Annotated in this window: 58 protein-coding genes and 2 tRNA genes (1 of these 60 running past the window's edge); 26 read left to right on the top strand and 34 right to left on the bottom strand. The window is 67.9% G+C overall.

Annotation, left to right across the window (positions count from 1 at the left end; genetic code table 11):
• Window positions 1-271: the final stretch of an acyl-CoA dehydrogenase gene (locus WT26_RS08635; protein WP_069272617.1), read on the top strand. Its footprint begins 1,520 nt before the window's first position; 271 of the gene's 1,791 nt are visible here — the last part of the coding sequence; its start codon lies off the left edge, out of view; it ends in the stop codon at window positions 269-271.
• Window positions 272-363: 92 nt separating this feature from the next.
• Here the strand turns inward: WT26_RS08635 and WT26_RS08640 are convergent, their stop codons facing one another.
• Entirely contained in the window at window positions 364-1,650 is a 1,287-nt protein-coding gene (locus WT26_RS08640) for a D-amino acid dehydrogenase (RefSeq protein WP_069272618.1), read from the bottom strand.
• Between the two features lie 145 nt (window positions 1,651-1,795).
• Here WT26_RS08640 and WT26_RS08645 point away from each other — a divergent pair, with 145 nt between their 5' ends.
• Together WT26_RS08645 and WT26_RS08650 are read left to right on the top strand one after the other, a co-directional pair.
• The gene (locus tag WT26_RS08645; RefSeq protein ID WP_011351353.1) at window positions 1,796-2,284 is read left to right on the top strand and encodes an Lrp/AsnC ligand binding domain-containing protein; all 489 of its coding nucleotides are present in this window, start codon (window positions 1,796-1,798) and stop codon (window positions 2,282-2,284) included.
• A 101-nt stretch (window positions 2,285-2,385) separates the two neighbouring features.
• Window positions 2,386-3,561, top strand: a complete 1,176-nt coding sequence (locus WT26_RS08650) for a PA0069 family radical SAM protein (RefSeq protein ID WP_069272619.1) — start codon at window positions 2,386-2,388, stop codon at window positions 3,559-3,561.
• A gap of 49 nt (window positions 3,562-3,610) precedes the next feature.
• Here the strand turns inward: WT26_RS08650 and WT26_RS08655 are convergent, their stop codons facing one another.
• A complete protein-coding gene (locus tag WT26_RS08655; RefSeq protein ID WP_069273716.1) occupies window positions 3,611-4,078 on the bottom strand; it encodes an NINE protein in 468 nt (155 codons plus the stop codon).
• Window positions 4,079-4,187: 109 nt separating this feature from the next.
• On the bottom strand, window positions 4,188-5,324 hold the full coding sequence (locus WT26_RS08660) for a PQQ-dependent sugar dehydrogenase (protein ID WP_069272620.1): 1,137 nt from the start codon (window positions 5,322-5,324) through the stop codon (window positions 4,188-4,190).
• 154 nt (window positions 5,325-5,478) lie between these two features.
• Here WT26_RS08660 and rpsP point away from each other — a divergent pair, with 154 nt between their 5' ends.
• The 6 genes from rpsP to WT26_RS08690 all read left to right on the top strand — a co-directional run bounded on the left by rpsP (window position 5,479) and on the right by WT26_RS08690 (window position 9,613).
• A complete protein-coding gene (gene rpsP / locus WT26_RS08665; protein ID WP_006476550.1) occupies window positions 5,479-5,733 on the top strand; it encodes a 30S ribosomal protein S16 in 255 nt (84 codons plus the stop codon).
• A gap of 42 nt (window positions 5,734-5,775) precedes the next feature.
• Entirely contained in the window at window positions 5,776-6,459 is a 684-nt protein-coding gene (gene rimM, locus WT26_RS08670; RefSeq protein ID WP_069272621.1) for a ribosome maturation factor RimM, read from the top strand.
• Window positions 6,456-7,250 carry a tRNA (guanosine(37)-N1)-methyltransferase TrmD gene (gene trmD, locus WT26_RS08675; protein WP_059729483.1) on the top strand — a complete coding sequence of 265 codons (795 nt, stop codon included), beginning with the start codon at window positions 6,456-6,458 and terminating at the stop codon, window positions 7,248-7,250. The genes rimM and trmD overlap by 4 nt, the downstream gene beginning before the upstream one ends.
• Window positions 7,251-7,383: 133 nt before the next feature.
• Window positions 7,384-7,779 (top strand): 50S ribosomal protein L19, encoded by a 396-nt coding sequence (rplS, locus tag WT26_RS08680; protein WP_069272622.1) that lies wholly within the window; start codon window positions 7,384-7,386, stop codon window positions 7,777-7,779.
• A gap of 87 nt (window positions 7,780-7,866) precedes the next feature.
• Window positions 7,867-8,553 carry a CoA pyrophosphatase gene (locus tag WT26_RS08685; protein ID WP_069272623.1) on the top strand — a complete coding sequence of 229 codons (687 nt, stop codon included), beginning with the start codon at window positions 7,867-7,869 and terminating at the stop codon, window positions 8,551-8,553.
• Between the two features lie 121 nt (window positions 8,554-8,674).
• Window positions 8,675-9,613: a CobD/CbiB family protein gene (locus WT26_RS08690; RefSeq protein WP_021159740.1), complete on the top strand. Its 939-nt coding sequence runs from the start codon at window positions 8,675-8,677 to the stop codon at window positions 9,611-9,613.
• 60 nt (window positions 9,614-9,673) lie between these two features.
• On the opposite strand, the gene WT26_RS08695 is transcribed toward WT26_RS08690, so the two are convergent.
• From WT26_RS08695 to WT26_RS08705, 3 genes are all read right to left on the bottom strand, one after another.
• Complete coding sequence (locus WT26_RS08695; protein WP_069273717.1) at window positions 9,674-9,991, bottom strand: putative signal transducing protein; 318 nt, start codon at window positions 9,989-9,991, stop codon at window positions 9,674-9,676.
• A 95-nt stretch (window positions 9,992-10,086) separates the two neighbouring features.
• Window positions 10,087-11,028 carry a ribosome small subunit-dependent GTPase A gene (rsgA, locus tag WT26_RS08700; protein WP_069272624.1) on the bottom strand — a complete coding sequence of 314 codons (942 nt, stop codon included), beginning with the start codon at window positions 11,026-11,028 and terminating at the stop codon, window positions 10,087-10,089.
• Complete coding sequence (locus WT26_RS08705; RefSeq protein WP_059527681.1) at window positions 11,025-12,284, bottom strand: M48 family metallopeptidase; 1,260 nt, start codon at window positions 12,282-12,284, stop codon at window positions 11,025-11,027. The genes rsgA and WT26_RS08705 overlap by 4 nt, the downstream gene beginning before the upstream one ends.
• Window positions 12,285-12,401: 117 nt before the next feature.
• Here WT26_RS08705 and orn point away from each other — a divergent pair, with 117 nt between their 5' ends.
• Window positions 12,402-13,022 (top strand): oligoribonuclease, encoded by a 621-nt coding sequence (gene orn / locus WT26_RS08710; RefSeq protein WP_048022931.1) that lies wholly within the window; start codon window positions 12,402-12,404, stop codon window positions 13,020-13,022.
• 23 nt (window positions 13,023-13,045) lie between these two features.
• On the opposite strand, the gene mog is transcribed toward orn, so the two are convergent.
• Both mog and yjgA read right to left on the bottom strand, forming a co-directional pair.
• Window positions 13,046-13,669, bottom strand: coding sequence for a molybdopterin adenylyltransferase (gene mog / locus WT26_RS08715; protein WP_069272625.1), 624 nt, complete (start codon window positions 13,667-13,669; stop codon window positions 13,046-13,048).
• The gene (gene yjgA, locus WT26_RS08720) at window positions 13,653-14,255 is read right to left on the bottom strand and encodes a ribosome biogenesis factor YjgA (RefSeq protein WP_272481916.1); all 603 of its coding nucleotides are present in this window, start codon (window positions 14,253-14,255) and stop codon (window positions 13,653-13,655) included. Before yjgA ends, mog begins: the two co-directional genes overlap by 17 nt.
• A gap of 153 nt (window positions 14,256-14,408) precedes the next feature.
• On the opposite strand from yjgA, the gene pmbA reads away from it, so the two are divergent.
• Window positions 14,409-15,779 (top strand): metalloprotease PmbA, encoded by a 1,371-nt coding sequence (gene pmbA / locus WT26_RS08725; protein WP_069272626.1) that lies wholly within the window; start codon window positions 14,409-14,411, stop codon window positions 15,777-15,779.
• Window positions 15,780-15,867: 88 nt separating this feature from the next.
• Here the strand turns inward: pmbA and WT26_RS08730 are convergent, their stop codons facing one another.
• From WT26_RS08730 to WT26_RS08745, 5 genes are all read right to left on the bottom strand, one after another.
• Window positions 15,868-16,368: a dihydrofolate reductase gene (locus WT26_RS08730; RefSeq protein ID WP_059527668.1), complete on the bottom strand. Its 501-nt coding sequence runs from the start codon at window positions 16,366-16,368 to the stop codon at window positions 15,868-15,870.
• A gap of 94 nt (window positions 16,369-16,462) precedes the next feature.
• Complete coding sequence (locus tag WT26_RS08735) at window positions 16,463-17,941, bottom strand: sigma 54-interacting transcriptional regulator (RefSeq protein ID WP_420480934.1); 1,479 nt, start codon at window positions 17,939-17,941, stop codon at window positions 16,463-16,465.
• Complete coding sequence (locus tag WT26_RS08740) at window positions 17,934-18,350, bottom strand: hypothetical protein (protein ID WP_069272627.1); 417 nt, start codon at window positions 18,348-18,350, stop codon at window positions 17,934-17,936. Before WT26_RS08740 ends, WT26_RS08735 begins: the two co-directional genes overlap by 8 nt.
• 721 nt (window positions 18,351-19,071) lie before the next feature.
• Window positions 19,072-19,407 (bottom strand): hypothetical protein, encoded by a 336-nt coding sequence (locus WT26_RS37225; RefSeq protein ID WP_155123088.1) that lies wholly within the window; start codon window positions 19,405-19,407, stop codon window positions 19,072-19,074.
• Window positions 19,408-19,481: 74 nt separating this feature from the next.
• Window positions 19,482-19,832: a hypothetical protein gene (locus WT26_RS08745; protein ID WP_059715700.1), complete on the bottom strand. Its 351-nt coding sequence runs from the start codon at window positions 19,830-19,832 to the stop codon at window positions 19,482-19,484.
• 527 nt (window positions 19,833-20,359) lie between these two features.
• Between WT26_RS08745 and WT26_RS08750 the strand changes: the two genes are divergently transcribed.
• Both WT26_RS08750 and WT26_RS08755 read left to right on the top strand, forming a co-directional pair.
• Complete coding sequence (locus tag WT26_RS08750) at window positions 20,360-21,757, top strand: sigma-54 dependent transcriptional regulator (protein WP_069272628.1); 1,398 nt, start codon at window positions 20,360-20,362, stop codon at window positions 21,755-21,757.
• Window positions 21,758-21,798: 41 nt separating this feature from the next.
• Complete coding sequence (locus WT26_RS08755) at window positions 21,799-22,770, top strand: thymidylate synthase (RefSeq protein WP_059527772.1); 972 nt, start codon at window positions 21,799-21,801, stop codon at window positions 22,768-22,770.
• Window positions 22,771-22,859: 89 nt separating this feature from the next.
• On the opposite strand, the gene WT26_RS08760 is transcribed toward WT26_RS08755, so the two are convergent.
• Entirely contained in the window at window positions 22,860-25,511 is a 2,652-nt protein-coding gene (locus WT26_RS08760; RefSeq protein WP_069273720.1) for a DUF6600 domain-containing protein, read from the bottom strand.
• 140 nt (window positions 25,512-25,651) lie between these two features.
• Window positions 25,652-26,359 carry an ArsR/SmtB family transcription factor gene (locus tag WT26_RS08765; RefSeq protein WP_069272629.1) on the bottom strand — a complete coding sequence of 236 codons (708 nt, stop codon included), beginning with the start codon at window positions 26,357-26,359 and terminating at the stop codon, window positions 25,652-25,654.
• A gap of 175 nt (window positions 26,360-26,534) precedes the next feature.
• On the opposite strand from WT26_RS08765, the gene WT26_RS37995 reads away from it, so the two are divergent.
• Both WT26_RS37995 and WT26_RS08770 read left to right on the top strand, forming a co-directional pair.
• Window positions 26,535-26,675 carry a hypothetical protein gene (locus WT26_RS37995; RefSeq protein ID WP_196774788.1) on the top strand — a complete coding sequence of 47 codons (141 nt, stop codon included), beginning with the start codon at window positions 26,535-26,537 and terminating at the stop codon, window positions 26,673-26,675.
• A gap of 133 nt (window positions 26,676-26,808) precedes the next feature.
• Window positions 26,809-27,321, top strand: a complete 513-nt coding sequence (locus tag WT26_RS08770; protein WP_069272630.1) for an acyl-CoA thioesterase — start codon at window positions 26,809-26,811, stop codon at window positions 27,319-27,321.
• A 64-nt stretch (window positions 27,322-27,385) separates the two neighbouring features.
• On the opposite strand, the gene fumC is transcribed toward WT26_RS08770, so the two are convergent.
• The 3 genes from fumC to WT26_RS08785 all read right to left on the bottom strand — a co-directional run bounded on the left by fumC (window position 27,386) and on the right by WT26_RS08785 (window position 30,724).
• Window positions 27,386-28,780 carry a class II fumarate hydratase gene (fumC, locus tag WT26_RS08775; protein ID WP_059681809.1) on the bottom strand — a complete coding sequence of 465 codons (1,395 nt, stop codon included), beginning with the start codon at window positions 28,778-28,780 and terminating at the stop codon, window positions 27,386-27,388.
• 183 nt (window positions 28,781-28,963) lie between these two features.
• Window positions 28,964-30,352: a multidrug efflux MATE transporter NorM gene (gene norM, locus WT26_RS08780; RefSeq protein WP_069272631.1), complete on the bottom strand. Its 1,389-nt coding sequence runs from the start codon at window positions 30,350-30,352 to the stop codon at window positions 28,964-28,966.
• Between the two features lie 153 nt (window positions 30,353-30,505).
• Window positions 30,506-30,724, bottom strand: coding sequence for an RNA-binding S4 domain-containing protein (locus WT26_RS08785; RefSeq protein ID WP_069272632.1), 219 nt, complete (start codon window positions 30,722-30,724; stop codon window positions 30,506-30,508).
• Here WT26_RS08785 and WT26_RS38800 point away from each other — a divergent pair.
• Window positions 30,723-30,854, top strand: a complete 132-nt coding sequence (locus WT26_RS38800; RefSeq protein WP_257786178.1) for a hypothetical protein — start codon at window positions 30,723-30,725, stop codon at window positions 30,852-30,854. The genes WT26_RS08785 and WT26_RS38800 overlap by 2 nt on opposite strands.
• Before the next feature lie 143 nt (window positions 30,855-30,997).
• Window positions 30,998-31,372 (top strand): hypothetical protein, encoded by a 375-nt coding sequence (locus WT26_RS08790; protein WP_069272633.1) that lies wholly within the window; start codon window positions 30,998-31,000, stop codon window positions 31,370-31,372.
• 119 nt (window positions 31,373-31,491) lie between these two features.
• Here WT26_RS08790 and WT26_RS08795 read toward each other — a convergent pair whose 3' ends face one another.
• The 8 genes from WT26_RS08795 to fdxA form a co-directional block, all read right to left on the bottom strand.
• Complete coding sequence (locus tag WT26_RS08795) at window positions 31,492-32,268, bottom strand: DUF4088 family protein (RefSeq protein ID WP_069272634.1); 777 nt, start codon at window positions 32,266-32,268, stop codon at window positions 31,492-31,494.
• Between the two features lie 173 nt (window positions 32,269-32,441).
• Window positions 32,442-32,783, bottom strand: coding sequence for an AzlD domain-containing protein (locus tag WT26_RS08800; RefSeq protein ID WP_069272635.1), 342 nt, complete (start codon window positions 32,781-32,783; stop codon window positions 32,442-32,444).
• On the bottom strand, window positions 32,780-33,547 hold the full coding sequence (locus tag WT26_RS08805; protein WP_069272636.1) for an AzlC family ABC transporter permease: 768 nt from the start codon (window positions 33,545-33,547) through the stop codon (window positions 32,780-32,782). Before WT26_RS08805 ends, WT26_RS08800 begins: the two co-directional genes overlap by 4 nt.
• Window positions 33,548-33,657: 110 nt before the next feature.
• Window positions 33,658-34,560: an AraC family transcriptional regulator gene (locus tag WT26_RS08810; protein WP_069272637.1), complete on the bottom strand. Its 903-nt coding sequence runs from the start codon at window positions 34,558-34,560 to the stop codon at window positions 33,658-33,660.
• Between the two features lie 54 nt (window positions 34,561-34,614).
• Window positions 34,615-35,100 carry a CreA family protein gene (locus WT26_RS08815; RefSeq protein ID WP_069272638.1) on the bottom strand — a complete coding sequence of 162 codons (486 nt, stop codon included), beginning with the start codon at window positions 35,098-35,100 and terminating at the stop codon, window positions 34,615-34,617.
• Window positions 35,101-35,211: 111 nt separating this feature from the next.
• Window positions 35,212-35,287: transfer RNA gene (locus WT26_RS08820), tRNA-Asn, on the bottom strand.
• A 76-nt stretch (window positions 35,288-35,363) separates the two neighbouring features.
• Window positions 35,364-35,439: transfer RNA gene (locus WT26_RS08825), tRNA-Asn, on the bottom strand.
• A gap of 106 nt (window positions 35,440-35,545) precedes the next feature.
• Window positions 35,546-35,869, bottom strand: a complete 324-nt coding sequence (gene fdxA, locus WT26_RS08830; RefSeq protein ID WP_069272639.1) for a ferredoxin FdxA — start codon at window positions 35,867-35,869, stop codon at window positions 35,546-35,548.
• Window positions 35,870-36,136: 267 nt separating this feature from the next.
• On the opposite strand from fdxA, the gene pncB reads away from it, so the two are divergent.
• The 5 genes from pncB to rmuC all read left to right on the top strand — a co-directional run bounded on the left by pncB (window position 36,137) and on the right by rmuC (window position 42,098).
• Window positions 36,137-37,336 carry a nicotinate phosphoribosyltransferase gene (gene pncB, locus WT26_RS08835; RefSeq protein ID WP_069272640.1) on the top strand — a complete coding sequence of 400 codons (1,200 nt, stop codon included), beginning with the start codon at window positions 36,137-36,139 and terminating at the stop codon, window positions 37,334-37,336.
• 88 nt (window positions 37,337-37,424) lie between these two features.
• Window positions 37,425-38,087 carry a LutC/YkgG family protein gene (locus tag WT26_RS08840; RefSeq protein WP_059498123.1) on the top strand — a complete coding sequence of 221 codons (663 nt, stop codon included), beginning with the start codon at window positions 37,425-37,427 and terminating at the stop codon, window positions 38,085-38,087.
• A 43-nt stretch (window positions 38,088-38,130) separates the two neighbouring features.
• Window positions 38,131-39,561 (top strand): sodium:proton antiporter, encoded by a 1,431-nt coding sequence (locus WT26_RS08845; protein ID WP_059527633.1) that lies wholly within the window; start codon window positions 38,131-38,133, stop codon window positions 39,559-39,561.
• An 81-nt stretch (window positions 39,562-39,642) separates the two neighbouring features.
• The gene (locus tag WT26_RS08850; RefSeq protein WP_059667071.1) at window positions 39,643-40,632 is read left to right on the top strand and encodes a 2-hydroxyacid dehydrogenase; all 990 of its coding nucleotides are present in this window, start codon (window positions 39,643-39,645) and stop codon (window positions 40,630-40,632) included.
• Window positions 40,629-42,098, top strand: a complete 1,470-nt coding sequence (gene rmuC / locus WT26_RS08855; RefSeq protein ID WP_069272641.1) for a DNA recombination protein RmuC — start codon at window positions 40,629-40,631, stop codon at window positions 42,096-42,098. The genes WT26_RS08850 and rmuC overlap by 4 nt, the downstream gene beginning before the upstream one ends.
• Before the next feature lie 90 nt (window positions 42,099-42,188).
• Here the strand turns inward: rmuC and WT26_RS08860 are convergent, their stop codons facing one another.
• The 6 genes from WT26_RS08860 to WT26_RS08885 form a co-directional block, all read right to left on the bottom strand.
• The gene (locus WT26_RS08860; protein WP_059527626.1) at window positions 42,189-42,674 is read right to left on the bottom strand and encodes a GNAT family N-acetyltransferase; all 486 of its coding nucleotides are present in this window, start codon (window positions 42,672-42,674) and stop codon (window positions 42,189-42,191) included.
• Entirely contained in the window at window positions 42,671-42,946 is a 276-nt protein-coding gene (locus WT26_RS08865; protein ID WP_006401288.1) for a hypothetical protein, read from the bottom strand. Before WT26_RS08865 ends, WT26_RS08860 begins: the two co-directional genes overlap by 4 nt.
• 39 nt (window positions 42,947-42,985) lie before the next feature.
• Window positions 42,986-44,284 carry a gephyrin-like molybdotransferase Glp gene (gene glp, locus WT26_RS08870; protein ID WP_069272642.1) on the bottom strand — a complete coding sequence of 433 codons (1,299 nt, stop codon included), beginning with the start codon at window positions 44,282-44,284 and terminating at the stop codon, window positions 42,986-42,988.
• A 123-nt stretch (window positions 44,285-44,407) separates the two neighbouring features.
• Entirely contained in the window at window positions 44,408-45,025 is a 618-nt protein-coding gene (gene mobA, locus WT26_RS08875; RefSeq protein WP_069272643.1) for a molybdenum cofactor guanylyltransferase MobA, read from the bottom strand.
• 6 nt (window positions 45,026-45,031) lie between these two features.
• Entirely contained in the window at window positions 45,032-46,144 is a 1,113-nt protein-coding gene (gene moaA, locus WT26_RS08880) for a GTP 3',8-cyclase MoaA (protein WP_069272644.1), read from the bottom strand.
• A 127-nt stretch (window positions 46,145-46,271) separates the two neighbouring features.
• Window positions 46,272-49,406 (bottom strand): Rne/Rng family ribonuclease, encoded by a 3,135-nt coding sequence (locus WT26_RS08885; protein ID WP_069272645.1) that lies wholly within the window; start codon window positions 49,404-49,406, stop codon window positions 46,272-46,274.
• 723 nt (window positions 49,407-50,129) lie between these two features.
• Between WT26_RS08885 and WT26_RS08890 the strand changes: the two genes are divergently transcribed.
• The 4 genes from WT26_RS08890 to WT26_RS08905 are packed head-to-tail and all read left to right on the top strand — an operon-like array spanning window position 50,130 to window position 53,211.
• Window positions 50,130-51,134 (top strand): RluA family pseudouridine synthase, encoded by a 1,005-nt coding sequence (locus WT26_RS08890; protein WP_069272646.1) that lies wholly within the window; start codon window positions 50,130-50,132, stop codon window positions 51,132-51,134.
• 17 nt (window positions 51,135-51,151) lie between these two features.
• The gene (locus WT26_RS08895; RefSeq protein WP_059527610.1) at window positions 51,152-51,811 is read left to right on the top strand and encodes an HAD-IA family hydrolase; all 660 of its coding nucleotides are present in this window, start codon (window positions 51,152-51,154) and stop codon (window positions 51,809-51,811) included.
• A complete protein-coding gene (locus WT26_RS08900; protein ID WP_059667059.1) occupies window positions 51,808-52,209 on the top strand; it encodes a Rieske (2Fe-2S) protein in 402 nt (133 codons plus the stop codon). The genes WT26_RS08895 and WT26_RS08900 overlap by 4 nt, the downstream gene beginning before the upstream one ends.
• Window positions 52,210-52,221: 12 nt before the next feature.
• Window positions 52,222-53,211, top strand: coding sequence for a S49 family peptidase (locus tag WT26_RS08905; RefSeq protein ID WP_069272647.1), 990 nt, complete (start codon window positions 52,222-52,224; stop codon window positions 53,209-53,211).
• Between the two features lie 43 nt (window positions 53,212-53,254).
• Here the strand turns inward: WT26_RS08905 and WT26_RS08910 are convergent, their stop codons facing one another.
• Together WT26_RS08910 and WT26_RS08915 are read right to left on the bottom strand one after the other, a co-directional pair.
• Window positions 53,255-53,977, bottom strand: coding sequence for an SAM-dependent methyltransferase (locus tag WT26_RS08910; protein WP_069272648.1), 723 nt, complete (start codon window positions 53,975-53,977; stop codon window positions 53,255-53,257).
• Complete coding sequence (locus WT26_RS08915; protein ID WP_069272649.1) at window positions 53,974-54,609, bottom strand: Maf-like protein; 636 nt, start codon at window positions 54,607-54,609, stop codon at window positions 53,974-53,976. Before WT26_RS08915 ends, WT26_RS08910 begins: the two co-directional genes overlap by 4 nt.
• Between the last annotated feature and the right edge of the window lie 76 nt (window positions 54,610-54,685).

Consider the following 54,685-nt stretch of genomic DNA (forward strand, 5'->3'; position numbering starts at 1 on the left):
GAACGCGAAGCAGGACCCGAACGCGGTGTTCGCGGGCAGCGTGCCGTACCTGAAGCTGGCGGGCGTGGTGCTGTGCGGATGGCAGATGGCGCGCGCGCTGGTGGCGGCGCAGGCGAACCGCGCGAGCGACCCGGCGTTCTTCGACGCGAAGATCGCGATCGCGCAGCTCTATGCGGAGCACGTGCTGGTGCAGGCAGGCGCGCTCGAAGCGTCGATCGTCGGCACGAAGGGCAACGAGGGCGTGCTCGCGTTGACGGAAGACCAGTTCTGACGCCGGTGCGGGATGCCATGCAAAAAGGCGCCCGAGGGCGCCTTTTTGCTTGATGTGCGACCGACCCGCGCGCTGCAGCGGGCCGGTGCAGCTCACGCGTAAGCGGGGCGCGGCTGGCCCGCCGTGTCCTTCAGGTAACGATGCACCGACAGGTCGTCGGCCTGGATCGCGGGCATCTTGCCCGAGATCAGGTCTGCGAGCAGTTGGCCCGAGCCGCACGACATCGTCCAGCCGAGCGTGCCGTGGCCGGTGTTCAGGAACAGGTTCGACACCGGCGTGCGGCCGACGATCGGCGTGCCGTCCGGCGTCATCGGGCGCAGGCCCGTCCAGAACGTAGCCTTCGACGTGTCACCGCCGCCCGGGAACAGGTCGTTCACGCACATTTCGAGCGTTTCGCGGCGCGCGGCGCGCAGCTTCTTGTCGAAGCCGACGATTTCCGCCATGCCGCCGACGCGGATGCGCTGGTCGAATCGCGTGATCGCGATCTTGTAGGTTTCGTCGAGCACGGTCGATACGGGCGCGGCCGCTTCGTTGACGATCGGCGCGGTGATCGAATAGCCCTTCAACGGGTAGACGGGGATCTTCATCAGGTTCGAGATGAAGCTGGTCGAGTACGAGCCGAGCGCGACGACATACGCGTCCGCACGCACCGTCTCGCTGCCGCACTGCACGCCGGCGATCTTGCCGCCCGCGATCGCGAGCGCATCGATCGGCGTGTTGTAGCGGAACTTGACGCCGAGCGATTCCGCGAGCGCCGCGAGGCGCGTCGTGAACAGCTGGCAGTCGCCCGTTTCGTCGCCCGGCAGGCGCAGGCCGCCCGTCAGCTTGTGCGAGACGGCGGCGAGGGCCGGTTCGGCGTTCTTCAGATCGGCCGGCGACAGCAGTTCGAACGGCACGTTCGCTTCCTGAAGAACCGCGATGTCCTTCGCCGCGCCGTCGAGTTGCTGCTGCGTGCGGAACAGTTGCAGCGTGCCGCCCGTGCGGCCTTCGTACTGGATGCCGGTATCGGCGCGCAACGCCTGCAGGCAGTCGCGGCTGTATTCGGCGAGACGAACCATGCGGCCCTTGTTGACTGCATAGCGCTCGGCCGTGCAGTTGCGCAGCATCTGGTACATCCACTGGAGCTGGAAGCGCGTGCCGTCGAGGCGGATCGCGAGCGGCGCGTGTTTCTCGAACATCCATTTGACGGCCTTCAGCGGCACGCCGGGGGCGGCCCACGGCGCGGCATAGCCGGGGGAGATCTGGCCAGCGTTCGCGAAGCTCGTCTCGAGCGCCGGGCCGGCCTCCCGGTCGATCACCGTGACTTCATGACCGGCGCGCGCGAGGTAATACGCGCTTGCCACGCCCACCACACCGCTGCCCAGAATGACGACTCGCATAGCTGCTCCAGATGGAAGGGACCAGATCGAGGCCGGGCGCACCTGCGGCTCCGTGTAACCTCTAGCTGATCTAGTTTTTTGCGCTATGGTATTGTCGAATGTGTAGGTTTTGTTATCGTATTTTTCAGGTTTTCAGCATAAACAAATGAGAACGCAACGTCAGCCCGTACGCTCGCTCGACAAGCTCGACCGGCGCATCCTGAAACTGCTCCAGGACGACGGCCGGATGGCGATGAAGGACCTCGCGGAACAGGTCGGACTGACCGTCACGCCGTGTATCGAGCGTGTGCGGCGCATGGAGCGGGATGGCGTGATCACCGGCTATCACGCGCGTGTCGATCCCCACCAGCTGGATGCCGCGCTGCTGGTGTTCGTCGAGATCACGCTCGGTCACAAGGGCGGCAACATGTTCGAGCAATTTCGCCGGGAAGTGATGAAGATCGACGAGGTGCTCGAGTGTCATCTCGTGTCCGGCGATTTCGACTACCTGATCAAGGCGCGGATCGGCGAGATGGCCGACTACCGCAAGCTGCTCGGCGACATCCTGCTGCAGCTGCCCGGCGCCGTGCAGTCGAAGAGCTATGTCGTGATGGAAGAAATCAAGGAGACGCTGACGATCGCGGTGGGGGACTGACGCACCGGCGGCAGGTTGCCGGGCCCTTTATCCCGCCCTTGGCACGCTGCGCTCAATACTGTATAAATGTACAGTATTGAGCGCAGGCGAATGGGTGGCACATGGACGATCGATCCGACAACGAATTTCCGATAGCGCCGCCCGTGCCCCGCAAGGGGCGCGGTGCGGTCGACAACCTGCAGGGGCGATACGAGCTCGCACAGCGTGAAGCGGTCGACGACGGCTGGGCACACGAGTCGGACGATGCCGATTTCCCCGCGCCGCTGCGCACGCAGGTATTCGAGGAGCGGGCCAAGAGCATCCTCACGCGCAACCAGTCGCCCGATATTCCATTCAGCGTATCGCTCAATCCGTATCGCGGTTGCGAGCATGGATGCATTTACTGCTTTGCGCGTCCGACGCACAGTTATCTCGGCTTGTCGCCGGGGCTCGATTTCGAAAGCCGCATCTATGCGAAGGTCAATGCGGCCGAACTGCTCGAGCGCGAAATTTCGCGCAAGCGCTACGTGCCGGAGCCGATCGCGCTCGGCGTCAACACCGACGCGTACCAGCCGGTCGAGCGCGACTTGCGCATCACGCGCAGCGTGATCCAGGTGATGCACGATCGCGGGTTGCCGTTCGCGGCGATCACCAAGTCGTCGCTGATCGAGCGCGATCTCGACTTGCTCGCGCCGATGGCCGAGCGCAAGCAGGTGATGGCGGCGGTCACGATCACGACGCTCGACGCCGATCTCGCGCGCACGCTCGAGCCGCGCGCGGCGACGCCGGCGCGACGGTTGCGTACGATTCGTGCGTTGAGCGAGGCGGGCGTGCCGGTCGGCGTGAGCATTGCACCGATGATTCCGTTCGTCACCGAGCCCGACATGGAGCGTGTGCTCGAGGCGTGCGCGGAAGCCGGCGCGACGCATGCGAGCTACATCATCCTGAGGCTGCCGTGGGAAGTCGCGCCGCTGTTCAAGAACTGGCTGGCAGCGCATTTTCCCGGCCGTGCGGAGCGCGTGATGAACCGTGTGCGCGACATGCGCGGCGGGAAAGACTACGACTCGGATTTCTCGAAACGGATGAAGGGCGAGGGGGTCTGGGCCGACCTGCTGCGGCAGCGCTTCCACCAGGCCGTCAAGCGGCTCGGGCTGAACGAGCGCACGAACGGCATTCTCGATCTGTCGCAGTTTCGCGGCACGCCGGCCGTTGCGACGCCGGTGCCGCGCGTTGCCGTTCGTTCGGCCGGCACGCGGTCGACGCAATCGCGCGACGACATGCAGTTGAACCTGTTCTGACCGGCGCGCCGGACCGTCACGAGGTGCCGGCGCGTCGCGCGCGTTGCGCTTACTGCGAAATCCGCTTGGCCGCTTCGACCTGCGACTCGAAATACGTCTGGAACGACAGGGCGAGTGCGGTCATCAGCAGGAACGCACCGATCAGCAGTGAGAAGATCACCACGAAGATCACGGTCCAGCCCGACTTGCTGTGCTTGCCCGTTTCCGCGTTGAATTGCGCGTCCCATTTTTCGTCGGGACGCAGCCCGTAGACGAGCGCGGCGAGGAAGGCAGCCAGCAGCGAGATGGCGCCGGGTAGCGCGAGCCACCAGCCGAGGCCGGCGCTGCGCTGGGTCGCGGCGAGCAGGAGGAAGCCCGGGATGCCGACGATCGTCGCGAGCAGGTGTGCCCAGCCGTACACGTCGCGAAAGCCATACAGATAGAAGCGGTGCGCGCCGAGCGAACCGAACAGGAACGCGAGGGCGGCGGTGAGCGTCTTGGAGCGAAAGCGGCGGGACGGTGCGGTGCTGCTGGACATGGATGGCGGCGTATTGTCGTTGGCATGGGCGGCCGGCGGGCCGGCGCGGGCGCGCGGCCCGGCACGCATTCTACGATGCCCGGTCGGGGCCGGTCACCCCTGTGCTGCGTCAAGGTGCCGCATAGGTCACGCGATAGATTGCGCCCGCGTAGTCGTCGCTGACGAGCAGCGAGCCGTCCGGCAGCGGCAGCACGTCGGCAGGGCGTCCCCATACCGTGCCGTCGGGCCGCAACCAGCCCGTGACGAACGGTGTTTGCCGCGCGTGACTGCCGTCGGCGGACGCCACGACGCGCATCACGCGGTAACCGACCTTCGTGCTGCGGTTCCACGAACCGTGTTCGGCGATGAACACATTGTTGCGATACGACGCCGGAAACATCGGCCCGGTATAGAAGCGCATGCCGAGGGCCGCGACGTGCGCGCCGAGCTTCAGCACGGGGCCCGTGTAGTGGCGGCACGCGTCCTGGCTGCCGAATTCGGGGTCGGGCGTGTCGCCGCCATGGCAGTACGGGAAGCCGAAGTCGAGGCCGGCGTGCGGTGCGCGGTTCAGCTTGTCGTCGGGCACGTCGTCGCCCATCATGTCGCGCCCGTTGTCGGTAAACCACAGCTCGCCCGAATCGGGGTGCCACGCGAAGCCGACCGTATTGCGTACACCGCGGGCGACGACCTCGTTTCCGCTGCCGTCCGCCTTCATGCGTGCGATGATCGCGTAGCGGCTGCGATCGGCGAGACAGACGTTGCACGGCGCGCCGGTCGGCACGTACAGCTTGCCGTCGGGGCCGAACGCAATGAATTTCCAGCCGTGATGGTGTTCGGTCGGCAGTGCGTCGGTGACGACCACAGGCTTCGGCGGCGCGGCAAGCTGGTCGTCGATGCGGTCGAGGCGCACAATGCGCGATACGGCTGACACGTACAATGCGCCGCCCCGGTAGGCCACACCGACGGGCATGTCGAGCCCGGAAGCGATCACGTAGCGCGCGCTGATCCGGCCCTCGTGCATCACCAACGCGTGCACGCGGCCTTCCCGCGTGCCGACATACAGGATGCCGCGTGGCGACCACGCCATTTCGCGCGCGGTCGGTACCGCGTCGGCCAGCACTGCGACGTGGAACCCGGGCGGCAGGACGAGTTCGCCCACCGGCAGGCCGGCGGCAAACGTCGTTGCGGAGGCGAGACAGGCGACGCCGGCAACGAGCGCCGCGACGCGGCGCTGCGCGCGGCGCGCCACGGCGCGAAGCGGCGGCATGGCGGCGGCGGACGGTCCTGGACAGGCCGATTCTATGCCCGGCGGACAGGCCGTCCGCGGAATTTTTGCGCGTAAGTGTTTGTTGTACCTCTGGTTTCCGGCTATAATCGCGTGTTTCAGTAGTTTCGAACCCGGTTTTCCCGAAGGACATCATATGGTTATCATCCGTCTGGCTCGTGGCGGCTCGAAGAAGCGCCCGTTCTACAACATCGTTGCTACCGATTCGCGCAACCGTCGTGACGGCCGCTTCATCGAGCGCGTCGGCTTCTACAACCCGGTCGCCACGAAGGGCGAATCGCTGCGTATCGCTCAGGATCGCCTGACGTACTGGCAAGGCGTTGGCGCGCAACTGTCGCCGACCGTCCAGCGTCTCGTGAAGGAAGCGCAAAAGGCGCAACCGGCTGCCTGACATGGCACGGTGTGCCGGTCGTGCCGGCTGTGAGGTGCATTGATGGCGGGTCACGATTCCGGTAATGCAAGGCGCGGGCGTGCGTCGTTTGGCGCATTCGTCCGCAAGCCGGTCGAGCGCGACGTTGTCGCGAACGCCGGTCAGGCTGCCGAGCAGGGCAGTCTCGAAGTGGCGCAGGCCTGGCCCGACGATGCCGTCGAGGTCGGGGCGGTGGTCGACGCCTATGGCCTGAAGGGTTGGGTCAAGGTGGCGACGCATGCCGACGCCGGCCGCGGTGGCGATGCGCTGCTCAAGGCGCGCCGCTGGTGGCTGGAACGTGGTGCGGAGCGGCTTTCCGTCCGCATCATGCAGTCGAAGACGCACAGCGACACCGTCGTTGCGCAACCCGCGGGCGTGAGCGACCGCGATGCCGCGCTGGCCATGCGCGGTTTTCGCGTGTTCGTGCGCCGGGAAGATTTCCCGGCATTGGCCGCGGACGAATTCTATTGGGTCGACCTGATCGGTCTCGACGTCGTCAACGAGCAATCGGTGGCGCTCGGGAAGGTGAGCGGGATGATCGACAACGGCGTGCATTCGATCATGCGTGTCGAATATCCGGCGACCGGCAAAGACGGTCAGCCGACCACCGACGAGCGGTTGATTCCGTTCGTCGGCGTATACGTCAAAACGGTGGATCAGGCGGCGCGTCGCATCGTCGTCGACTGGGAAGCCGATTACCTGAAATGAACCAGGTTACCGAGCGCGCGGTGCAGTTCGACGTCGTCACGCTCTTTCCCGAGATGTTCCGTGCACTGACCGACTGGGGGATCACCAGCCGGGCCGTCAAGCAAGGGCGCTTCGGGTTGCGCACCTGGAACCCGCGTGATTTCACGACGGACAACTACCGCACGGTCGACGATCGTCCGTACGGCGGCGGTCCGGGCATGGTGATGCTGGCCAGGCCGCTGGAAGCCGCGATCGATGCCGCGAAAGCGGCGCAGGCGGAGCAGGGTATCGCGAGCACGCGCGTCGTGATGATGTCGCCGCAAGGCGCACCGCTCACGCACGATCGCGCGGTGCGGATGGCGCAGGAACCCGGTGTCGTCGTGCTGTGTGGCCGCTATGAAGCGATCGACCAGCGCCTGCTCGATCGTTGCGTCGACGAGGAAATCAGCCTCGGCGATTTCGTATTGTCGGGCGGCGAACTGCCGGCGATGGCGATGATGGATGCGGTCGTGCGCTTGCTGCCCGGCGTGCTGAACGATTCGCTGTCGGCCGTGCAGGACAGTTTCGCCGACGGCCTGCTCGATTGTCCGCACTACACGCGCCCCGAGGAATACGATGGCATGCGCGTGCCGGACGTACTGCTCGGCGGGCATCATGCCGAGATCGAGCGGTGGCGGCGCCAGGAAGCATTGAGGAATACGTTGCGGAAGCGGCCGGACCTGATCGTCCGGGCGCGCCGCGAGAAGTTGCTGAGCCGGGCCGACGAGGCATGGCTTGCGAACCTCGCACGCGAAGCGAAGGACGCCTCCTGAGGCGGCTGCGCGAGCGGGAATTGGCGGTGCCGTGCATGCGTGTGCGGTGCCTGATGTGAATCCATCCTCTATCGGGGCCAGGCCTGGAAGCAGGCGGGTGCCAACGCCGACACGATGGCATAAGGAGTCAGTAATGAATCTGATCGCAAAACTTGAGCAGGAAGAAATCGAGCGCGCGCTCGCCGGCAAGACGATCCCCGAATTCGCCCCGGGCGACACGGTGATCGTGAACGTGAACGTGGTTGAAGGTAACCGCAAGCGCGTTCAGGCGTACGAAGGCGTCGTGATCGCTATTCGCAACCGTGGCCTGAACTCGAACTTCATCGTCCGCAAGATCTCGTCGGGCGAAGGCGTCGAGCGTACGTTCCAGACGTACTCGCCGCTGCTGGCAAGCATCGTCGTGAAGCGCCGCGGTGATGTGCGTCGTGCGAAGCTGTACTACCTGCGCGAGCGTTCGGGCAAGTCGGCTCGTATCAAGGAAAAGCTGGTGTCGAAGGATCGCGCCGCAGCAGCAGCTTCCCAAGAGTAAGAGCTGTAAGGAAAAAGCACCCACCCGGGTGCTTTTTTCATTCTGGCGCGACAATATGCTCGATACGACACCAACACGAGAGCCCCATTGAATCGCCGCCCCATCATCGATCCCGAAGTCCTGCCGGTCGAAGGCACCGGCGCCGGCCTGCCGGCCATCGATTCCCGCCTGATGACGCCGTCCGGCCTGCGCGACCGTTTCGCGCGCACGCTCGAGTGGAGCGTCGAGCCCGACGAGGCGCGGCTGCAGGAGGGCGTCGATCCGCGTAGCGCGGCCGTCCTCGTCCCGCTCGTCGTCCGCGAGTCCGGCCTGACCATGTTGCTGACCCAGCGCGCCGACCACCTGAACGACCATGCCGGACAGATCAGCTTCCCCGGCGGTCGCCGCGAACCGTTCGACCGCGACGCGACCGCAACCGCGCTGCGGGAGGCGAAGGAAGAGATCGGGCTGGCAGACGAGCGTGTCGAGATCCTCGGTGCGCTGCCCGACTACCTGACCGGCACGGGTTTCTGCGTGACGCCGGTGGTCGGCCTCGTGCATCCGCCGTTCACCGTGCAGGCCGACACGTTCGAAGTGGCCGAGATTTTCGAGGTGCCGCTCGCGTTCCTGATGAATCCCGCGAACCATCAGGTCCGGGTGTTCCGCTGGGAAGGCGGCGAGCGTCGTTTTTTTGCGATGCCCTATCCGAATGGCAAACCCGGCGGCCATTACTTCATCTGGGGCGCAACTGCCGGCATGTTGCGCAATCTGTACCGCTTCTTGGCCGCCGGCTAGGCGCGCACGGCGGCCGGCGCGCGCGGCCGGCTGCCGCACGACCGCGCCGGCAGCCATCCGGTGCTTACGCTGTGCTATCGTTATGCAAAAAATGACATAACTTCCGAAGACGGCGCCACGCATGACTTTCTTTTCGGTTCTCCTCGCCCTCATCATCGAACAGGTCCGCGCGTTGTCGCCGAACAATCCGGTGTTCGCGCTGTTCCAGTTTCATGCGGAAACCGTCGCGCATGGTCTCGACGCAGGCAAGCAGAAGCACGGCATTCTCGCATGGCTCGCGGTCGTGCTGCCGTGGGTGCTGATCGTCGCGCTGATCTATTTCCTGCTGTACAAGGTGAGTTTCGTGCTCGCGTTCATCTGGAACGTCGTCGTCGTGTATTTCACGCTCGGCTTCCGCCAGTTCAGCCACTACTTCACCGACATCCACCTCGCGCTCAACAACGACGACGTGCCGCGTGCGCGCGAAATCCTGCACGAGTGGACGGGCATCGACACGGTCGACATGCCGGTCGGCGAAATCGTCCGCCATACGCTGATTCACGCCGTTGTCGCATCGCATCGCCACGTGTTCGGCGTGTTCTTCTGGTACGTGCTGCCGATCGGCCCGGCCGGTGCCGTGCTGTACCGGATTTCCGAATACCTCGCGCGCAGCTGGTCGACGCCGGGCGACGACCGCACGGCGGCGTTCTCGACGTTCGCGCAGCGCGCGTTCTTCGTGATCGACTGGATTCCCTCGCGGCTGACGGCACTCGGCTTTGCGATCGTCGGTAACTTCGAGGACGCGATCTACGCGTGGCGCAACCATACGCGCCAGTGGCCCGATCCGAACGATGGCGTCCTGCTGGCAGCCGGTAGCGGTGCGCTCGGCGCACGCCTCGCGGGGCCGCTCGCGGAACCGTCGAGCCTCGACGCGCTGGCGGTCGGTGACAGCGGTCCGTTGACGGTCGGTGACGATTGCACGCCGCGTACGCTTCAATCCGCGGTTGGCCTTGTCTGGCGCGCGGTGATCCTGTGGATGATTCTGCTGCTGATGCTGACGCTCGCCGTCTGGGTGTCGTGACGCAGGGCCTGGAACGGAGCGCAAAAGGCCGGCTCGATGCCGGCCTTTTTGCTGTGCGGGTCAATCGTCGCGCGGGTCGCGCACGGCACCGCATTGCCAGCAGGCCGTGAACTGGGCCTCGAGCGCCTCGCCGCACTGCGGGCAACGCCAGGGCGTCGCGCCGGCGGCCGGCCCGCGCGATGCGGCGTCGAGCAGCCGGCGCGCGAGCGCGTCGTCGCGTTCGTCGTCGAGCCACAGCTCGGGTGTGCACGCGTCGGCAGGCAGGCCGCCGAGCGCGCCGGTCGCGTAGCAGTTATGCAGCTCGCAACCGATGCCGGCCACCTGGAGCACGTTGGCCCAATGCTGCGCCGTCGCAAGATCGGGTGCCTTGAAGCGCATCATCGCTCCCGTCGTTGACGGCCGGGCAACGGGGTGTTGTCCGCAGGGAAGGGCGGCCCGGCCGCGCAGCGCACCCCGTGCGCGCCGTCCGGACGTCAACGCACGACTTGGCTCGCCTCGTGCACGAGCTGCGCGTACAGCGCATGCCGCGTCGGCGCGATGCGGCCTTCGGCGACTGCTTCGAGAATCGCGCAGCCGGGCTCGTGCAGATGATGGCAATTATAGAAACGGCAGTCCGCGAGCAGGGGCCGGAACTCCGGAAACGCACGCTCGAGACGGCCTTCCGTCAGGTGGTAGAGGCCGAACTCCTGGAAGCCCGGCGAGTCGATCAGGGCACCGCCGCCTTCCAGCGGGTAGAGGCGCGTGAACGTCGTCGTGTGACGGCCGCTGTTGAGCGCGGCCGAAATCTCGCGCGTGGCGGCTTCGGCGTCGGGAACGAGCAGGTTCACGAGCGTCGACTTGCCCATCCCGGACTGGCCGAGGAGGATCGTCGAATGCCCGGCGAGGTGCGGCATCAGTTGCGCGCGCGCGTCGTCGGGCGAGCCTTTCACCGACAGCTCGAGCACGTCGTAGCCGAGTGCGCGGTAGGGCGCGAGGCGCTCGCGCGCGACCGGCAGCGCGGCTTCGACGTCGATCTTGTTCAGCACGACCAGCGGCTTCAGCTCGTTCGCCTCGGCGGCAATCAGCGCGCGGCCGAGCAAGTCCTCGCTGAAGTAGGGCTCGGTCGCGAGCACGATCAGCAACTGGTCGAGGTTGGCCGCGAACAGCTTCGACTTGAACTGGTCGGAACGGTACAGCAGGTTGCGCCGTTCGCCGATCTCGACGATGACGCCCTGGTCGGCCGACGCGAGTTCGTACGCGACTCGGTCGCCGACCGCGACATCGCTCTTCTTGCCGCGCGGGAAGCACTGCAGCATCGGGCCGCCATCGTCGGGCGCGACGATGTAGTGACGCCCGTGCGCCGCGATCACGCGGCCTTCGGCACGTTGCGCGTTCGACGCGCGCGGGGCCGGCTTGCGGGAGGTCGGCCGGCTCATGCGTGCTGCAGCAGGCGGTCGATCCGCTGCGACGCGGGCGGATGCGAGTAGTAGAAGGCCGTGTAGACAGGGTCGGGCGTCAGCGTCGACGCATTGTCCTCATAGAGCTTCACGAGCGCGCTGACGAGATCCTGCGCGTCGGTCTGGCTGGCCGCGAATGCGTCGGCCTCGAATTCGTGCTTGCGCGACGTGAGGCTGCCGAACGGCGTCGCGAAGAACAGGAACACGGGAATCGCGAGGAAGAACAGCACGAGCGCGGCGCCCGCGTTGCTCGTGTCGAGCGACGGCGTGACGCCGAGCCCCGTGTAGAACCACGTGCGCTGTGCAAGCCAGCCGAGCAGCGCGAGCAGCACGAGGCTCAGCACGAACGACACGAGCATCCGCTTCATCACGTGGCGGCGCTTGAAATGGCCGAGTTCGTGCGCGAGCACGGCCTCGATTTCCTGGCCGGACAGGCGCGCGAGCAGCGTGTCGAAGAACACGATCCGCTTCGACGCGCCGAAGCCCGTGAAGTATGCGTTGCCGTGCGCGGAGCGGCGGCTGCCGTCCATCACGAACAGGCCCTTCGCCGCGAAGCCGCAGCGCTTCATCAGCGACTCGATGCGCGCGCGCAGCGCGTCGTCCTTCAGCGGTTCGAACTTGTTGAAGATCGGTGCGATGAAGGTCGGGTAGATCAGCAGCACGAGCATCTGGAACGCGACCCAGACGATCCAGGTCCACAGCCACCACAGGCTGCCGGCCTGGTTCATCAGCCACAGCACGACGAACAGCAGCGGCAGGCCGAGCGCGGCGCCAAGCAGCGAGTTCTTCAGCATGTCGGTGAAGAACAGCCGCTTGGTCATCCGGTTGAAGCCGAAGCGCTGTTCGATTCCGAACTGGCGGTAATACTCGAACGGGACGTCGATCACGCTCGTGATCACGAGCACCGCGGCGACGAGCGCGACCTGCTGCCCGTAGCCGCGGCCGAGCCAGCCGGTGAGCAGCGTGTCGAGCGCGCCGACGCCGCCGAGCAGCGTGAGGCCGACGAGCACGGCCGCGCTGACGACGATCTCGAACATCGTCAGCCGGGTGCGCTCGACCGTATAGTCGGCCGCGCGCTGGTGGGCGGTCAGCGGGATGGTCGCGCTGAACTGGGCGGGGACGCCGTTGCGGTGCGCGGCGACGAAGCGGATCTGCCGCGACGCGAGCCACAGCTTGGTGACGACCATCGCGAGCACGGCGAGCGCGAACAGCAGGGTGAACGAAAAGGGTGACATCGAAGGCGCCAAAGGGTTCTATGCGAGAATTATATGTTCTTGCGGACCGGGCCCGCTGATGCGATGCCGGCCGCCCGGGCGGCGCGGCGCGCTGCCCGCCATTTTCCAGGATGACTCATGACCGATACCGCCGCTTCCACCAGCCAGCCCGCGCTCGTGCGCAACGAGTTGAACCTCGTCTGGCTCGACATGGAGATGACGGGCCTCGACCCGGATAACGACCGCATCATCGAGATCGCGGTCGTCGTGACCAATTCCACGCTCGACGTCGCCGTCGAAGGCCCCGTCTTCGCGATCCACCAGAGCGACGAAACGCTCGCGAAGATGGACGACTGGAACAAGTCGACGCACGGCCGCTCGGGCCTGATCGACCGCGTGCGCGCGTCGACCGTGACCGAAGCGGACGCCGCCGCGCAGCTGCAGGCCTTCCTCGCTCAGTACGTGTCGCCCGGCAAGTCGCCGATGTGCGGCAACTCGATCTGCCAGGACCGCCGCTTCATGGCGCGCTGGATGCCCGAATTCGAGCGGTTCTTCCACTACCGCAATCTCGACGTCAGCACGCTCAAGGAGCTGTGCCGTCGCTGGCAGCCGGCGATCTACAAGGGCTTCCAGAAGCGGGCGATGCACACGGCGCTCGCGGACATCCACGAGTCGATCGACGAGCTTAAGTACTACCGCGAGCATTTCCTGATTCCGGCCGCGTCGGCTTCGGCAGGCGAGTCTGCGCCGGCCGCCTGAACGGGCCGGCACTCTGCGCCGCGTCAGCGCGGCGCGCGCTGCGCGCTTTTCGGCCGGAACGCCGCGACCACCGTGGCGTCGGTCTCGATATACGGGCCGCCGATCAGGTCGATGCAGTAGGGCACCGCGGCGAAGATGCCGGGCACGGTCGACTTGCCGTCGGCATCGCGCAGCCCTTCCAGCGTTTCCCGGATCGATTTCGGCTGGCCGGGCAGGTTGATGATCAGCGCCGCGTGGTCGGCCTGGTCCGTTTCGCGGATCACCGCGACCTGCCGCGACAGGATCGCGGTCGGCACGAAATTCAGGCTGATCTGCCGCATCTGTTCACCGAACCCGGGCATTTCCTTCGTCGCCACGGCCAGCGTGGCCTCCGGCGTCACGTCGCGGCGCGCGGGGCCCGTGCCGCCGGTCGTCAGCACGAGGTCGCAGCCGGCCGTGTCGACCAGCTCGACGAGCGTCGCCGAGATCGTCGCGGCGTCGTCCTGGATCAGCCGGGCCTCCGCGCGCCACGGCGAGCTCAGCGCGGCGGCGAGCCACTCCTGCAACGCCGGAATGCCCTTGTCTTCGTAGATGCCCGTGCTCGCGCGGTCGCTGATCGACACGAGGCCGACGACGAGCTCGTCCGGGTGGTTACGCTTCGTCGTCATGCTCGTCTCCGGCGGACTCGTCTTCCTCGTCGTCCGCGTCAGGTGCGCCGCTCGCGGTCTTGATCCACTGGAACAGCTCGCGGAAATAGCGCGGCGGCTTGCCCTGCTGCGCTTCCTTGCGCGCGTTGCGGATCAGCGTGCGGCCTTCCTGGATATCGGCTTCCGGGTGCTGGCGCAGGAATTCGGTCAGCGCGTCGTCGCTCGCGAGCAACTGTTCGCGCGTTCGTTCGATCCAGTGCAGGCGGGCCGTCGCGGCCTTGTTCACGCCGCGCTGTGCGTCGAGCGCGGTGCGCAGCGCGGCCGTCTCGTCGTCGGTCAGCGAGCGCATCACGCGGCCGACGTACTGGAGCTGGCGGCGCTTGCCTTCGTGATCGGTGATCCGGCGGGCTTCGCGCACGGCGTCCGCGAGATCTTCGGGCATCGGCATGCGCTTGAGGGCGTCCTTCGGCAGGTCGACGAGCGCCTGGCCGAGCTCCTGCAGCGCGTGCATTTCGCGTTTCAACTGGGATTTGCTGGGGCGATCGTAGCCATTGTCGTCGTCTTCGACGGCATGCTCGATCGGCTGGATTCGGGTTTTGCGTGTCATGGACGGCATTGTATCGCGCCGCGGCCGCCCCAAGCTTCTCCGTTGCGGTGTCCCGGACCTGAAATGAAACGGCCCCGGCGCACACTGATATGATCGCGGGATACGCAACATTTTGAACATGCGGGCGCCCGCCCGCCACCGGATATCAAGACGATGGCAGCCAATCTCGACGTACAAGCGCGCTATTTCCCGCACACGCAGGACCAGCTCAAGGAAATCGCCTCGGACATCCTTCGCCATGCGAAGGCCCTCGGCGCGACGGATGCCGCGACCGAAATCTCCGAGGGCGACGGCCTGTCGGTGTCGGTGCGCCGCGGCGAAGTCGAAACGATCGAGCACAACCGCGACAAGATGGTCGGCGTGACCGTGTTCATCGGCAAGAAGCGCGGCAACGCGAGCACGTCGGATTTCTCGCCGGGCGCGATCAAGGATACCGTCGCCGCCGCCTACAACATCGCGCGCTTCACGGCCGAGGACGAGGCCGCCGGCCTCGCTGAAACCGAGCTGCTCGAGACGGCGCCGCGTGACCTCGACCTCTATCACCCGTGGGAGCTGTCCGCCGACGAGGCCGTCGAGCTCGCCCGCCGCGCGGAAGATGCCGCATTCGCGGTCAGCCCGCAGATCCGCAATTCGGAAGGCGCGAGCGTGTCGGCCCAGCATTCGCAGTTCGTGCTCGCGACGTCGCGTGGCTTCCTGTCCGGTTACCCGTACTCGCGCCACTACATCGCATGCGCACCGATCGCGGGCAGCGGCCGTCACATGCAGCGCGACGACTGGTATTCGTCGAAGCGCAGCGCGATCGATCTTGCGGCGCCCGAAGCGGTAGGCCGTTATGCGGCCGAGCGTGCGCTTGCGCGGATGGGCGCGCGCCGTCTCGACACCCGCAAGGTGCCCGTGCTGTTCGAGGCGCCGCTCGCGGCCGGCCTGCTCGGTGCATTCGTGCAGGCGGTGAGCGGCGGTGCGCTGTACCGCAAGACGTCGTTCCTCGTCGACAGCCTCGGCAAGCCGGTGTTCGCACCGCACATTCAGGTCGTCGAAGATCCGCACGTGCCGCGTGCGATGGGCAGCGCGCCGTTCGACGAGGAAGGCGTGCGTACGCGTGCGCGCAGCGTTGTCAAGGACGGCGTGGTCGAAGGCTACTTCCTGTCGACCTATTCGGCGCGCAAGCTCGGCACGCAAACCACCGGCAATGCAGGCGGCTCGCACAACCTCGCGCTGCGCAGCTCGAACACGCGGCCGGGCGACGATTTCGACGCGATGCTGAAGAAGCTCGGCACGGGCCTGTTGCTGACCGAGCTGATGGGGCAGGGCGTGAACTACGTGACGGGCGACTATTCGCGCGGCGCGGCGGGCTTCTGGGTCGAGAACGGCGTGATCCAGTATCCGGTCGAGGAAATCACCGTCGCGAGCACGTTGCAGGAAATGTTCCGGCATATCGTCGCGATCGGCGCCGATTCGATCGTGCGGGGCACGAAGGAAACGGGCTCGGTGCTGATCGAGCAGATGACGATCGCCGGGCAGTAAGCGGCGCGCGGCATCGGCCGCCTTCAAACTGAAAAGCCCGACGGCGTGAGTGAGCCGGTCGGGCTTTTTCATTGCGCGCGATGATGCGTCAGCCGCGCTTGCGCTCGTAGACGACGAACGCATAGCCGAACGTGTTCGGCGCGGCCGCCTGGTGCGCATCGCGCGATACTTCCTGCCAGTGCTCGGCGTCGGGTGCCGGGAACGACGCGTCACCGTCGAAGTCGGCATCGATCTCGGTGACGACCAGCTTGTCGGCGAGTGCGAGACCTTCCGTGTAGAGTTGCGCGCCACCGATCAGGAACGCCTCGGGCACTCCGTCGCGCGCGGCGAGCGCCAGCGCGTCGGCGAGCGACGTGACCGTGTCGCAGCCGTCGAAGCGTCGCGCCGCATCGCGCGTGACGACGATGTTGCGGCGGCCCGGCAGCGGCCGGCCGATCGACTCGTGGGTCTTGCGGCCCATCACGATCGGTGCGCCCATCGTCGTGCGCTTGAAGAAGGCGAGATCCTCGGGAAGTTTCCAGGGCAACTGGTTGTCGCGGCCGATGATGCCGTTGCGGGCACGCGCGACGATCAGGGTCAACGTCGTCATGAAGGTCGGGGAGAGGAAAACCGGAATGGCGCCGATTCTACCGGAATGCCGGCGTGCATCGCGCGTCGAGTTCGGCTCGATCCGTGCGCCGCATCTATCCCCGGTGCTCGTCGCCGGCCGCCGCCGCGCGCTGCTCCGTGTCGGACAGCTCACGCAGCCCGTGCGCGGTCATCAGTCGATACAGCGTCGCGCGCGAGATGCCCAGCTCCGCGGCGGCTTCCGTGAGCCGGTGCCGGTGGCGCAGCAGCGCCGCCTCGATCGCGCGCTTCTCCGCGTGCTCGCGGGCCTCGGCGAGCGTCGACGACTGTTGGGCGGCGTACGGCCCGAGATCGAGGTCGGCAGCCGAGATCAGCCGGCTGTCGGCCATCACGACCGCGAGCCGGATCCGGTTGATCAGCTCGCGCACGTTGCCCGGCCACGGATAGTTGTGAATCGCTTCGACCGCGCTCGGCATGAAGCCGCGGATCTTCCGCGCGCTGTCGCTGCGGAACTTCAGCAGCACGTGATGCGCGAGCAGTTCGATGTCCTTGCCGCGCACGCGCAGCGGCGGTTCGTCGATGCGCAGCACGCACAGGCGATGGAACAGGTCGGCGCGAAAGGCGCCGTCGCGCATCGCCGCCTCGAGGTCGACGTGTGTCGCCGAGATGATGCGGACGTCGATCGGAATCGATTCGTGGCCGCCGAGCCGTTCGATCTTGCCCTCCTGCAGGAAGCGCAGCATGCTCGCCTGGCTCTCGGGCGGCATGTCGCCGATTTCATCGAGAAACAGCGTGCCGCCGTGCGCGGCCTCGACGCGGCCGATCTTGCGCTGGTGCGCACCGGTGAACGCGCCGCGCTCGTAGCCGAACAGTTCGGATTGCAGCAGGTGATGCGGAATCGCGCCGCAATTGATCGCGACGAACGGCGCCTTGCGGCGCGACGAGCGCTCGTGGATCGCGAGCGCGGTCAGTTCCTTGCCGGTGCCCGATTCCCCGGAAATGAACACGGTCGCATCCGTGTTCGCGACCTTGCGGATCGTGCGGAACAGCTTCTGCATCACGTCGCAGGTGCCGACCATTTCGTCGTCGCCGGTTGCGGCGACGTCGGAGGCGAGATCGAGGTCGCACAGCGTCATCATTCCGTATGCGTGACCGACGAGGTAGTCGATCGTCGTGAGCGTCGGCGCGTCTTTCACGTAGTCGAAGCAGCACTGGCGGATCAGCTTGCGGATGTCGGGTTCGGCGAGGCGCGTGGAGTCGGTGAGCGCGATCCAGCCGATCTGCTGATGGCGCAGGATCGGCTCCAGCGTGGGGAGATCGCGCGCCACGAAGCCGTCGAGATCGACGATGCCCGCATGTGCGGCTTCCGGCTTCACGAGCCGCTGCGCGTCGTGTGCGCTTCTCGCGTGCAGCACGTCCCAGCGGCGCTCGAGCAGATGCGCAACGAGCGTCGCGTCAGGGTGGCGGGACAGATACACGAGCGGCCGGACGGCATCGGGGTGGTCGTGAGCGGCGGCGCCGTCCGAGCGCGCGATCGTCAGTCGCGGCACGAAGCCCTGCGGGGCGGCTGAGGTGACGAAATGAGAGTCATGCACGATAACCTCGCTGCGTAAGCGCGCTTCGGAAAGAGGGCGAAGCGCGCAGGGCGGCGATCCAGGCCGGCGTGTCGGACGTGCGCCCGAACGCGGCTGGCATCTTCGTCGCCGAGAGTTTCTTCAAGGTATAGGGGCGGCCGGCGCGCGACACGACGGTCGGTGTGTGGCGCGCGGTGGCGCATGCGGTCGGTGCGAGACGCCCGGCCCGATGCCGGGCGAGCGCCGCAGGTCGGCATGCTGCTGGCCGGCGCGCAGAGGCCGCCGCGGCCAGGTCATCGCATGTTGTCGGGTTCGCCGCGAGCTGGCCCGGGATGACGCGTTCGCGCCGCGCGCGCAGGCGCGGCGCCGTGCGCGCATGGTGCAGCGGGTCAGCGGGCAAGCCGAATGCGGGCGGTTGCTGTTGCGACATGTTCCCTCCCCCGGTTGGACGGCCTGGCCGCGAACCGACGGGTTCGGGGGCGGGCGTCCGGAATGGCATATCGAATACCATGCAATTTCGGTTCCACGGCTTGCGCGCCGTGCGTCATCTCCTGGTAAACCTGCTGTCGTGCAGCGCTGGCGGGACACTCGTCTGACGGAGCGTTACGCGTGCATCGGTTGTGTACGCAACCGGATATGAAATCGGCCGGAACCGATCATGCGGTAACCGGCGAGCGACGGACGGCGTGCAATGTCTAGCGCGCCGTTCGCAAAATGCAGTGGAACGGTATGACGCAGTCCGCATCCGGGCCGCAGCGCCGTGGCCATACGCATCCGAGCCGTCGGGATTCGACGGCGCGAATGGGGCGGTGCGGTTCACGCGGATTGCCGTGTCAGTCATCCGCCGCAACCGTAGCGATCGTCTCCCGGACATGCCGATCTCGCGTGGTGCGCGTCGGGCGGACATACGGATCATGCGCGGTCTCCGGTGGTTCCGTCAGGACATTGTGTCGAGCACGTCGAGCGCGACATCGTCATGCGCCGAGCGTCGACGCAATGCGGCTGACCGGCCTCACCCGACATTCCGACGCGCCCGCTCGCGCCGGCTGGCGTGATCGCGCACAGGTGTCCGGGCGGGGGCGTATTTGCGTCGCCGGCATCATGTCCGGCTGACGGATCGGAATGTGGCGTGTGCTTCACGGTGTGCTCCATCACGTGATGGCCTGATCAAGGAAGCGTGTAAAAACAGCATCGAGCGTGTAAAAAGAGTGCCCGCCGGGGGACGGAGCACAAAACCGTTTGCCGCAGCCTGGCGGGCGTCGGGTTTCGGCGCATTCGATCGCATTGCTCCTGGCCATGTTGCGTGCGTCTGGCGGGCACGCCTGTCCGTCGCGCCGAGTGATCTCGAAAAATGATTCGTAATCCAATATGAATGATCGGCTTGCGTCTGCAACGTGCAACGCAAGCCCGACGTCCGGCACGCCGCACCCGGTGCCGGCGATTGCCGGCACCGGCCTGTCGGGAAGAGGACAGGGCAGCGCGATCATGACGGATCTCGTGGATGGTTCATTGAAAGAAGTGGTGGGCGCGACAGGTTTTCGATATCGAAGGTCGGTGGTCGTTACTTGCTCGGTGGTGCCGTGACGCGGCCCTGCAATGCATGCTGCGTGTTCACGGGCGCCGGAAGTGGCTTGGGCGGGGTAATCTCGTCCCACAGCGTGACCGTGCCGTTGCCCGGCGTGGACGACGGCGACAGCGCGACGTCCGATGTGCTGGCCGGCTGGAGCGCAGGCCGGCTCTCGTCGACCTGCGTGTAACGCTTCATCCATGTAGCGTCGTTTGCCGGAGACGCGAGCATGGTGTCGGGCGCATCTCCCTGGGTGGTTTCCTGTGCGATCGCCGCGACCTGTAGCGACGCGGCTGTGAACGCGACGTCGACCCAGGCGATGGACAGGCGATGAAGAGTTCGCATGGCGTGTCTCCGGTGTGCAGTGATACCAGCGAAATACATGCCACTGCGCCCGGATTGTTGTCGCGATTGCGCCCGCCCCGACGGTGCGGCGGCGCGCGCGGCGAAACGAGGGGAATTTGTTTCAGCTCTGAAACGAGGGGCCTTGGGAGTACTGCTGATTCAAGCAATTCGCTTCGCGGAAGACAATCGACCTACGTGTCGATACGGAAACAGCCCGGGCCTGCGGTTATACGCAGAGGATTGGCGAACCTCCGGTTCGTTCGGGTTGCCCTTCGAGCACGCGCATGGCATTGAGATCGGCTTGTTTCGATCGACGCCTGTAACTAAGCTGTCTTGACCAAAGAACAACCACACGCGAAGAGACCCGCGGCCGCTGTCCGCGATTTCGTGAGCGCCATCATGCGAGGTGTGGCGTTGCCTCGCATTGCATGGTGAATCGAGCCAGCCTGGGCATGGACCCGATTCGATTTTTGCATGCGACTTGGCATGCGCGGCAATCGTTAGACGGTTGAGGAACGGGGTGGGCTATGGAAGCCGAAGCGCGGCACGTGATCTATTTCTCCCGGGAGCCGAGCGATGCGTTGCGCGGGCACCTCGACGCGCGCGGCTGGCGTGTCGATCTCGCGGAGACCGTGCGGGACGTACGGCGCGTCGTGCAGCACGGTGTCGCAACGGCCGGGCTGCTCGATTTTTCGCCGGGCTTCAAGCCCTCGGACCTGCGCGAACTCGAATCCTGTCTGAGCATTCAGCACATCGGCTGGATCGCGGCGACATTGCGCGACCAGTTGCAGGACGCCACGCTGCGCCATCTCATTCGTGACTACTGTTTCGACTACGTGACGATGCCGTACGAGACGTCGCGGATCGTCGAGACCGTCGGTCATGCGCACGGCATGGTCGCGCTGACCGATCCGGTCACGCCGCAGCCGGGCGCCGGACGCAGCGAAGGCGAAATGGTCGGGACCTGCGATGCGATGCTCGGGCTCTTCAGGACGATTCGCCGCGTCGCGGCAACCGACGCACCGGTGTTCATCTCCGGCGAATCGGGTACGGGCAAGGAGCTGACGGCGGTCGCGATTCATGAGCGCTCGTCGCGCGCGCACGCGCCGTTCATCGCGATCAATTGCGGCGCGATCCCGTCGACGCTGCTGCAGGCCGAACTGTTCGGCTATGAGCGCGGCGCGTTCACCGGTGCGAACCAGCGCAAGATCGGCCGCGTCGAGGCCGCCAACGGCGGCACCCTGTTTCTCGACGAGATCGGCGACTTGCCGCTCGAAAGCCAGGCGAGCCTGCTGCGCTTCCTGCAGGAAGGCAAGATCGAGCGGCTCGGCGGGCACGCGTCGATTCCGGTCGACGTGCGGGTGATCTGCGCGACCCATGTCGATCTCGTGGCGGCGATGCGCGAAGGGCGGTTCCGAGAAGACCTGTTCCATCGCCTGTGCGTGCTGAAGATCGAGGAGCCGCCGCTACGCGCGCGCGGCAAGGATATCGAGATACTTGCGCGCCACATGCTCGAGCGTTTCAAGGGCGACGCGCATCGCCGCCTGCGCGGCTTTTCGCCTGATGCGGTCGCGTCGCTGTACGGCTATTCGTGGCCGGGCAACGTGCGTGAACTGATCAACCGCGTGCGCCGCGCGATCGTCATGTCGGAGGGGCGGATGATCACCGCCGCCGATCTCGAGCTGGGCGACTATGCGGTGCTGGCGCCGGTGTCGCTCGTCGAGGCGCGTGAGGCGGCCGAACGGCAGGCGATCGAGCAGGCGCTGTTGCGCCATCGCGGCCGTTTCGCGGATGCGGCGCGCGAACTCGGCGTGTCGCGCGTCACGCTCTACCGGCTGATGTGCGCGCACGGCATGCGCGATCGCGGCGACACGCTGGCAGGGTTTTCGGCGCCGTTGCAGGAGCTTCCGCGTCACGCTTGCTAAAATTGGCGGGTGCGGCCGCCCTCGCGGCCGAAGGAACCCGCATGAAACAGTATCTCGATCTCGTTCGTACCATTCTCGATACCGGCACCTGGCAGGAGAACCGCACGGGGATCCGCACCATCAGCATGCCGGGCGCGATGCTGCGCTTCGACCTGCAGCAAGGCTTCCCGGCCGTGACGACCAAGAAGCTCGCGTTCAAGTCGGCGATCGGCGAACTGGTCGGTTTCCTGCGCGCGTCCCGCAGCGCGGCCGATTTCCGCGCGCTCGGCTGCAAGGTGTGGGACGCGAACGCGAACGAGAATGCCCAGTGGCTTGCGAACCCGTATCGCCAGGGCGTCGACGATCTCGGTGACGTGTACGGCGTGCAATGGCGCCAGTGGCCGGGCTACAAGGTGCTCGACGCGGGCGCCGACGCGCAGATCGCCGATGCGACGCGCCGCGGCTTCCGGATCGTCACGCGTTTCGACGAAGACGGCGCACCGAAGGTGCTGCTGTACAAGGCGATCGACCAGTTGCGCCAGTGCCTGGACACGATCATGGAGAACCCGTCCGATCGTCGCATCCTGTTTCACGCGTGGAACCCGGCCGTGCTCGACCAGATCGCGTTGCCCGCGTGCCATCTGCTGTACCAGTTCCTGCCGAACGCGACGAAGCGCGAAATCTCGCTGTGCCTGTACATCCGCAGCAACGACGTCGGCCTCGGCACGCCGTTCAACCTGACGGAAGGGGCCGCGCTGCTGACGCTCGTCGGCCGGCTGACCGGCTATACGCCGCGCTGGTTCACATACTTCATCGGCGACGCGCACATCTACGAGAACCAGCTCGACATGCTGCAGCGCCAGCTCACGCGCGAGCCTTACGACAGCCCGCGGCTCGAGATTTCCGAGCGCGTGCCGGATTACGCGAAGACGGGCGTCTATGCGCCCGAGTGGCTGGACCAGATCGAGCCGTCGGATTTCTCGCTCGTCGGCTATCGCCACCACGAGCCGTTGACCGCACCGATGGCCGTCTGAGCGACGCGCGCTCGCGCGACGCTGATCCCGCTTCGTACGAAGGCCCGACCGGCTTGCGCCGGCCGGGCCTTTTTTCACTGCGCGGGCGCTTACTGGTGACGGCGGTCGTCATGACCATTGTTGTGCGGCGCCTGCGGCGGAGGGCTGCTCTGGACGTGCGGTGCGGGCATCGACGGCCGCGGCTCCATGCGCGGCGGCTGCATCTGCGGACGCGGTTCCATATGCGGCGCCTGCATCTGCGGCCGGGTTTCCACATGGGGCGGGGGTAGTTGCGGCCGGGGCAAGGCCTGCATCTGCATCGCCGGCGGTTGCTGCCGCGGCGCCTCGTGAGCGGGCGCCGGCGGGCGATATTCGTTCGCTCGCGGCGGCGCGACGTCCTGGCGCGGCGCGGGCGGCGCGTAGTCGCCACGCGGGCGCGGCGCCGGGGTCGCGTTGTCCGGCCGCGGCTGCCCGTGCTGCGCCGGCGTGGAGAAATCGGGGCGCGGTTGCGGCGTCGGGGCGGCGAGGTCGGCCCTCGGGTTCGGCAATGCGCGTGGCGTAGGCGCGGTTTCGGCCGGCCGCGCGGCCGGCGCCGGTGCGGCGTCAGGGCGCGGCGGCTGCATCGCGCTGCGCACGGGCGGCAGCGCATTCTGTCCCGCCGGATGGGTCGCGGTCGGCGCGCCGGACGAGCCGGGCGCCGCGCGCTGCCGGTCGATCGGCGGGTGCGGCTGCATCCACGCGGGCGATGGCGCAGGCGCGGCCTGCGCGGCGCGCGCGCCGCCGCGCAGCTCGGGCGAATTGCCGAACGATGGCGGATGCGGGACGCCGGGCGCCGGTGCCGCGGCGGCGTGCTGGCCCGCGGGCGCGTTCGGCGCGGCGCCGTTCATCAAATGCGGTGCACGCGCGGGCTCGCCGTTCGCCGGATGGCCGCCGTGCATGGCGCCCATCAGCGCAGCCGCGCCCAGGCCGGCGGCGGCAGCGCCGACCCCGGCCGCGGCGAGGCCGGACGGGCCGGACGGGCCCGAGGGGCCCTCATGCGCGGTGCCGGGCTGGCCTTCGGCCTGCGCATGCGTCGGCTGCACGACGGGGCCATGCGGATTCACGAGCTGCACGTTGTGCATCGCCCAGCCGCTCTCGTGCGGATTGCCGGGCACCTTGACCGGGCGCGGCGTGTAGTCGGGCGGCACGCTGGTTTTCACCACCGGTGCGCCCGCGCCGGGCACGCGCGCGCCTTGCTGGACCAGATGCTCGGCCGCCCGGTCGCGGTACGCGGCCGGCACGGCGGGATTGCGCGTCGCGACGTACGGATGCTGGGCAATTGCCGCCGGCGGGCGATAGCTCGCATTGCGCAGCCCGCCGGTGAAGCTCTGGCGCACCGGTGCAATGCCCGGCGTACCCGGCGTGACGTGCGCATTGCGCCATTGCTGCGGGTCGACGTGCTGCGAGAAGTGCGCGACAGGCTGGCCGTGCACGAACGCGGAGGCCGGTACGGCCGTGATCGCGTGCGGCGCACGGAAGTTGACGTACGTGTTGTTGATGTTGGTGATGTTCGTCACGTTCACGGTCTTGTTCACGTTGACGTTGTTCACCACGATGTTGCGGTTCACACGGTCGTAGTAGTGCGGGCTCCAGCCGCCCCAGCCCGGATGCCACGGTTCGCCCGGGCCGAGCGCGAACCACGCGCAGCCGGCCGCGGCGACGCCGCCCACCGTGAGCGCGACGCTCCAGTCGGGGCCGCCGCCGCCGCCCACGAACGCGACGAGTGCCGGTGCATAGACCGGCGGCTGGCTGACGGCCAGCGGGCCCGGTACCCAGGCCCAGCTGTCGTCCACGTATGCCCAGCGGCCGTAGTGATACGGCGCGAAACCCCATGGCGCGTCGTCGACCCACGTCCAGCCCCACGGGGCCTGCCAGATCCAGTGGCCGTCGTGATACGGCGCCCAGCCCTCCGGCACGTCGTTCGGCACCCACGTTGCGCCGTAGGTCGGGTTCTCGCGCCACGTGCCGTTTGCGTCGAGATCCTGGTAGCCGGGAATGTCACGGGACACATAGCGGGCCGACACCGACCGTTCCTCGGCCGCGTCGCGGCTGGCGGCCCACTGGTCGAATGGATCGAGGCCCGGCGTCGGCGCCTGCTGCGCGACCTGCAGGTCGGTGCCCGTGAACACGACCTGCTGCCCCGGTGACAGCGGATACTGGCCGTTGCTGCCGTAGACGGTCGCGCTGCCGCTGCGCACCGTGACCGTCGTGCTCGCGCCGTTCGGCGCGACGTCGACGCGATAGTCGCCGGGGCCCGTGATGCCGAGCGCGAGGTTCGGCGTGTCGATTTCATATGACGTGCCGGGCGGCAGCGAACGCACGTGAGTCGATACGGTGCCGAGCCCCACTTTCAGCTGGGTCGTCGTGTCGTCGAGGTTCAGCACCGACAGGCTCGTCGACTCGCCGAGCCGCACCGCGGTCGAGCCGATGTGCAGTTCCGAGCGCGCGCCGGCATCGTTCCAGAGCTGGTCGCCGGTCGTCAGCGGCCGGTTCACGGCGGCATACGACCACGTATCGGTGCCGGCCGGCTCGGTCGTCACGGCGCCCGACAGGTAATTGAGCCGTGCGACACGGCTGGGCGGATCGCCTTGCTGCTGTTGCCGGGCGGCCGCGTACGGCGGCGCGCCCGTCGACTGCGCGAATGCGGGGGGCAGGGCCGCAAGCGCGACGAACGCGAGCAGCGTGCAGCGGGCGGTTCGCTTGAGCGTGAACAGGGTGGCCATGGTGAGCGTCTTCGTCATTGTCGCGGCGCGTCGATTCGTGCCGTTGAGTTCACAATATCCGCTCGGCCTGTTTCAATGCTCGGTGTTTTGTAAGACCTCATGCCCGTCATGTAACAAAACTTGTCCGCCGCACGTGCGCGTCATGGGGCTGTAAGCCACGCGTCGAGCGCCTGCTGTCCGGGCACGGTGACGCGCAGCACGCGCGGCCGTGCCGCACGCTCGATCCAGCCGTGCGCGCAGAAGCTCTCGAGCAGTGCCGCACCGAGCGCGCCGCCGAGGTGTGAGCGCCGCTCGCTCCAGTCGAGGCATCCGCACGCGAAGCGGCGCCGGCGCGTGCGCTGCTGTGCGACGTCGATGCCCCAGCGCGCGAGCGCCTGCGTGCCGAGCTCGGTTGCGTCGACCGCGTCGCCTTGCGTGTCCAGCCAGCCGCGCGCGGTGAGTCCGTCGAAGATGCGCACCGCGAGTTCGCCGGCCATGTGGTCGTAGCAGGTGCGCGCATAGCGCAATTCGGCCGGGACCGTGCGGGACGGCGGCGGAACCGCGCGATGCGGCGCGGCCGCGCGGGCGACGTTCGCGAGCGCCTCGAGCGATGCCGCGATGTCGGCCGATGCGATCCGGTAGTAGCGGTGCCGGCCGCGCACGTCGAGCGCGAGCAGGCCGCCTTCGGTCAAGCGCGAGAGGTGGGCGCTTGCGGCGGAGGGCGACAGCCCCGCGATCATCGTCAGCTCGCCTGCCGGTCGTGCGCTGCCGTCCATCAGCACCCACAGCATCGCGGCGCGTCCAGGGTCGGCGATCAGCGAACCGATGCGGCTCAGGCCCGGAAAGTGGTGGTCGTCGGAATCGGTCATCGTGGCGCCTCGGAGAAGGGGGATGTCTCGCAGTGTAGGTGCTGATCGTATTCGATGTTTCGCGTCGGGCTGAAATGTCGAATGAGGAGGGCCGGTGGCGGAGGGTCGGCGGCCCCGCGCGTACAATGGCCGGGCGCGGCGGCAGTGGGGCCGCCGCACGTGACACGACGCAACGATGAAGACGATTTTCTGTTTGCTGGCGGCGGTGCTCGTCTGCGCGGCTTGCGCACAGGGTGGCGCGAGCGCCGCGGGCGAACGCGGCAGCCATATCGAGATGTACGGCGTGATCGACCAGGGCGTGACGGTGCGGCGCTGACCGGGGGCGCACCGCCCGTCCGGCATGGCCCGCTCCCGTGCGCCGGGCCGGCCGGCGCGCCGCGGCGCATTGTCGCAGTGCACCGTATAATGTGGCCGTTTGCCGCGCCCCCCCGCCGCCTGGAGTCAACAAGATGTCCGCCTCGTCCCCCGCCACCGCGACCCTCGACCGCACCGAAACCGTATTCCGCTTCCTCGCCGAACCGTCGTCCGTGAACTTCGGCGGCAAGGTGCATGGCGGCGCGCTGATGAAGTGGATCGACGAAGTCGCGTATGCATGCGCGGCCGTCTGGTCGAGCCGCTATTGCGTGACGGTCAGCGTCGGCAACATCCGTTTCCAGCGTCCGATCCTGGTCGGCAATCTCGTCGAGCTGAAGGCGCGCGTCGTGGCGACGGGCCGCACCAGCATGCACATCCATGTGTCCGTCCATGCCGGGGATCCGAAGGGCGGCGTGCTGCGCCAGACGACCGATTGCCTCGTCGTGTTCGTCGCGGTCGACGAGAACGGCAACCCGGTGCCGGTGCCGCCGTTCGTGCCCGAGACCGACGAGCAGAAGGTGCTCGCGAAATATGCGGCCGACGTGCGGGCCGCGCTCGACAAGATCGTCGAGATGAAGCCGGAAGAAGTCGCGAAAGGCGCGGTCTGACGCAAGCGCCGCCGTGCCGGACCCGTCGCGCGCCGCGCGATGCCGGCGGCGCGCGATCCGCGCGTCAGCGCGCCCCGATCATCTGCTCGGGTCGCACCCACGCATCGAATTCCGCCTCGGTCAGGTAGCCGAGCGCGAGCGCGGCGGCCTTCAGCGTCGTGCCTTCCTTGTGCGCTTTCTTGGCGATCTGCGCCGACTTGTCGTAGCCGATGTGCGGATTGAGCGCCGTCACCAGCATCAGCGATTCGTTCAGCAGCAGGTCGATCCGCGAGCGGTTCGGCTCGATGCCCACTGCGCAGTGGTCGTTGAAGCTCTGCGCGCCGTCGGCGAGCAGCCGCACCGACTGCAGCACGTTGTGCGCGATCATCGGCCGGAACACGTTCAGCTCGAAATTGCCGCTCGCGCCGCCGACGTTGACCGCGACGTCGTTGCCGAACACCTGGCAGCACAGCATCGTCACGGCTTCGGACTGCGTCGGGTTCACCTTGCCCGGCATGATCGAGCTGCCCGGCTCGTTTTCCGGAATCGACAGTTCGCCCAGCCCGCAGCGCGGCCCGCTCGCGAGCCAGCGGACGTCGTTCGCGATCTTCATGAGGCCGGCAGCAACCGTCTTCAGCGCGCCGTGCGCGAACACCAGCGCATCGGCGGCCGCCATCACCTCGAACTTGCTCGGCGCGGTCACGAACGGCAGCTTCGCGAGCCGGCCGATTTCATCGGCGACCCGCACCGCGAACTCCGGATGCGCGTTCAGCCCCGTGCCGACCGCGGTGCCGCCGAGTGCGAGTTCGTACAGGTGCGGCAATGCCGATTCGACGTGACGGATGCCCTGGTCCAGCTGCGCGACGTAGCCGGAAAACTCCTGGCCGAGCGTGAGCGGTGTGGCGTCCTGCAGGTGCGTGCGGCCGATCTTCACGATGTCGGCGAAAGCCTTCGACTTCGCGTCGAGCGTCGTGCGCAGCGTGCGCAGCGCTGGCAGCAGGTGGTTGACGATCGCGTACGCGGCCGCGACGTGCATGGCGGTCGGGAACACGTCGTTCGACGACTGGCCGCGGTTCACGTCGTCGTTCGGATGAACCTTGCGCGCTTCGCCGCGCTCGCCGCCCATCAGTTCGCTCGCGCGATTCGCGATCACCTCGTTGAGGTTCATGTTGGTCTGCGTGCCGGAGCCCGTCTGCCACACGGCGAGCGGGAATTCGCGCGGATGCTTGCCGGCGATGATCTCGTCGGCCGCGTCGATGATGGCGCGCGCCTTGTCGTCGGCCAGCACGCCGAGCGACTGGTTCACGGCCGCCGCGGCGCGCTTGACGATCGCGAGCGCGTGGATCAGCTCGGGCGACTGCTTCTCGGTCGAGATCCGGAAATTCTGCAGCGAGCGCTCGGTCTGCGCGCCCCAGAGCCGGTCGGCCGGTACGGCGATCTCGCCGAACGTATCGCGTTCCATCCGAACTGCTTCGTTCATGATCCACTCCTCCAGGAAAGGGGAAAGGCCGCGCGGCGCGCGGCGTCGGGCGTATCGTGGGCAGGCCGCGCCGCTCGTGCGCGGCGTCTCTTCGGCGGGCCTGGCGCAGGCCCGTGATCTGCGTGATCCGGGTGAACAGCCGCTAGCATAGCGCCGGCGGCGGTTTTGCGCCGTCGGGCGCGCTCACGCGCGCAGCGTGGCGAGCGACGCGCTCTTGCGGTGGAAGCGCCACGCCATCAGCACGGCCACGCTGGCAAGGCCGGCCGCGAGACCCCACCAGAGGCCCCGGGCACCGAGGCCCACGTGGAACGCGAACCAGTAGCCGGTCGGAAAACCGATGCCCCAGTAGCCGAAGGTCGCCGCGAGCATCGGGATGCGCGTGTCCTTCAGGCCGCGCAGCGCGCCCGACGCGACGGTCTGCGCGCCGTCGACGATCTGGAACACCGCGGCGATGCCGAGCAGCGACGCGGCGAGCGACACCGTGGCCGCGTTCGACGGATCGTCGAGGTTCAGGTACAGGCCGACGATCGCGTGCGGCGCGACGATCAGCACGATGCCCGACAGCGTCATGAACGCGACACCGAGGCCGAGTGCGACGAAACCCGCGTGCCGCGCGGCGACGGGCGCCCCCGCGCCGACCCAGTAGCCGACGCGCACGTTGGCGGCCTGGCCGATCGCGAGCGGCACCATGAACGCCACCGACGCGACGTTCAGCGCGATCTGGTGCGCGGCCAGCGACGTCGCGCCGAGCACGCCGATGGTCAGGCCGGTTGCGAGGAACAGCGTCGACTCGACCCCGTACGTGATCGCCACCGGCCAGCCGATGCCGATCAGCTCGCCCATCATCGGCAGCTTCGGGCGCGCGGCGGTGACGAAATGACGGAAGCGCTGCCGGCCATGCAGCAGCCAGATCAAGGCGAGCGCGGTGAGCCAGATCGTGATCGTCGTTGCGACCGCCGAACCGAGGAAGCCGAGGCGCGGCAGCCCGAACGCACCGTGGATCAGGCCATAGTTCAGCACGGCGTTGACGCCGACGCCGCCGATCGACACCCACAGCAGCCGCCGCGCCGCGCCGATCGCCGGCAGGAAGGCACGCATCAGCCCGACGCCGATCAGGCTGCCGAGCGCGGCGAAGCGCAGGATGCCCGTGTATTCGCCGACGTGATGCGCGAGCAAGGGCGGCTCGTGGAACATCAGCAGGATCGGTTCGGACAGCGACAGCGCGATGATGGCCGGAATCGCGAGCAGCACGGACAGCGCGAAGCCAGTCCAGTAGATGTGCGGCACGCGCTCGTCGGCCTTCGCGCCGCGCGCGTGCGCGACGCTGACGCTGACCGACGACAGCACGCCTTGCAGCACGGTCACGATGACGAAGAAGAAGTTCGCGCCGAGTCCGCCCGCGGCGAGCGAATCGGGGCCGAGCGAGCCGAGCAGCACCGTGTCGGTGACGCTCATGGCCATCTGCGAAAGCTGTGCGATCGCGAGCGGCGCGGCGAGGCGCGCGGTATCGGCGGCATGACTGGACAGGGACGGCGGCGCGGCGGCCGTCCGCGTAAGACCGGAATGCGACATGGAATGGGCGCTCGCGCGGGTGCGGGCCCGCGCTATATGTATTTATTTTGAGAGACGGCTAGCTTACGGCTTTATTCGAACCGTGTCGAACGAGGGGCGATGGCCCTGTCGCGCGCAGGGTCGGGTGCGGCGTCGCGCGGCCGGATGCTTGCGCTACGCGCCGTGCACCGCGATGCGCGTGTCGCCGAGCAGGACGACCTGGCCCGCGCGGATCTTGCAGGTCTTGCGCAGTTCGACCGCGCCGTCGACTTTCACCGCACCGGACGCGACGATCAGCTTCGCGCTGCCGCCGCTGTCCGCGAGGCCGGTGATCTTGAGAAGGTTGTGCAGCTCGACGTATTCGCCGGTCAGCGTGAAATCCAGGTTGGGCATGACGAAGAAGGTGCGCAAGGCGCGGGAGGAAACGCTCCGCATCATACGGCACCGGAAGCCTGCGCGCGAGCGCGGCGATACGGCGTCGGCGCGGGATGTTAAAGAGTGTGAGCGATTCGTCAGCAAATGAAACGGTGGGTAACAGTCTGAGAGATCGGCGAACCCGTCCTGCGAACGCCGGGTCTCTAGGCGTACCTGTTGCATGTTGCGGCGGGGGACGCGATGGACCGCATCGATGCAGTCCACGCCAACAACTTCCTGAGGAGAATTGCCATGTCCAAGATTCGTACGATGCTGATCGGTGCCGCGCTGACGGCGTTCGCCACTTCGGCCGCATTTGCCCAGACGGCGGGCGCACAGGGCTCGGCAGGCGCCGGCGTGCAGGTTCAGACGCCGGCCGCCGGTGCGGGCATGCAGGGCGGCGCCGACGCGTCGGGCGGCGCGACCGGCGCAATGAGCTCGGCGACTGACGAGGCGAAGGACACCGCGTCGTCGGCCGTCCAGTCGACGAAGAAGCACGTCAAGCACGCCGCGAAGTCGGCGAAGGGGCACGCCAGCGCCGCGAAGGCGAAGGCCGGCGAAGCGACCGAAGGCGGCGCATCGGTCGGTGCGGAGGGCGGTGCATCGGCCCAGGGCGCCACGCAGTAACGTCGTTCGTCCGCCGCGCGACGGTCGCCCCGCAAGGCGCGTCGTGGCGGCGGCATCAACCCGGCGGCCCGGTTCGCTTCGCGCGGCCCGGGCCGTTGTTCATGGCCGCGAGCGCGCGGTCACGGCCGGCGCTGTTCGGGCGTCTGGCCCTGTTGCGTGCGCACCGCGGGCGGCGAGAACACGCTGCGCAGCCACGCGGCGAGCCGTGCGAAGACGTCGTACGGCTCCTCGACAAAGATCTCCGGCTTCAGCAGCCGCAGGTATTCCATGATCTGCTGCGCTTCCTGCTTCTGGAACGAGCCGTGCGCGAGCCCGAGCCGCAGCAGCCCGCGCAGTTCGCCGAGCTTGTCGCGCGCGGTGCTGCCGACGCTCATCTCGCACGCGAGCTTGGCCTCGTAGACCCGTTGCCGCAGCGATTCCGCGAGCCGCCACGCCGGCGTCTGCATCAGTTCCTCGAGTGCCTGGATGTCTTGCGCCGCGCCCTTGATCTGCGAGGCGAGCGGGTCGATCAGCGACGGGTCGCCCTGCGCTTCGGCGACGATCGCCTTCGCCCAGTCGCGACAAGCCTTCGCGAGTTCGTCGGGGGTCCATTCGGAGCGGGACGCGAAGCCGAAGCCGAATTCGCCGGCCTGTCGCATCAGGATCGCGACGACGTCCGGGAATTCCTTGTCGAGCGTGCGTTTGGCCCACGCGTACTGGCCGCCCTGCAGCATCCGCTGCACCGCGTGCTCGGTCAGCGGCACCATGTTGTCGAGCAGTTTGGCGCGCAGGAAATCCTCGAACGACGGCGTCGCGAACTGCGGGTCGAGTTTCAGCGACACGCGGACGAACGCGTCGTAGTCCTTGCGCAGGGACTCGAGCGTGTCGTCCTTGAGGGAAAGGGTGATCTGGCCCATGAATCGTCTCGATGGCGGCCCGCGCCGGCCGGATGCCGGGGTCTCGCGCGCCGGCGCCGGCGCGTCGTCGACGGTCCGGCGCGCGCCGGGACCGACGGCGGGTCTTCAACCGTTTATCGGCCGGGCGGCGCGAAACTTGAGCGGGATGTGCGCTCGCGCATTCCGGCGCCGGTTCAGCCGGGCAGCCAGCCGTGCGGCAGCACCACGCCCTGCCAGAAAAAGAACACCGCGAGCCCTGCCGCGATCGTCACGAGCGGGCGGCGGGTCGCCGCCGACACGAGCACGGCCGCCAGCGCGCCGACGAGTTGCGGATTGCGCCAGGTCAGCTCGGCCGTGCCGCCGTGCGGTGAGACGGTCATCGGCACGATGATCGCGGTCAGCACGGTGACGGGCACGAAGCCGAGCGCGGTTCGCACGAGCGGCGGGAAGGTCAGCCGTTCGCCGAACAGGAACAGCGTCGAGCGGATCGCGTACGTGATGACGGCCATCCCGAGAATCAGCAGCGCGTAGCTCACGATGCGGCCTCCGTGCGCGAGCCGGCGCGTGCGCGGTCCTGTAGCAGCGTCAGCGCGACGCCGACGACGACCCCCGCCGCGACCGCGCCGAGCAGTCCGAGCTTGTACGGCCAGCCCTGCCAGAAGTACGCCAGCGTGCCGGCCGTCACGGCCGCCGCGAAATAGCGCAGGGTGCCGAGCTGCGGGACGACGATCGCAATGAAGGTCGCCGCCATCGCGAAATCGAGGCCGAGCGACTGCAGGCCCGGGAACGCCGCGCCGAAACCGATGCCCGCGAGCGTCCAGACCTGCCAGTTCAGGTACATCGCGAGCCCCGAGCCGAAGAAGTAGTGGGGGCCGATCGCGCCGGGCGGGAAATGGCGGTAGTGCGCATAGGCGACCGCGAACACCTCGTCGGTCATCAGCGCGCCGAGCGTCGCGCGCCAGCGCAGCGGCAGGTGCGCGACATAGGGCGCGAGCGTCGCGCTGTACAGCAGGTGACGCAGGTTCACGATCAGCGTGGTCGCGAGCACGACGACGAAGCTTGCGCTGCCCGCGATCAGGCCGAGCGCGATGAACTGCGCGGAGCCCGCGAACACGGCGAGCGACATCAACGCGCCATGCCACGCGGCGAGCGGGCCGCCGCCAACGAGCGTGCCGAAAATCACGCCGAACGGGGCGGCGCCGATCATCATCGGGATCGTGTCGCGCGCGCCGTCGAGCCATTCGTTCAGCGGACGGCGTGGGGATGACGCGGATGATTGATTCACGAATTGCTCCTCCATGAGCGGGAGGATAGCGGGCCGGCGAACGGGCGGCTTGTACGTTCTTGCGCTGCCGGGCAGGCGGCGCCGTTGCCTGCGTCGCCGGCGGCCTGCAGCGCTGCGCGGGGGCGTCAGCTCGCCTGCCAGCGTCCGGGCGGTACGCCGAACATGCGTTTGAAATGCCGTGTGAAGTGGCTTTGGTCGACGAAGCCGCTGGCCGCTGCGACGTCGGTGACGGGTACGCCCGCGCGCAGCGGCGCCAGTGCGCGCTGCAAGCGCAACTGGTTGCGCCACGCGTGCGGCGGCATGCCGGTCGTGCGGGTGAACAGGCGTGCTGCGTGGAACGGCGACAGGCCGGCCGCCTGCGCGACTTCGTCGAGCGTCACCGTGCACGTCAGATCGGCGGCGAGCCGTTCGCGCATCACGTCGACGCGGGGTTCGTCCGCCGCGAGCGGCGCCGGTCGCGGCAGCGCGTCGGCATGGCGCACGATCAGCGTCGACAACGCATCGAGCATCGCCGTTTCGGCGGCGAGCGGATCGTAGATCCGCGGCGCGTCGGGCATCGCGGTGGCGTCGGCCGGCGGCCCGTACTCATGGGGCGCCGGCGCGCGTATGCTGCCGGCCTCCATCATCCGGTGCGCCAGCGTGAGCCGGGCTGCCAGGTCGGCGTCGCGAATCACGTCGGGCGCGAACCACGGCGCGTCCTGCGGGCGGCCGGCGATCGTGCTCGCGAGCGACCGGATGAAATCGACCGGCAGGTAGCTGACGCGATAGCACCAGCCCTCGTCGGCCGCGCGCGAACCCGTATGCACCTCGCCGGGATTGATCACGGGCACGGAGCCGGTTTCGGCGACATGGCCGGCGCCGCGGCAGACATAGCGTTCGGCGCCCGCTTCGATCACGGGGATCGTGTACGCGTCGTGCCAGTGGGGCGCGAACGCGTGGTCGCGATAGGTGGCCGTGACGAGATCCGCATCCGGCAGCAGCGGCGTGCGCCAGTAGCGTGCGGAGTCTGGAAGGCGGGTGGCGGACATGGCGGGCACTGGATCGGGCGAATCGACAGTGTAGTCCCGCGTGCCGGTTGCGGCTTACTTGACCGGAATCGTCGTGCCGGCCGGCATCGGCACTGCGGTGACGGCGTTCTTCGGGCTGCCGCTGACGATGCGGTCGCTGTAGGTCAGGTAGACGATCGTATTGCGCTTGGTGTCGACCACGCGCACGACGTGCAGGGTCTTGAAGATGAACGACATGCGCTCGCTGAACACGTCGGTCTGCTGCTTGAGCGGCTCCTTGAAGCTGATCGGGCCGACCTGCCGGCACGCGATCGATGCTTCGCTCGGATCCTCGGCGACGCCGAGCGTGCCCTTGATCCCGCCGGTGCGGGCGCGCGACACGTAGCAGGTCACGCCGTTCACGACCGGATCGTCATACGCCTCGACGACCACGCGATCGGAGCCCGTGACGCGGAAATGGGTGTTGACGCTGCCGACTTCCTCCGCGTGCGCGAGCGGCGCGGCGGCAAGCGTGGCGAGGAGGAGGGCGGACGGCGCGACGGTGGCAAGACGGCTCTTCATCGGCGAAATCTGAAGCGATTGCGGGACAGAGACTCTAGCATGCGCGGATCGCGTTATTGTGCCGATGCCGGAAAAACAAAAGGCCCGTCGAATGACGGGCCTTTCGCTATTTGGCTCCCCGACCTGGGCTCGAACCAGGGACCTACGGATTAACAGTCCGGCGCTCTACCGACTGAGCTATCGGGGAATAAATCGGTACATCTGCGTGTGTGTCTGGTGGCCAACAAAAAACCCGTCCACTTTCAACGGGCCTTTGTCTTTTTTGGCTCCCCGACCTGGGCTCGAACCAGGGACCTACGGATTAACAGTCCGGCGCTCTACCGACTGAGCTATCGGGGAACAAACAACAACAGCAGAGAAACGAGATTGTATGGGGTGTTGGTTAGGCTGTCAACACCTTTTATGCCCGCCGCGCAAAATTTTTTTCCGGCGGGCATGCGCGCGATCAGCGCTCGAGCAGGTGCAGTTTGTCCTGCACTTCCTTCCACTCGTCCGCGTCGGCCGGTGCCGGCTTGGTCTTGGTGATCGACGGCCAGTCCTTTGCCAGCTCGGCGTTCAGCGCGGTGAACTGTTGCTGGTCGCCCGGAACGTCTTCTTCGGCATAGATCGCATTGGTCGGGCACTCGGCGACGCACACGGCGCAGTCGATGCACTCGTCCGGATCGATGGCGAGAAAGTTGGGACCTTCACGGAAGCAATCCACCGGGCACACATCCACGCAGTCCGTGTATTTGCACTTGATGCAGCCTTCGGTCACAACGTGAGTCATTAAAACGCTCCTGCTTGGCGGTATATATGGGGTGGCGATGCGCCAAAACCGGCATTGTAACTGAAGCGCAAAACCCGCATGGCGTGGTCGGCTATCCGGCTTATATCGTTTCGTGATTAGTTTATGAGCGCCTGTCCGGAGCGGCTCGCGCGGGGCAGCGCGCCGCGGTTTCGCGATGGTCGGGCCCGCATTCGGGTAACATGGCCGACAGACCGGGCGGCGCGTGGTGCGCCGGGGCCCTGTCACGATATTGGCGGTGCCGTAATCATGATCATCACTTCGCTGCTCGACACGGATCTCTACAAGTTCACGATGATGCAGGTCGTCCTGCATCACTTTCCTGCCGCAAACGTCGAGTACCGCTTCCGGTGCCGCACGCCCGGCGTCGATCTCGTGCCGTACATCGACGAGATCCGCGACGAGGTGCGCGGCCTGTGTTCGTTGCGCTTCACCGACGTCGAACTCGATTACCTGCGGCGCATGCGCTTCATCAAGAGCGATTTCGTCGACTTCCTCGCGCTGTTCCACCTGAACGAGAAGTACATCTCGATCACGCCGTCGCCGAAGGGCAACGGCGAGATCGACATCGTGATCGAGGGGCCGTGGCTGCACACGATCCTGTTCGAGATCCCGGTGCTCGCGATCGTCAACGAAGTCTATTTCCGCAACACGCAGCGCGAGCCCGACTATCGCGAAGGTCGCGAGCGGCTGTGCGAGAAGATCAAGCTGCTGGGCGCGAAGCCCGAGTTCGCCGACTGCAAGATCGCCGACTACGGCACGCGCCGGCGCTTCTCGAAGGTGTGGCACGAGGAAGTCGCGCTCACGCTGCGCGACGGGCTCGGCCCGCAGTTCGCGGGCACGAGCAACGTGCAGTACGCGATGAAGCACGGCATCACGCCGCTCGGCACGATGGCGCACGAGTATCTGCAGGCGTGCCAGGCGCTCGGCCCGCGGCTGCGCGATTCGCAGATCTACGGCTTCGAGATGTGGGCGAAGGAGTATCGCGGCGACCTCGGCATCGCGCTGTCGGACGTCTACGGGATGGACGCGTTCCTGAACGACTTCGACATGTACTTCTGCAAGCTGTTCGACGGCGCGCGCCACGATTCGGGCGATCCGTTCGAGTGGGGCGAGCGGATGCTGCGCCATTACGAGGCGAACCGCTGCGACCCGCGCACCAAGGTGCTCGTGTTCTCGGACGCGCTCGACATCCCGAAGGTCATGCAGTTGTACGAACGGTTCCGCGGCCGCTGCAAGCTCGCTTTCGGCGTCGGCACCAATCTCACGAACGACCTCGGCTACGTGCCGCTGCAGATCGTGATCAAGATGGTTCGCTGCAACGGGCAGCCGGTCGCGAAACTGTCGGATACGCCGGGCAAGAGCATGTGCGACGACAAGGCATATCTCGCGTACCTGCGCCAGGTGTTCGGCATCGCGCAGCCGGTCGAGGAAGACGCGTCGAAGTAAGCGTCGGCCGAACGGCCGAAGCTGCGTCGCGGCGGGGCCGGCCGGTATAATCCGACGGTATCGCCCGCCAACGTCACGAGGACCGTTCATGGACACTTCCGCTGCCCGTCGCCAGATCCTCGCGCGCATTCGCGCGGCGCAGGGGCGCGCGGCCGAACCCGATGCGGCCGAGCGCGACGGCGTTGCCGACTATCTCGCCCGTCACCCGGAGGGCCCGCGCCCGCCGGCGCCGGCCGATCTCGTCGCGGCATTCGTCGACGAAGCGGCCCGTCTGTCGACGACGGTCGACGAAGTCGCGGCGCTTGCCGATGTGCCGGCCGCCGCAGCCCGCTACCTGTCCGCTCACGGACTGCCGACGCAGGCCGTCGCGTGGCGCACGCTGGCCGATTTCGACTGGGCGGGCGCAGGCCTGTCGGTCGAATGCCGCAAGCCGCGCGACGGCGATCTGGTCGGCCTCACGGGCTGTTTTTGCGCGACCGCCGAAACGGGCTCGCTGGTGCTGCTGTCCGGTCCCGACACTTATGCGTCGGCAGGGCTGCTGCCGGAAACGCACATCGCGATCGTTCCTGCGTCGCGGATCGTCGCCGGTCATGAAGACGCGTTTGCGCTGATCCGCGCGGAGCGCGGCGAATTGCCGCGCGCGGTCAATTTCGTGTCGGGCCCGTCGCGCACGGGCGATATCGAGCAGACCATCGTACTGGGCGCGCACGGCCCGTACCGCGTTCACGTGATCGTCGTACGGGGCGCATGACGCGTCCGCTGTATCCACACCCATTCGAACAAGGAAGTTCTGCATGAAACGACATGCCGCCTGGGCGGGCATGGCGTCGGGGATCGCGCTTGGCGCCGTCCCCGCGCTTGCATCGGCCGCAACGCTCGACGGTGCCGCGCTGTCTGCCCTCTGGGGTATCCCGTTCGCCGGGATCCTGCTGTCCATCGCGCTGTTCCCGCTCGTCGCCCCCGTCTTCTGGCATCACCACTTCGGCAAGATTGCCGCCGGATGGGCAGTCGTGTTCCTGATCCCGTTCGGGTTTGCGTTCGGCGCGGGCACCGCGTTCGGCACGCTCGTGCATGCGCTGCTCGAGGAATACATTCCGTTCATCGTGCTGCTCACCGCGCTCTATACGGTCGCGGGCGGCATCTGCGTGAACGGCAACCTGCATGGATCGCCGAAGCTCAATACCGCGATCCTCGCGCTCGGCACGCTGCTCGCCAGCGTGATGGGTACGACGGGTGCCGCGATGCTGCTGATCCGGCCGCTGCTGCGCGCCAACGACAACCGCAAGCATGTCGTGCACGTCGTGATCTTCTTCATCTTCCTCGTCGCGAACGCGGGCGGCTCGCTGTCGCCGCTCGGCGATCCGCCGCTGTTCCTCGGTTTCCTGAACGGCGTGAGCTTCTTCTGGACGACCACGCACCTCGCGCTGCCGATGCTGTTCATCTGCGCGGTGCTGCTGTCGCTGTTCTTCGTGCTCGATACGTACTTCTACCGGAAGGGCGGCGAGGAGCGGCCGGCCGCGCTCGACCCGACGCCCGACGGCGCGGCGCTGTCGATCGACGGGAAGATCAACTTCGTGCTGCTCGCGGCCGTGGTTGCGCTTGTGCTGATGAGCGGCATCTGGAAGCCGGGCATCGCATTCGACGTCTGGGGCACGCACGTCGCGCTGCAGAACCTCGTGCGCGACGTCGCGCTCGTGGGTGTGACGCTCGCGTCGCTCGCGCTCACGCCGCGTTCCGCGCGTGAGGGTAATGCATTCAACTGGGCGCCGATCGAGGAAGTCGCGAAGCTGTTCGCGGGAATCTTCGTGACGATCGCGCCGGTGATCGTGATCCTGCGCGCCGGCGCCGACGGCGCGTTCGCGCAGATCGTCCATCTCGTCACGGGGCCGGACGGCAAGCCGATCGACGCGATGTACTTCTGGGCGACGGGCATCCTGTCGTCGTTCCTCGACAACGCGCCGACCTATCTCGTGTTCTTCAACCTCGCGGGCGGCGATGCCCCGTCGCTGATGACGACCGGCGCGTCGACGCTCGCCGCGATTTCCGCGGGCGCGGTGTTCATGGGCGCGAACAGCTATATCGGCAACGCACCCAACTTCATGGTGAAGGCGATCGCCGAATCGCGCGGCGTGAAGATGCCGAGCTTCTTCGCGTATCTCGGCTGGGCGCTGGTCGTACTGATACCGGTGTTCCTGCTGACGTCGTGGCTTTTCTTCACGGCGTAAGCTGACGATTTTCAACCTGGAGCGGGCGGTCCCGGCGGCGCACGGCGCGCTGCGATCCGCCAGCGGCATGCGGAGATGGCAATGCAGAAGATCCTGGTCGCGCGTCCGATCTTTCCGGACGTGATCGAGCGGCTCAAGCAATATTTCGACGTCGACTGGAACAACGGCGACGCACTCGCTCCCGACGCGCTCGCCGCGCGTCTGGCCGACAAGGACGGTGCGCTGACGGCCGGCGATCCGGTCGGCGCGGCCGAACTCGCGGCGGCGCCGCGCCTGCGCGTCGTGGCGAACATGGCGGTCGGCTACAACAACTTCGACATGGCCGCGTTCAATGCGGCGAACGTGCTCGGCACCAACACGCCCGACGTGCTGAACGAGTCCACCGCCGATTTCGGCTGGGCGCTGATGATGGCCGCCGCCCGCCGGATCGCCGAATCCGAGCATTGGCTGCGCGCCGGCCACTGGCGGAAGTGGGCTTACGACGGGTTCCTCGGCAGCGACATTTACGGCTCGACGCTCGGCGTGATCGGAATGGGACGCATCGGCCAGGCGCTCGCGCGCCGCGCGCGCGGCTTCGGGATGCAGGTGATCTATCACAACCGGTCGCGGGTCGCGCCCGAGATCGAGGCCGAGCTGAATGCCGAATACGTATCGAAGGATGCGCTGCTCGCGCGCGCCGATCACGTCGTGCTCGTGCTGCCGTACACGAAGGAAAACCACCATACGATCGGCGCGGCCGAGCTCGCGAAGATGAAACCCACTGCGACGCTGACGAACATCGCGCGCGGCGGGATCGTCGACGACGCGGCGCTGGCCGTCGCGCTGCGCGACGGGACGATCGCCGCCGCCGGCCTCGACGTGTACGAAGGCGAGCCGACGGTCCATCCGGCGCTGCTGGAGGTGCCGAACGTCGTGCTGACGCCGCATATCGCGAGCGCGACCGAAAAAACGCGCCGCGCGATGGCGAACCTCGCCGCCGACAACCTGATCGCCGCGCTGGGCGAGGGGCCGCGCGCGGGGCGGCCGCCGAATCCGATCAACCCTGACGTGATCGGGAAGCCGCGCGCATGACGACGACGTTGTTGCTGGCGGCGGTCGTCGTGCTGGCCGTCGCGCTCGTCGTGGCGATCGTCGCGCTCATGCGTGGCGGTGGCCGTCACGACGATGCGGCGGTACTGGGCGACCAGATCGAGGACGCCGCGCAGGCGCAGGCGCGCGCGGTTGAGCGGCTCGAACGCGAATTGCGCGGCGAGATCGTCGAGAACGCGCGCGGCTCGCGCACCGAGCTGGCCGGCAGTTTTGCGCAGCTTCAGCAGACGCTCGCCGCGCAGCTGACGAGCGTGGCGACCGTGCAGAACAACCAGGTCGAGGGCTTCGCCCAGCAGCTCGGCAAGCTCGTCGCCGGCAATGCGCAGCAGTTCGACGCGATGCGCGAGAGCCTGCAGCGTCAGGCGCAGCAGGCGCGTGAGGAGCAGACGGGCGCGCTCAGGCTGTTCGGCGACACGTTGAACCGGCAGCTCACGCAACTGACCGAGGCGAACGATCGCCGGATCGGCGAAGTGCGCGCGACGCTCGAACAGCGGCTGAAGGAAATCGAGACGAACAACGCGGCGAAGCTCGAGGAGATGCGCCGCACCGTCGACGAGAAACTGCACGCGACGCTCGAGCAGCGGCTCGGCGAATCGTTCAAGCTCGTGTCGGACCGGCTCGAGCAGGTGCATCGCGGGCTCGGCGAGATGCAGACGCTCGCGGCGGGCGTCGGCGATCTGAAGAAAGTGCTGACCAACGTGAAGACGCGCGGCACCTGGGGCGAAGTGCAGCTCGAGGCGCTGCTCGAGCAGATGCTGACGCCCGAGCAGTACGCGAAGAACGTCGCGACGGTGCCGAAGAGCAGCGAGCGCGTCGAGTTCGCGATCCGGCTGCCGGGGCGCGATGCCGGCACGCGCGACGCGCCGCCCGTGTGGCTGCCGATCGACGCGAAATTCCCGCGCGAGGATTACGAGCGGCTGATCGACGCGCAGGAGCGTGCCGATGCGGTGGCGGTCGAGGAGGCGGCCCGCGCGCTTGAAGCGCGCGTGCGGCTCGAGGCGCGCACGATCGCCGAGAAGTACGTCGCACCGCCGCACACGACCGATTTCGCGCTGTTGTTCCTGCCGACCGAAGGGCTCTATGCGGAGATCCTGCGCCGCCCGGGGCTGACCGACCTGCTGCAGCGCGACTATCGCGTGACGGTGGCCGGCCCGACGACGCTCACCGCACTGCTGAACAGCCTGCAGATGGGCTTCCGCACGCTCGCGATCGAGCAACGGTCGAGCGAGGTGTGGCAGGTGCTCGGCGCGGTGAAGACGGAATTCGGCAAGTTCGGCGACGTGCTCGCGCGCACGAAGGCGCAGCTCGAAACGGTCACACGCTCGATCGAGTCCGCCGAGCAGCGTACGCGCGTGATGAGTCGCAAGCTGAAGCAGGTCGAGGCGCTGCCGGGCGACGCGGCGGCCGGGCTGCTGGGCGCGGACGGTGTCGATCCCGACGACGCGTGACCGGCGCCGGCCACGCGAGCCGTCATTGAAACGAAAATGGGCGCGATGAGCGCCCATTTCTTTTGACGGCTGCTGCTGCGGCGGCCGGGTTCAGTGCCCGGCGAGCGTGTCCAGCGCGTCACCCGTCACGCGAACGATGCGCCAGTCGGGCAGCACGGTGGCGCCCATCTTTTCGTAGAAATCGATCGCGGGCTGGTTCCAGTCGAGAACCGACCATTCGAAGCGGGCGCAACGGCGCTCGACGGCCAGGGCCGCGAGGTGGCGCAGCATCGCGGTGCCGAGGCCCGTGCCGCGTTGCGACGGCTGCACGTACAGATCCTCGAGATAGAGGCCGCGACGGCCGAGGAACGTCGAATAATTGTGGAAGAACAGCGCATACGCGACGATCGCGCCGTCATGCTCGGCCACCCGGGCCTCGGCGGCGGGGTGTGCGCCGAACAGCGCGTCCGCGAGATCGGCCTCGGTCGCGACGAACAGATCCGTGAGCTTTTCGAATTCGGCCAGCTCGCGCATCAGCGCGAGGATCGCGCCGACGTCGCTTGCCTGCGCCGCGCGGATCAGCGGCGTGCCGTTCACGCTTCCTCCGGCGGATCGGACAGCACGATCTCGATGCCGCCGAAGCGCGATGCGACCCAGTTGTACGCGTGGCACGCGATCCACAGCAGCACGAAGCCGAGGATGGCGTTCAGCAGCAGCGCGCTCAGGATCGTGCTCAGTTCGACCATCCCGTAACGGACGTATGCGACGAGAATGCCGAGCAGCACGATCGGGACGCTGAACGTCAGGTAGACGAGGATCAGCGCCTTTGCGGTCTGGCCCGCGGCGATCGACGAAATTTGTTTCTTCATGTGCGGATTGCCCCCGTAGAGATATACCGATAGTGGAATTCAGATCAGGCCGTCGAACGGCAGGATATCGACCGGGGTGCCCGCGTCGACTGCCGCGGTATCGTGGCCCAGGACGATGAAACAGTTGGCGGCCGAGAGGCCGCTCAGCGACGCGGAACTCTGCGAGCCGGTCGGCGCGACTCGCCACGTGCCGTCGGCGACGCGCGTGGCGACGCCGCGCAGGTATTCGGCGCGGCCCGGCCGCTTCTTCAGCGGCTGCGTGCTGAGCGCGGTGTACAGCGCGGGCGGCGGCGTCTGCGCGCCGGCCAGCGTCAGCAGCGCGGGGCGCACGATCGCGTAGAACGTCACGGCGGACGCGACCGGATTGCCGGGCAGCCCGAAGAACAGCGCGCCGCGTTCGCCGGCGGACGGCGGCGCGAGCGTGCCGCACGCGAGCGGCCGGCCGGGACGCAGCGCGAGGCTGGCGAACGCCACGTCGCCGAGCCGTGCCATCACGTCGCGCGTGAAGTCGGCTTCGCCGACCGATACGCCGCCGGACGTGATCACCGCGTCGGCCTGCGCGGCGACGGCGTCGCGTAATGCAGCTTCGAGCGCGGCCGGGTCGTCGCGGACGATCCCGAGATCGAGCGGTTCGGCGTTCAAGCGGGCGAGCATCGCGATCAGCATTCCGCGATTGCTGTCGTACAGGGCGCCGGGGCCGAGCGGCTCGCCGGGCGCGCGCAGTTCGTCACCGGTAGAGAATACGGCGACGCGCACGCGCCGGCGCACCGTGACCTCGCTGATGCCGAACGACGCGAGCAGGCCGAGATCGGACGGGCGCAGGATGCGGCCGGCGGCGAGCGCACAGGCGCCGCGCGCGAGATCTTCGCCGGCCTTGCGGCAGTTCGCGCCGCGCGCGATGTCACGCGCGGCGAAGCGGATCGTGTCGCCGTCGGCGCGCACGCGTTCCTGCGGAACCACCGTGTCGCATCCGGCCGGCATCGGCGCGCCCGTCATGATGCGGATGCAGGCGCGCACGGGCACGGTGCCGTCGAACGGATGGCCGGCGAACGCCGCGCCCGCGATCGCGAGCGTCACGTCGCCGTCCGGCGACGCGTGCGCGCATTCGCCGCCGTCGAACGCATAGCCGTCCATTGCCGAGTTGTCGTACGCGGGAATGTCGAACGGTGCGTTCACGTCGGCCGCGAGCACGCGGTCGAGCGCTTCGCGCAGCGCCACCGTCTCGCACGCCGCGACGGGCACGGCGAAGCGGCACGCGAGTGCCTGCGCGTCGGCGAGCGACAGCGGCACGTCGTGGTCGGCTGCGGATCGGGAGGCGGGCGAGGATTGCGTGATCATCAGTCGGACTGCGCCGCAAGGCGTATCGGTTGGTGGCCGGGGTTCGTAGCCGGTTGGACGACGGCGGCGCGATTGCGCGGGGTCGCAGGCGGCGGGCGGCGCGCGGGAACCGGGCCGGCGCCGTCAGCGGCGGGCCAGCGCGGCGAGTTCCTGCCAGGAGTTGGCATTGTAAAACGCACGCTCGTCGCGAAACTCGACTTCGACCGTCTTGTGGCGTGCGTACCACGCACGCACCTTGCGGTCGCCGGCCGCGAGCCGGGCGGCGAGATCGTCGGCCAGCGACGTGCGCAGCAGCGCGAACGTCGGTTGCGGCGAGCGCGCCTGCTGCGCGTCGACCGTCACGGCCATGGCGACGTCGGCCTGCTGCGCGTCGAGCGCCGCGTGCAGCCGTGCGACGAGGTCGGTGGGCAGGTAGGGCGTATCGCATGGCGAGCACGCGACGAGCGGTGCGCGTGCCGCCCGCATGCCGGCGAGCAGGCCCGCGAGCGGGCCAGGGAAGTCGTGCGTCGCATCGGGCACCACGCGCGCGCCGAACGGCGCGCCCAGTTCCGCATAGTGCTCCGGATGGCGATTCGCGCTGATCAGCGTTTCGTCGACCTGTGGCGAGAGACGGCGCAGCACGTGCAGCGCGAGCGGCGTGCCGTCGAGCAACTGCAGGCCCTTGTCGACGCCGTCCATGCGCGTGGCACGCCCGCCCGCGAGCAGCAGGCCGGCGATCGACGGGAGCGGGGCAGCGGCCATCGCGCGTCAGCCGCCGATATACGACATTTCGACACGCTTGCCCGCGCGCTCGGCCGCCGTGTCGGCCATGGCGCTGCCGCGCAGCTGCGAATAACGGTCGGTGCGGGCCTGCCAGATGCGGGCGATCGCGGTCGCGATCTCGGCGTCGCTCGCGCCGCCGCGCACGAGTGCACGCAGGTCGTGGCCCGTCGACGCGAACAGGCACAGGTACAGCTTGCCTTCGGTCGACAGCCGCGCGCGCGTGCAGTCGCCGCAGAAGGCCTGCGTGACGCTCGAAATCACGCCGATCTCGCCGCTGCCGTCCGCATAGCCCCAGCGCTGCGCGGTTTCCGCCGCCGTGTGCGGCTCGAGCGGTACGAGCGGGAAGTGTTCGGCGATGCGCGCGATGACGTCCGCCGACGGCAGCACCTCGGTCATGTTCCAGCCGTTCGACGTGCCGACGTCCATGTATTCGATGAAGCGCAGGATCACGCCCGTGCCGCGGAAACGCTCCGCCATCGGCAGGATCTCGCTGTCGTTGGTGCCGCGCTTCACGACCATGTTGACCTTGAGCGGCGCGAGGCCCGCGGCCTGGGCCGCGAAGATGCCGTCGAGCACGTCGGCGCTCGCGAACTCGGCATCGTTCATGCGCTTGAACAGCGTGTCGTCGAGCGCGTCGAGGCTGACCGTCACGCGCGTGAGCCCGGCGTCCTTCAGCGCGCGCGCCTTGCGTGCGAGCAGCGAACCATTGGTCGTGAGCGTCAGGTCGAGCGGGCGGCCGTCATGCGTGGTCAGGCGGGCGAGGCGCTCGATCAGGAATTCGAGATTCTTGCGCAGCAGCGGCTCGCCGCCCGTGATGCGGATCTTTTCGACGCCGTGTGCGACAAAGAGTCGCGCCACGCGTTCGATTTCCTCGTGCGTGAGCAGCGCGCTGTGCGGCAGGAACGGGTAGTCCTTGTCGAAGACGGCGCGCGGCATGCAATACACGCAGCGGAAGTTGCAGCGATCCGTCACCGAAATGCGCAGGTCGCGCAGCGGCCTGGCGAGCGTGTCGGCCAGCGTGCCGTCCGGGGCGTGCGCGACGCCGGAGACGTCCGGCATCCCGCTGACGTCGGCGAGGGGAATGATGCGTCGGGACATGTTGAAAGAAGTGCGAACCAGACCTCTATTTTAGCCGCAAGCGCCGGGGCGGGCTGCGGGCGGAAAACCCTCGGCGCGGACGTGAAAAAGCCCGCCGAAGCGGGCTTTTTCGTGACGGCGGACGCGATCAGTGATGCGTCGTTTCGACCTGCTGCATCGGGGCCGAATCGACCGGCGGCAGTGCCTTGCGTTCGCGCGGCACGCGAGCCGGACGCGGGAGTCGCGACGCGGCTTCCTGCGCAGCGGCGAACTTGTCGGCGTCCGTGTTCACCCAGACGAGCCCGGCTTGCGTCAGCACCGACTCCAGGCTGGCCGAGGCGGGCGCCGCGGCAGCCGGTTGCGCTTGCTCGACGACCGGGGCGGCCACGGCAGCCTCGACCGGCGCCGCTTCGACGCGAACCGGCTCGGCTGCCACCGCCGGGGCGGTTTCGACCATCGCGACCGGGGCGACTTCGGCGACCGGTGCAGGTTGCGGCGCTGCGACGGCCGCAGGCGCTTCCGGCACTTCCAGCGCATCGTTCGGCGAGACTGCGACCGGGGCGGGGCCGGCTTCGGCCGCAGCGACCGGCGCAGCGGTTTCAACCGGTTGCGCCGCGACGGCGGGTTCGACCGCGGTGACCGCCGGTGCGGGCTCGACGCGAGCCGGTTCCGGCTGCATGTCGGCAGCGGCCGGCTCTGCGTGCGCGGCCGCTTCCGCAACGACGGCGCCGGCTGCCGCGACAGCCGCCGCGACTGCCGGTGCTGCCGCGTGCGGCGCTTCGGCGACCGGTGCTGCATGCGCCACGGGCTCCGCTGCCGGTGCGACAGCGGCTTCGCCTTCAGCGCCTTCCGCTGCGTGGTCGACGACCGCGCCGTCTTCCTCGCGCTCGCGACGACCGCCGCGGCGGCCGCGACGGCGACGGCGACGTTCCTCGCCATCACGCGCGCCGGCTTCCGCGTCGGCCGTCACCTCGGCGCCCGGCAGGGCAGCGGCCTTGCCGGCTTCCGGTTCCGGATGCGTTTCGCCACGGTTGACCGTTTCGAGCGTAGCCGCATGCTGGGTCGGCTTGCGGCGCTCGCCGCGCTCGCGACGTTCCTGGCGTTCGCCACGGCCGGCTGCTTCGACGCCTTCCGGCTGCTCGGCACGCTCGAGCGGTTCGCGGTTCTCACGCGGTTCGCGGGTTTCGCGGCCCTCGCGCGCTTCACGCGGCTCGCGTTGGCCACGGCCCTCGCGACCTTCGCGACCCTCACGGCCTTCGCGGATCTCGCGACCTTCACGACCTTCACGACCTTCACGACCTTCACGACCTTCACGCGGCTCGCGTGCTTCACGCACTTCCTTGCCTTCGCGTTCCTGGCGTTGCGACTGGCCACGGCCTGCCGCGGCCTGGTCGCGGCCGCCTTGTGCCTGCTGGGCGCCGCCGCGACGGTTGCGGTTGCGATCGCCGCCACGTTCGCCGCGTTGCTCGGACTTCTCGGTGCGCTCGCGCGCCGGGCGGGCGGCCTGCTCTTTCACGGGGGCCGGAGCCGGGGCGGGCGCGGGCGCCGGCTGCATGCCGAACAGGCCCTTCAGCCAGCCGATGAAACCGCCGCTTGCAGCGGCGGCCGGGACGGGCGCGGGCGTCGGCTCGGCCGGACGCTGCGGTGCCGGGCTCGGCGCCGGACGCTCGGGCGTGATGCCCTTGACCGCGGCTTCCTGCTTCGGCTTCACTTCCGCCGCGCGCTTGCTGTAGCCGGTTTCCGACTCCAGTTCGCGGGCCGCTTCCTCGGCCATCTTCCAGGATGCGCGCGGATCGTCGAGACGTGCGTCGTCGTGGCGCAGGCGCTCGAGCTTGTAGTGCGGCGTATCGAGGTGCTTGTTCGGGATCAGCACGATGCCGACCTTGAAGCGCGACTCGATCTTGTTGATTTCCTGACGCTTTTCGTTGAGCAGGAAGGCGGTCACCTCGACCGGCACCTGGCAGTGGATCGCCGCGGTGTTTTCCTTCATCGCTTCTTCCTGAATGATCCGCAGGACCTGCAGCGCGGACGATTCGGTATCGCGGATGTGGCCGGTGCCGTTACAGCGCGGGCAGGTCACGTGGCTGCCTTCCGACAGGGCCGGACGCAGGCGCTGGCGCGACAGTTCCATCAGGCCGAAGCGGGAGATCTTGCCCATCTGGACGCGCGCGCGGTCATGCTTGAGCGCGTCTTTCAGGCGCTGCTCGACTTCGCGCTGGCTCTTCGCCGATTCCATGTCGATGAAATCGATCACGATCAGGCCGCCGAGGTCGCGCAGGCGCAGCTGGCGGGCGACTTCGTCGGCCGCTTCGAGGTTCGTGCGGGTTGCCGTTTCCTCGATGTCCGCGCCCTTGGTCGCGCGCGCCGAGTTCACGTCGATCGCGACGAGCGCTTCGGTGTGGTCGATCACGATCGCGCCGCCCGACGGCAGCGGCACCGTACGCGAGTACGCGGTTTCGATCTGGTGCTCGATCTGGAAGCGGGAGAACAGCGGCACGTCGTCGTGGTAGCGCTTCACCTTCGCGACGTTGTCCGGCATCACGATATCCATGAATGCGCGGGCCTGATCGTGGATCTCGTTCGTATCGATCAGGATTTCGCCGATATCGGGCTGGAAATAGTCCCGGATCGCGCGGATCACGAGGCTCGATTCCAGGTAGATCAGCATCGGCTGGCCGGGGTTGCCGCTTTGCGACGCCGCTTCGATCGCGCGCCACAGTTGCAGCAGGTAGTTCAGGTCCCACTGCAGTTCCTCGGCGCTGCGGCCGATGCCCGCGGTACGGGCGATCATGCTCATGCCGTCCGGAATCTGCAGTTGCGCCATCGTTTCGCGCAGTTCCTGGCGCTCGTCGCCTTCGATCCGGCGCGACACGCCGCCGCCGCGCGGGTTGTTCGGCATCAGCACCAGGTAGCGGCCGGCGAGCGAGATGAAGGTGGTGAGGGCGGCGCCCTTGTTGCCGCGCTCTTCCTTCTCGACCTGGACGATCAGCTCCTGGCCTTCGCGCAGCGCATCCTGGATGCGCGCGGAGCGCATGTCGATGCCTTCCTTGAAGTACTGGCGGGCGACTTCCTTGAACGGCAGGAACCCGTGGCGGTCTTCGCCGTAATTGACGAAGCACGCTTCGAGCGACGGCTCGATACGGGTGATGACACCTTTGTAGATATTGCCTTTGCGCTGTTCGCGCCCGGCCGTCTCGATGTCGATGTCGATGAGCTTCTGCCCGTCGACGATGGCGACGCGCAGCTCCTCCTGCTGCGTCGCATTGAACAGCATGCGTTTCATGAACGACTCCAGGCGGCTCCGCTGCCGGCGCCTCGCGGTTGTCAGTCGCGAGGGCGGGAACGACGGCAGGCCGCACCTTGTTGTGTTGTCACAAGCACGCTGGAGCGGGAACGATGGCGGGGAGAATTGCCTGAAGAGGCGCTTGGGCCCCGAAAGACGGGGCCGGCGGCCGTAGGGCACCTGCGAATACGGCTTCAAAGCACGGCGTTCACACACCGCACGCTGCACAAGCGCGCTAAGCCTGAGTCCGGGCATTGCCACGGGCGCGCGCAATGCGTCGCGCGCGCCGACGGGCGGCAGATGCTGCGGCTTGGGCCGCAGCGGGGAGTATCGAATCCAGCCCGACTTTCCCGCTTGGGGTGTACTTCCCTGGTTTGACGTCGCCAAGTCCCGCACGCTTCGCGGGACCAAATCGGGCGCAACGCCGTAATTTTCGCAACCGGCAGCTTGCGGACGCACTTCGCGCCGCCTGGCTGCCGATCAAATTCTTTTCAACCAACTTTCCGTTACCGCGGCGCCTTGCCGACCGAATCCGCCTGTGGGCGCGATCCTTGCCGGCGAGCGGCGCCGTGCGTGCAACTTGCTGCATCTCTTTGATTAGGGGCGAGCAGCGGACCCCCGGCGCAAGTAAAATAGCGGTTTGCGCTTGCGCCTTGCCCGATTCGGTCGGGGCCGGCCGGTCAGGCCACCCACAACGTCAGGCTGGGCAAAATTATATTCAGTATGAATGAGTTAGGCAAAATATCCCAGAATTCGGTCGCAAGCGGCCAGGTATCGATGATCGAGATCGACGAAAACTCGGCCGGTCAGCGGATCGACAACTTCCTGTTGCGCGTCTGTAAAGGCGTGCCCAAAAGCCATATTTACCGGATCCTGCGCAGTGGCGAAGTGCGTGTGAACAAGGGCCGGATCGACGCGCAGTATCGGCTCGCGCACGGCGATATCGTGCGGGTGCCGCCGGTGCGGATGGCCGCGGCGGACCTCGCACGCGCCGACACGCCCATCGTGCCGCCCGCGAATTTCCACGTGCTGTACGAGGACGACGCGATGCTCGTCATCGACAAGCCGGCGGGGGTCGCGGTTCACGGCGGCAGCGGCGTCGCGTTCGGTGTGATCGAGCAGATGCGCCAGGCGCGCCCGCGCGCGAAGTTCCTCGAACTCGTGCACCGGCTCGACCGCGAGACGTCCGGGATCCTGATGCTCGCGAAGAAGCGCACGGCGCTGGTGGGCCTGCACGAGCAGATTCGCGAGAACCGGATGGACAAGCGCTACTTCGCGTGCGCGCACGGCGAATGGCAGCCCGACTGGGGGCGCCGTCGCGCGGTGAAGGCGCCGCTGTTCAAGTACTCGACCCCGGAAGGGGAGCGCCGCGTGCGCGTGCAGGACGACGGGCTGCCGTCGCATACGGTGTTCAACCTCGTCGACCGCTGGCCGGGCTACGCGCTCGTCGAAGCGGAACTCAAAACGGGGCGGACCCATCAGATCCGGGTGCACCTCGCGCATCTCGGCTTGCCGATCGCCGGCGACGCCAAGTATGGCGATTTCGCACTGAACAAGGCGCTGGCGCGCGCGAATGCGCAGCCTTCGTTGAAACGGATGTTCCTGCATGCGCACCGGCTGCGGCTCGCCCACCCGCTGACCGGCGAGGCGCTGCAGTTCGATGCGCCGCTGCCGGACGAGTGCCGGCGCTTCCTCGACCAACTCAGCGCATTGCGCGATACCGCCTGAACCTGAACCTGAACCGCATGGCTCGACAGCAATTTGACCTGATCGTCTTCGACTGGGACGGCACGCTGATGGATTCGACTGCGCACATCGCGCACAGCATCCAGGCCGCATGCCGCGATCTCGGCCTGCCCACGCCGTCCGACGAGGCGTCGCGCTACGTGATCGGCCTCGGCCTGCGCGACGCGCTGCAGATTACCGCTCCGACCCTCGATCCGTCCGACTATTCGCGGCTCGCCGAGCGCTACCGCTATCACTATCTGCTCGACGACCAGCGCATCGAGCTGTTCGCCGGCGTGCGCGAACTGCTCGCCGAGCTGCGCGACACCGGTTATCTGCTCGCCGTTGCAACCGGCAAGGGCCGGGTCGGGTTGAATCGCGTGCTCGACCAGTCGAAGCTGACGAGCCTGTTCGATGCGACGCGCTGCGCGGACGAGACTTTCTCGAAACCCCATCCGGCGATGCTGCATGAGCTGTCCCGGGAACTGGGGCAGGATCTTTCCCGCACCGTGATGATCGGCGACACGACGCACGACCTGCAGATGGCCGCGAGTGCCGGGGCGGCCGGCGTCGGTGTCGCATACGGCGCGCACACGGCCGATGCGCTGGCTGCGCTCACGCCGCGCTTCGTTGCGCCGGACGTCGCGGCGCTGGCCGCGTGGTTGCGGGAGCACGCATGAGCACGGCGCCGGACGCGATGCGCGTGTGCGCATCGGATGCCCTGGCCGACGGCGGTGCCGGCGTGCGCGTCGACGCGACGCTGCGCGGCGAGCAGGCCGTCGTGTTCTTCGTGCGCTACGAGGGGCGCGCATACGGTTACCTGAACCGCTGCGCGCATGTGCCGATGGAGCTCGACTGGGCCGAGGGCCAGTTCTTCGAATCGTCGGGCCTCTACCTGATGTGCGCGACGCATGGCGCGATCTACGAGCCGAACACCGGCAAGTGCGTCGGCGGCCCGTGCCGCGGCGGCCGGCTGCGGCCGGTCGAGGTCGACGAGCGCGACACGGCCGACGGGCGTGCGGTATTCTGGGTGCCCGACGCCGACCTGCGTCCCGCCGTTTCCGCCACGACCGACTGACGACAACACCGCATGGCCGACCAACCGAATTCCCCGGATTCCTCCTCCCGTCCCGACAGCCGTGAACCGAACTGGGAGCGCGCGGCGCTCGAGCGGATCGCGCTCGCGGCCGTCAAGGAGCAGCGCGCGGCACGGCGCTGGAAGATCTTCTTCCGCTTCGCATTCCTCGGCGTGTTCGTGCTGCTCGCGTTCGCGCTGATCGATTTCTCGAGCGATTCGAAGTTCTCGTCGAGCGGGCGGCATACGGCGCTCGTGACGATCGACGGCGAGATCGCGGCCGGCGTCAACGCGAACGCCGACGACATCAACACGGCGCTCGACGCCGCGTTCGACGACGACGGCACGGCCGGCGTCGTGCTGCGGATCAACAGCCCGGGCGGCAGCCCGGTGCAGGCCGGGATGGTCTACGACGAGATCCGGCGGTTGCGCGCGAAGCATCCGGACAAGCCGCTGTACGTCGTCGTGACCGACATGTGTGCATCGGGCGGCTATTACATCGCGGCCGCGGCCGACAAGATCTTCGTCGACAAGGCGAGCATCGTCGGGTCGATCGGCGTGCTGATGGACGGGTTCGGCTTTACCGGCCTGATGGGCAAGCTCGGCGTCGAGCGGCGCCTGCATACGTCGGGCGAAAACAAGGGCTTCTACGACCCGTTCTCGCCGGACACGCCGAAGATGGACGCGCACGCGCAGGCGCTGCTCGACCAGGTGCACGCGCAGTTCATCAAGGCGGTGAAGGATGGCCGCGGCAAGCGGTTGCACGAGACGCCCGACATGTTCTCGGGCCTGTTCTGGACCGGCGAGAAGAGCGTCGAGCTCGGGCTCGCCGACGGCTTCGGCACGACCGACACGGTCGCGCGCGACGTGCTGAAGGCGCCCGATCTCGTCGACTATACGGTGAAGGAAAGCCTGACGAACCGCGTCGCGCGCAAGTTCGGCGCGGCCGTCGGCAGCGCCGCGATGAAGGCGCTGGCCTCGGGCGCGCAGCTCAGCCTGCGCTAGCGGCGGTTCTTGCGCCGGGCGAGACCCGGCGCGGGTTCCGCCGTCAGTTCGCCAGCAGCAGGAAGATCGCAGGGCGCTTGTGCAGATTCGGCGCAGGCGCCTTTTTCCAGTCCGCCACGGTGCGGCTGGCGATCGTCTCGGTCGCGAGGGTCAGGTCGGCCGCGACGCAGATCTGCGTCGACGGTGCGCAGGTCGCGACGAGCGTGTCGAGCATCGCGTGATTCCGGTACGGCGTTTCGATGAAGATCTGCGTCTGGCGGGCCTTGCGTGACAACTGCTCGAGTTCGCGCAGGCGTTTTGCGCGCGCGGCCGCGTCGACCGGCAGGTAGCCGTTGAACGCGAAGCTCTGGCCGTTCATGCCCGATGCCATCAGCGCGAGCAGGATCGAGCTCGGCCCGACGAGCGGCACGACCTTCACGCCGCGCTCGTGTGCGCGGCGCACCAGCAAGGCGCCGGGATCGGCGACGGCCGGGCAGCCGGCTTCGGATACGAGGCCGGCGTCCGCACCGGCCAGCACGGGCGCGAGCAGCCGGTCGATCTGGCCGGCCGGCGTATTGACGTTCAGTTCGCTGATCTCGATTTCCTGGATCGGGCGCGTCGTGCCGATCTTCTTCAGGAACGCGCGCGTCGTCTTCGCGTTCTCGCCGATGTAATAGCCGAGCGTGCCGGCGCGTGCCTGCACGGCCGCGGGCAGGACGGCCGCGAGCATCGATTCGTCGCCTTCGCCGAGCGTGTTCGGAACGAGATAGAGCGTGCCGGCCGTCATGAGCGGTCTCCCCGGGTGGTTGTTGCAAACAGCGGATATTCGGCGGCGCGCAGCATCCGCGTGAGCGCGATCAGCGGCAGGCCGACGAGTGCCGTCGGGTCGTTCGAGTCGATCGCGTCGAGCAGCGCGATGCCGAGCCCTTCCGACTTGGCGCTGCCGGCGACGTCGTACGGCGTTTCCGCGCGCAGGTACGCGTCGAGTTCGGCCTCGGGCAGCGAGCGGAAACGCACGCGCGTGACGACATCCTCGACCTGCGCTTCGCCCGTGCGGCTGTCATACAGGCAGAGCGCACTGTGGAATTCGACTTCGCGGCCCTGCATCGACACGAGTTGCGCGAGCGCGCGCTCATGCGTGCCGGGCTTGCCGATCTGGAGCCCGTCGAAGGTCGCGACCTGGTCGGACCCGATCACGAGCACGCCGTCCGGCGCGTCGATCGTCGCGGCGACGGCGCGCGCTTTCGCGCCCGCGAGGCGCAGTGCGGTCGCGGCAGGCGTTTCGCCGTCGTGCGGGGTTTCGTCGAGGTCGGGCGACACGACGTCGAAGGGGGTGCCGAGGCGCTCGAGGAGTGCGCGGCGGTAGCGTGAACTGGAGGCGAGAATCAGCCGCGGCGGGCGGCAAACGGTATCCGGCATGGTCGGTTGGATCGGTGAGTCGTCGGGTGTGGCGCGGCGTTGCGCGGACGCAAGCTTAAGTGATTGACTGCAAAAG

Origin of the sequence: Burkholderia cepacia, from assembly GCF_001718835.1 — a bacterium.
Classification (GTDB): domain Bacteria; phylum Pseudomonadota; class Gammaproteobacteria; order Burkholderiales; family Burkholderiaceae; genus Burkholderia; species Burkholderia cepacia_F.

Coding starts and splice junctions, on each gene's coding strand:
- WT26_RS08760 (WP_069273720.1), bottom strand. CDS start 25,511: ATGGCCACCCTGTTCACGCTCAAGCGAACCGCCCGCTGCACGCTGCTC.
- yjgA (WP_272481916.1), bottom strand. CDS start 14,255: ATGACACGCAAAACCCGAATCCAGCCGATCGAGCATGCCGTCGAAGAC.
- WT26_RS38800 (WP_257786178.1), top strand. CDS start 30,723: ATGACGAAGAAGGTGCGCAAGGCGCGGGAGGAAACGCTCCGCATCATA.
- WT26_RS08690 (WP_021159740.1), top strand. CDS start 8,675: ATGACTTTCTTTTCGGTTCTCCTCGCCCTCATCATCGAACAGGTCCGC.
- fdxA (WP_069272639.1), bottom strand. CDS start 35,869: ATGACTCACGTTGTGACCGAAGGCTGCATCAAGTGCAAATACACGGAC.
- WT26_RS08740 (WP_069272627.1), bottom strand. CDS start 18,350: ATGTCGCAACAGCAACCGCCCGCATTCGGCTTGCCCGCTGACCCGCTG.
- rsgA (WP_069272624.1), bottom strand. CDS start 11,028: ATGAGCCGGCCGACCTCCCGCAAGCCGGCCCCGCGCGCGTCGAACGCG.
- WT26_RS08865 (WP_006401288.1), bottom strand. CDS start 42,946: ATGAAGAAACAAATTTCGTCGATCGCCGCGGGCCAGACCGCAAAGGCG.
- pmbA (WP_069272626.1), top strand. CDS start 14,409: ATGGCAGCCAATCTCGACGTACAAGCGCGCTATTTCCCGCACACGCAG.
- WT26_RS08730 (WP_059527668.1), bottom strand. CDS start 16,368: ATGACGACGTTGACCCTGATCGTCGCGCGTGCCCGCAACGGCATCATC.
- WT26_RS37225 (WP_155123088.1), bottom strand. CDS start 19,407: ATGATCGCGCTGCCCTGTCCTCTTCCCGACAGGCCGGTGCCGGCAATC.
- WT26_RS08845 (WP_059527633.1), top strand. CDS start 38,131: ATGAAACGACATGCCGCCTGGGCGGGCATGGCGTCGGGGATCGCGCTT.
- WT26_RS08890 (WP_069272646.1), top strand. CDS start 50,130: ATGAATGAGTTAGGCAAAATATCCCAGAATTCGGTCGCAAGCGGCCAG.
- WT26_RS08745 (WP_059715700.1), bottom strand. CDS start 19,832: ATGCGAACTCTTCATCGCCTGTCCATCGCCTGGGTCGACGTCGCGTTC.
- WT26_RS08705 (WP_059527681.1), bottom strand. CDS start 12,284: ATGTCACCCTTTTCGTTCACCCTGCTGTTCGCGCTCGCCGTGCTCGCG.
- WT26_RS08805 (WP_069272636.1), bottom strand. CDS start 33,547: ATGGAGGAGCAATTCGTGAATCAATCATCCGCGTCATCCCCACGCCGT.
- WT26_RS08765 (WP_069272629.1), bottom strand. CDS start 26,359: ATGACCGATTCCGACGACCACCACTTTCCGGGCCTGAGCCGCATCGGT.
- WT26_RS08755 (WP_059527772.1), top strand. CDS start 21,799: ATGAAACAGTATCTCGATCTCGTTCGTACCATTCTCGATACCGGCACC.
- fumC (WP_059681809.1), bottom strand. CDS start 28,780: ATGAACGAAGCAGTTCGGATGGAACGCGATACGTTCGGCGAGATCGCC.
- WT26_RS08790 (WP_069272633.1), top strand. CDS start 30,998: ATGTCCAAGATTCGTACGATGCTGATCGGTGCCGCGCTGACGGCGTTC.
- rplS (WP_069272622.1), top strand. CDS start 7,384: ATGAATCTGATCGCAAAACTTGAGCAGGAAGAAATCGAGCGCGCGCTC.
- WT26_RS08795 (WP_069272634.1), bottom strand. CDS start 32,268: ATGGGCCAGATCACCCTTTCCCTCAAGGACGACACGCTCGAGTCCCTG.
- WT26_RS08785 (WP_069272632.1), bottom strand. CDS start 30,724: ATGCCCAACCTGGATTTCACGCTGACCGGCGAATACGTCGAGCTGCAC.
- norM (WP_069272631.1), bottom strand. CDS start 30,352: ATGTCGCATTCCGGTCTTACGCGGACGGCCGCCGCGCCGCCGTCCCTG.
- WT26_RS08910 (WP_069272648.1), bottom strand. CDS start 53,977: ATGACGGCCGGCACGCTCTATCTCGTTCCGAACACGCTCGGCGAAGGC.
- rimM (WP_069272621.1), top strand. CDS start 5,776: ATGGCGGGTCACGATTCCGGTAATGCAAGGCGCGGGCGTGCGTCGTTT.
- WT26_RS08660 (WP_069272620.1), bottom strand. CDS start 5,324: ATGCCGCCGCTTCGCGCCGTGGCGCGCCGCGCGCAGCGCCGCGTCGCG.
- mobA (WP_069272643.1), bottom strand. CDS start 45,025: ATGGCCGCTGCCCCGCTCCCGTCGATCGCCGGCCTGCTGCTCGCGGGC.
- WT26_RS08885 (WP_069272645.1), bottom strand. CDS start 49,406: ATGAAACGCATGCTGTTCAATGCGACGCAGCAGGAGGAGCTGCGCGTC.
- rmuC (WP_069272641.1), top strand. CDS start 40,629: ATGACGACGACGTTGTTGCTGGCGGCGGTCGTCGTGCTGGCCGTCGCG.
- WT26_RS08770 (WP_069272630.1), top strand. CDS start 26,809: ATGTCCGCCTCGTCCCCCGCCACCGCGACCCTCGACCGCACCGAAACC.
- WT26_RS08905 (WP_069272647.1), top strand. CDS start 52,222: ATGGCCGACCAACCGAATTCCCCGGATTCCTCCTCCCGTCCCGACAGC.
- orn (WP_048022931.1), top strand. CDS start 12,402: ATGACCGATACCGCCGCTTCCACCAGCCAGCCCGCGCTCGTGCGCAAC.
- mog (WP_069272625.1), bottom strand. CDS start 13,669: ATGACGACGAAGCGTAACCACCCGGACGAGCTCGTCGTCGGCCTCGTG.
- WT26_RS37995 (WP_196774788.1), top strand. CDS start 26,535: ATGAAGACGATTTTCTGTTTGCTGGCGGCGGTGCTCGTCTGCGCGGCT.
- rpsP (WP_006476550.1), top strand. CDS start 5,479: ATGGTTATCATCCGTCTGGCTCGTGGCGGCTCGAAGAAGCGCCCGTTC.
- WT26_RS08750 (WP_069272628.1), top strand. CDS start 20,360: ATGGAAGCCGAAGCGCGGCACGTGATCTATTTCTCCCGGGAGCCGAGC.
- WT26_RS08655 (WP_069273716.1), bottom strand. CDS start 4,078: ATGTCCAGCAGCACCGCACCGTCCCGCCGCTTTCGCTCCAAGACGCTC.
- WT26_RS08915 (WP_069272649.1), bottom strand. CDS start 54,609: ATGCCGGATACCGTTTGCCGCCCGCCGCGGCTGATTCTCGCCTCCAGT.
- WT26_RS08640 (WP_069272618.1), bottom strand. CDS start 1,650: ATGCGAGTCGTCATTCTGGGCAGCGGTGTGGTGGGCGTGGCAAGCGCG.
- WT26_RS08645 (WP_011351353.1), top strand. CDS start 1,796: ATGAGAACGCAACGTCAGCCCGTACGCTCGCTCGACAAGCTCGACCGG.
- WT26_RS08650 (WP_069272619.1), top strand. CDS start 2,386: ATGGACGATCGATCCGACAACGAATTTCCGATAGCGCCGCCCGTGCCC.
- WT26_RS08895 (WP_059527610.1), top strand. CDS start 51,152: ATGGCTCGACAGCAATTTGACCTGATCGTCTTCGACTGGGACGGCACG.
- pncB (WP_069272640.1), top strand. CDS start 36,137: ATGATCATCACTTCGCTGCTCGACACGGATCTCTACAAGTTCACGATG.
- WT26_RS08695 (WP_069273717.1), bottom strand. CDS start 9,991: ATGCGCTTCAAGGCACCCGATCTTGCGACGGCGCAGCATTGGGCCAAC.
- WT26_RS08850 (WP_059667071.1), top strand. CDS start 39,643: ATGCAGAAGATCCTGGTCGCGCGTCCGATCTTTCCGGACGTGATCGAG.
- glp (WP_069272642.1), bottom strand. CDS start 44,284: ATGATCACGCAATCCTCGCCCGCCTCCCGATCCGCAGCCGACCACGAC.
- WT26_RS08900 (WP_059667059.1), top strand. CDS start 51,808: ATGAGCACGGCGCCGGACGCGATGCGCGTGTGCGCATCGGATGCCCTG.
- trmD (WP_059729483.1), top strand. CDS start 6,456: ATGAACCAGGTTACCGAGCGCGCGGTGCAGTTCGACGTCGTCACGCTC.
- WT26_RS08810 (WP_069272637.1), bottom strand. CDS start 34,560: ATGTCCGCCACCCGCCTTCCAGACTCCGCACGCTACTGGCGCACGCCG.
- WT26_RS08815 (WP_069272638.1), bottom strand. CDS start 35,100: ATGAAGAGCCGTCTTGCCACCGTCGCGCCGTCCGCCCTCCTCCTCGCC.
- WT26_RS08840 (WP_059498123.1), top strand. CDS start 37,425: ATGGACACTTCCGCTGCCCGTCGCCAGATCCTCGCGCGCATTCGCGCG.
- moaA (WP_069272644.1), bottom strand. CDS start 46,144: ATGTCCCGACGCATCATTCCCCTCGCCGACGTCAGCGGGATGCCGGAC.